A 57,671-nucleotide genomic window follows, 5' to 3' on the forward strand; every position below is an offset into this window, starting at 1 on the left:
GGCCGGTGACGCGCAAGCCCCCGGCGTTCCGGCCGGCGCTGCCGAGCCGCGCGCTGGGGCGGCCCCGGGCGAAGCCGCCGACGCGGCCCGGCCGCTGCTTCAGCTGCGCGATTTCCGCGTGCTGCGCGGCGGCAAGACCGTCTGCGCGGCGGAATCGGCCGACGTCCGGCCCGGCGACCTGATCGCGCTGACCGGCCCGAACGGCGCCGGCAAAAGCTCGCTGCTGCTCGGGCTGATGGGCCTGCTGCCGCATGAAGGCTCGTGCGACTACGCGGGGGAACGCCCGTCCGGCCGCCGGGCGCTGCGGGAGACGGCGGCGCGGCACGCCGCCTTCGTGTTCCAGAACCCCGAGTTCCAGTTCGTGACGAACCGGGTGCTGGACGAAGTGTCCTTCACGCTGCGCAGCGAAGCGGCGGGGAGCGGCGCGGCCCGCGACAGCTGGCGCGCCCGCTGGTTCGGGCGAAGCCGCCGGCCGGACGGCGAAGCGGAAGCCGGCATTCTGCGCCGGGCTTCGGACTGCCTCGACGTTTTCGGGCTCGGCGATTATGCCGAGCGCCATCCGTACCTGCTGTCGCTCGGCCAGAAACGCCGGCTCAGCGTCGCTTCGGCCATCGTGTCGGACAAGCCGCTGCTGCTGCTCGACGAGCCGACGTTCGGCCAGGACGCGCGCAACGCGTTCGCGATTCTGGATCTGTGCGAGCGGCTGCGCGCTTCCGGCCATGCCGTGCTGATGATTACGCACGAGATGGAAATCGCCGATCGCCTCGCCACGCAAATCTGGCGGATCGAAGACGGCCGTCTGGCTTCGATCGAACAGACGGGCCGCTCCCGCACCGACGGGCTGCGGCTGTCGAAGGAGGGGCGTCCGTGAACGGATTTTTCGAACCGGCCCGCACGACGTGGCTGCACCGGGCCAACCCCGCGCTCAAGCTGCCGCTGTTTCTGCTGCTGTTCGCCTTAACGGTGCTGACGCACCGGATCGACGCTTCGTTTTATCTGGCCGTCGTGTTTCTGCTGCTGCTGTTCGCCGCTTCCGGCTATCCGGCCTGGAAAACGGCGCTGCTCGCTTCCGGCTTCGCGCTGGCGTTCGCTTCCGCTTCGCTGTCGATGATCCTGTTCGGCAAAGGCACCGAAATCTGGTGGTCGCTCGGCCCGATCTCGATCTCGCAGGAAAGCTTCTACCGCGGCCTGCATCTGGGCTTCCGCTCGATCGCGTTCGGCTGCCAGGGGCTGCTGTTCGTGCTGACGACCCGCTCGACCGACCTGTTCTACGCGCTGATGCAGCGGCTGAAGCTCAGCCCCAAATACGCCTACAGCTTCATGGCGTCGCTTCGCCTCATGCCGATGGCGCTGGAGGAGCTGCGCATCCGGCGCGACGCCCTGGCCGTACGCGGCACCGGAGGCGCCGGACGGGGCTTCGCGCCCGCGGCACTGCTGCGCCTGCCGGAGCTGTACGCGCTGCCGCTGCTGGCGCAGAGCATCCGGCGTGCCCAGCGTACCGCCGTCGCGATGGAAGTGAAGCGCTTCGATGCCGAGCGCCGCAGAACGTACTATTATGCGTCGCCGATTACGCGCAGCGATGCGGCCGTGTTCCTGCTGCTCGCCGGAGCGGCCGCCGCTGCGCTGCTGCTGGCGCAGCTGCTGCCGGTATTCGGGCTCGGCGACATGCGGACGAGCCCGTGAACGGGCTGCGTTCCGGGCTGTCGCAAAACCCTGCTGCTCCATTCGGAGCAGCAGGGTTTTGTTCGGGCTAGACCTACGCGTGCTGTCTGTGTTTTGCGTGCAGTCAGCCTTTACGTACTGTGAGCCTTGTGCATGCTATCGTCTTTTTGCATATTCTCGATCTTTTCGCATCTTCCATATCTACATGCATGCCCTCACCCCACACGTTCCCCACCCCACACGTTCCCCACCCCCGCGCAGCGAACCCTCATACCGCTATTTCCCGATTTTCCGCCTTTTTTGCAAACCAACGAATCCTCATGTTCTTATTCGCTTCCATTCTGTCGATTGAGGCTGATTTCGGACAAATAACGCTGCTACGATTCGTTGGTATGTAGTAAAAGCGTTTTTATCGCCGAATAGCGTGACCAGAGTTCGTTAGGTGAGGTCAACGCCGCGAATTTTTCCGAATGCCCAATCGTCTGCGGCTGCCTCACCAGAACGCGAGCCTTCTTTTTTTTGAATCCGCACAAAATCCGCTCTACCCCCGCAAAGGTTCCGCTCTTTTCCAACGTGCTTCGACCGACGTCCGTTTAAGCTGCGTTACCTCTAGCGGCCGCTTTCGGGCATTATTTAATACTTTCAATTTTTCAAGTATATGGTATCATCAGGACGGAAGGCCGACGTATTTGCGCAAGCTGCGTTCGTTCAATCGTTTGCACAAAAATTCGTTTGCGCTTCGTGCGTTTTATTGCGAAATTTCCCGGCAAATGGAGATTCCAAAATGCTCGCTCGGGTTAAACATGTTATATGTGGTTTTATACTGTCTCGCTGATTTGCGTTTCTTTTTTGCTATCCTGGCAAGTCGCAACCGCCCGTTCGGGCACCTACACATCTGCGGAGAATGCTCCGCCACGCGCACAGTCGTATATATTGCCGAGGAGGTTCGTCTGAATGAAGAAAAAAGAAATGATCGCCATGCTGCTGGCCGGCGGACAAGGCAAGAGATTGAAAGGCCTGACGAAGTCTTTGGCAAAGCCTGCCGTATACTTTGGAGGAACATACCGCATCATCGACTTCCCGCTTAGCAACTGCACGAATTCCGGTATCGACACTGTAGGCGTGCTGACCCAATACGAACCGCTCGTGCTGCATTCTTACATAGGGGTCGGAAGCGACTGGGACATGGATCGCAAAAACGGGGGCGTGTTCGTCCTGCCTCCTCACGAACGCGAAGACGGCAGCAGCTGGTACCGGGGAACGGCGGACGCCATCTCGCGGAACCTGAAGTTTATCGACCAATACGACCCGGAGCATCTGCTGGTCCTGTCGGGCGATCACGTGTACAAGATGGATTACACGAAGCTGCTCGACTACCATAAGGAAAAAGGCGCGGACTGCACCATTTCCGTCATTAACGTGACACTGGAAGAAGCGCCGAGCTTCGGCATGATCAATACCCACGAAGATTTGAAAATTTACGAATTCGACGAAAAACCGAAGCAGCCGAAAAGCACGCTGGCTTCGATGGGCGTCTACATTTTCAAATGGGACGTGCTGCGCAAGTACCTGACGGAAGACATCGACAAGCCGGATTCCGAATCCGCGCATGACTTCGGCAAAGACATCGTACCGAAGATGCTGGCCGACGACCTGTCGCTGTACGCGTATCCGTTCCAGGGCTACTGGCGCGACGTGGGCACGATCCCGAGCCTGTGGGAAGCGAACATGGACCTGCTCAACGACGATCCGGAACTGAACCTGAACGATCCGGAATGGCGCATCTACACGCGGAACCCGAACGAGCCCGCGCAGTATATCGCCCCGAACGCCAAGCTCAAGAACTGCATGGTTAACGAAGGCTGCACCGTCTACGGCGAAGTCGATCGTTCCGTCCTGTTCTACGGCGTCGAAGTCGGCGAAGGCAGCGTCATCACGGAATCGGTCATTATGCCGGAAGTGAAGATCGGCAAAAACGTGCGTATTCACCGTGCGATCGTCGATCAGGGCAAAGTGATCCCGGACAATACCGTGATCGGCGCCGACCGCGAAGACGACAGCGAAATTTTACTTATAAACGGCGACTCGCCCTATTGATCTGATAAAGATCAGCCGCGAGAGATTGTCGCCGTCAAACGGCGATTCACCTTATTGATCCGATTAGGATCAGAGGTGGGGCATTCATCGCCGTCAAACGGCGATTCACCCTACTGATCCGTTAGGATCATAGGTGGGGAATTCATCGCCGTAAACGGCGACTCGCCCTATTGATCTGATAAAGATCAGCCGCGAGAGATTGTCGCCGTCAAACGGCGATTCACCCTACTGATCCGTTAGGATCATAGGTGGGGAATTCATCGCCGTAAACGGCGACTCGCCTTACTGATCCAATAGGATCAGCCTGCGATAATTAGTCGACGTCAAACGGCGATTCACCCTACTGATCCGCTAGGATCATAGGTGGGGCATTCATCGCCGTAAACGGCGATTCGCCATATTGATCCAATGGGATCAGCCTGCGATAATTAGTCGCCGTCAAACGGCGATTCACCATACTGATCCGCTAGGATCATAGGTGGGGAATTCATCGCCGTACCGACTTTACCGAACGCCAACGGGCGATTACGCCATCTCGCGAACCGCACCGAGCACATAGCACGATTTTCGAACCACAGAAAGCAGAAAAGGGACGGTGGAACCATGAAACTCNCGCGGGCGTGCAGGATATTGCGCTGTTCGTACGGCGCAAATACCGCTCGCTGCTGGATCACCTCGGCGAAGGCGGACCGTGGGATCTCAACCGCAAACGCGGCGGATTGTTCATCCTGCCTCCGGACTGGCATGACCCGACCGACATTTCCGTCGGCGACCTGCAGCATATGCACAACAACCGCGACTTCTTCGCCCGCAGCACCGGCGAATACGTGGTACACTCGGGCAGCCAGCATTTGTCCAAAGTGGACTTCTGCGACCTCGCCGCCAAGCACAAAGCTTCGGGCGCGGACGTCACGGTCGTGTACAAGCACGTGGACCTGCTTGAGCCGGAACACGATGCCTGCTTCCGGGTAGAAGTGGGCGAAGACGGCTTCGTGAACGGCATCCACAACGAGAAGGGGCATCACAACCTCTACATCGAGCTGTTCATTATGGAAAAAGGCTTGTTCATGCAGCAGATGGAATACTGCATCGCGCATGGCGACAGCTACTTTTTCCGCGACGCCATCCTGCGCAATCCGGCCGGTCTCAAAATCGCGGGTTACGAGTATACCGGATACCACGCGGTCATCAACTCGATCGAAAGCTACCATAAGAACAGTCTCGAACTGCTCGATCAGGAAAAATACAAGCAGCTGTTCTCGCCGGATCAACCGGTGCAGACGAAGATCAAATATGAAGCGCCGACCAAGTACCTCGAAGGCGCCGACGTACGCAACTCCCTGGTCGCCAACGGCTGCCAGATCGCAGGCGAAGTCGACACGAGCATTTTGTTCCGCGGCGTCAAGGTGGAAAAGGGAGCCAAAGTCGTCAATTCGATCATCATGCAGAAGTGCGTGATCGAAGCGGGCGCGATCGTGGAGAACGTCATTCTCGACAAAGACGTGCTCGTTACCGAGAACCGCACGCTCGTCGGCGACTCGCGTAAACCGTTCGTCATCGCCAAGCGAAGCACGCTTTAACAAATATTTCAAAAATTCGGCATCGCCCGGCAAGAAACCCAGCTATAAAAAATCCGGGCGATTGACCGATAATAGTATCAAACCCACGGGTCTTCTGGGCCGCCTCCATGTTTGGAGCGCGGTGGTGGAAGGCTTTTTTGCATCTTGATCCACGCCTACTGGTACTTCGACAGCTGAGTCGTTACAGACAAAACCATACTTTATTTGTCCGTCGCCGGACGTGACCGGCCAGACGGGAAAGGGGCTCAACCCATGTTCACCGATAAAGAGAAATTCAAAATCGAGTTCAAGCAGAGGCTGATCGGCAACAGCGGCCGCCAAATGCACGAAGTGTCCGAGGACGACGTCTACGCCGCGCTCGGCAGCATGATCCGCGAACGGATCGGCCAGGATTGGGCCGCGACGAACCGCGCCTATACGGAACACGGCGAACGCCAGGTTTACTATTTTTCCATGGAGTTCCTAATGGGCCGCCTGCTTGGCAACAACCTGCTGAACCTGGGCGTGCTGGAACTGGTGCGCGAAGGCCTCGGCGAGCTGGGCTGGGATCTGGAAGACATCGAAGAATACGAAGCCGACGCGGGACTCGGTAACGGCGGGCTTGGCCGCTTGGCCGCCTGCTTCCTCGACTCGCTGGCTTCGCTCGGCTATTCCGGGCACGGCAACGGCATTCGTTACCGCTACGGCTTGTTCGAACAGAAGATCATCGACGGCCATCAGGTCGAACTGCCGGATTACTGGCTGCAAAAGGGCAACGTCTGGGAAGTGCGCCGCGGCGACAAAAAAGTCAACGTCCGCTTCTGGGGGAACGTCGAGAGCCATGAACAAAACGGCCGCCTCGTGTACGAGACCAAAAACGGCGAAGACGTCTGGGCGGTGCCTTACGACGTGCCGATCGTCGGCTACGAGAATTCCGCGGTCAACACGCTGCGTCTGTGGAGCGCCGAATCGGCTGCCGATCCGACGCGCGGCTTCGGAGGCAAAGACGGCAACTATTACAATTTCCTGGACTACAAGCGTTCGGTCGAGACCGTGTCCGAATTCCTCTACCCGGACGATTCCCAATACGAAGGCAAGCTGCTGCGCCTGAAGCAGGAATATTTCCTCTGTTCCGCCGGCCTGCAGAGCGTGCTGCGCACGTTCGACAAACTGCGTCTGCCGCATGACCGCCTGGCCGACAAAGTCGCGATCCATATCAACGACACGCATCCGACGCTGGTCATTCCGGAGCTGATGCGCATCCTGATGGACGAAAAAGGCTTCGGCTGGGAAGACGCCTGGAGCATCGTGACGCGCACGGTGTCGTACACAAACCATACGATTTTGAGCGAAGCGCTCGAAACGTGGCCGGAGCAGATGATCCGCGAACTGCTGCCGCGTGTCCATATGATCATCGAAGAACTGAACAAACGGTTCTGCGCCTCGCTGCTGGAGCAGTACCCGGGCGACCAGGAGCGCGTGTCGCGCATGGCGATCATCGAAGGCGGACAGATCAAGATGGCGCATCTGGCGATCCACGGCAGCCACAGCATCAACGGCGTGGCCGCGCTGCACACGGATATTCTCAAGAAGCGCGAAATGAAAGACTTTTACGAACTGTACCCGGAACGTTTCAACAACAAGACGAACGGCATCACGCACCGCCGCTGGCTGATGCACGCCAATCCGGAACTGGAGAACCTGCTGGAAGAGACGATCGGCTCCGCCTGGAAAAAGCAGCCCGATCAGCTGAACGAACTGCTCAAGCATACCGGCGACGCCGTCGTGCAGGAGAAGATTCGCAGCGTCAAGCGCAAAAACAAAGAGCGTCTGGCCGCGTATATCCATAAGAAGCACGGTGCGACCGTCAATCCGAATTCGATCTTCGACGTACAGGTCAAGCGGCTGCATGCGTACAAGCGCCAACTGCTGAACGCGCTGCATATTATGGATCTGTACAACCGGATCAAGGAGAATCCTGCGCTCGACCTGACGCCGCGCACGTTCATTTTTGGCGCCAAAGCGGCTCCGGGTTATTATATGGCCAAGCAGATTATCAAGCTGATCAACAATATCGCGGACACCGTCAACAACGATCCGCAGACCAAAGACCTGCTGAACGTATTTTTCCTGGAAAACTACTCGGTCTCGCTGGCCGAAAAAATCGTGCCGGCGGCCGACGTGAGCGAACAGATCTCCACCGCGGGCAAAGAAGCTTCGGGCACCGGCAACATGAAGTTTATGATGAACGGCGCGTTGACGATCGGCACGCTCGACGGCGCCAACGTCGAAATGTACGAATCGCTCGGCGACGAAGGCATGTACCTGTTCGGACTGCGGATCGAAGAAGTCGAGCAGTATTACCGCGAAGGCGGCTACTCGGCGCAGGGAATCTATAACAGCGACGGTCGTGTCAAAAAAGTGCTGGATCAGCTTATTCAGGGCCCGTTTTGCCAAAACGGCCAGAGCTTCGATTCGATCTACCATTCGCTGCTCAGCCACAACGACGAATACTTCGTCCTGCGGGATTTCGCGGACTACGCGCAGGCGCAGGAGCAGATCGGCATCGATTACCGGAACACGAAACTGTGGACGGAAAAAGCGATTCTCAATATCGCCAAATCCGGCCGTTTCGCCGGCGACCGCACGATCGGCGAATACGCGTCGGACATCTGGGGCATCAAGCCGGTCGGCGTCGGCAGCCGCTTGACCACGCGCTGATCCAATTTTTTTGCACAGCCGCTCACTCAATAGAAACGGAAGCCGCTCTTTTCGGAGAGCGGCTTTTTGCCATGATTTGGACAAAGAGGCGGCGATAAGCGCGCACGTTTGGAAATAACTTGCTTCTTGCGGCAGGAATTCGTACAAAGGCGCCGAATCCTATCTCTAACGCGTAAAAGCTTGCCGTTTCCCAGTCGTGGATCGAGTCCGGTTCGTTGTTCGATCATCCCGTTACCTGAACTTTTTGCAGAGGAGCGAGCCCCATGAAGATCAGATTCGCCCAACCTGAAGATGCCGCCGGCATTGCTCAGGTTCATGTCGACAGCTGGAAAACGACGTACAAAGGCATTATCGCGGACGCTTATCTGGATAAGCTGTCCATGGAAGAACACCGCACCCGGTGGGAGAAACGCCTGAGCCAACCGGAACCCGGAGAAGGCGTGCTGGTCGCCGAGAACGAACGCGGCCAGGTGTGCGGCTTTCTCGATTACGGCGTAGACCGCGAAACGGGCAGGGCGCAGGAAGCCGAGTTGTACGCCGTGTATCTGCTGCAGAGCGAACAGCGCAAAGGCATCGGCCGCGCCATGTTCGGGGTACTGCTGGAGGAGCTGCGCAAAAAAGGCTACCGTTCGCTCATGGTCTGGGTGCTGGAACAGAACCCGGCCGTTCGTTTTTACCAAAAGCTCGGCAGCGAGGAAATCGAACGCAAAGAGATCCTGATCGGGGAGCAGTCCTTTACCGAGATCGCTTTGCATTGGCGGGATATCGTTCAGCTCACGATCTGAAGGGAAGAGTGCGACTCCTCATGACTTTTCATCTTGATGCGCAAACGGTCTATATTTCGCTCATTTGCGGGCATATGCTTACCGTCGTTTTGCTGAGCGCCTATCGCCGAAGCGAGAGCCGGGATCGTTCGGTCTCGCTCTTTTTTACCGCCAAGCTGCTGCAGTCCGGAGCCTGGGCGTTGATGCTGCTCAAAGACCAGATCGGTCCGTTGGCCGTCCTCTCGCTGTCCAATACGCTGTTGTTTCTCGGAACGGCGCTCGAAGCCGCGGCGCTGCTGCGGCTCCAGGGAGCGCTGACGCCCCGGGCGAAACGGATTGGGGCCGCGGTCGTGCTGTCGGCCGTTTTGTCGTTCCATGCGGCTGTGCTGCTGTACAATACCGAATCCGTTCGCATCGTGATCGCTTCCGTGTTCTCGGCCGCGCTGATCGCGCCGCCGGCGCTTCGGCTGCTGGCCGTGCGGGATGCAACGGCGCTGCGCCGGCTGATGGGCTTCCTCTACGCTTTCGTTGCCGCCGCGCTGCTGATCCGGGCTTCGTCCGCCCTGCTGGGCGACGGAGCCGGAGCGCTGCTGTCCGCAAGCGTCAGCCGCAGCCTGTTCTCGCTCGCCGCCTACCTCACGATGATGCTGGCCAATACCGGCTTCGTGCTGCTGGCCAAGCAAAAAGCGGACGACGAGCTGCTGCGGCTGGCCAGCTTCGACGATCTGACCCAGATCTGGAATCGGCGCACTTTTCTGAACAAAGCGGGCGTCGTGCTGGATCAGCATGCCAAGCGGCGGGCGCCGGTGTCTTTTCTGCTGTTCGATATCGACGGCTTCAAACGGATCAACGATACGTACGGGCACGATATCGGCGACCGCGTGCTGCGGGAGATGAGCCATATCGTCTCGCGGCAGCTCGGGCCGGCGGACCTGTTCGGGCGCTATGGCGGCGACGAGTTCGCGATTTTGCTGCCGGGCTTCAATGAAGCCGAATCGACGCTGCTGGCCGAACGCATCCGCGCGGCGGTGACGGCGTCCGGCACGTATACGCTGAGTATCGGCGCGCTGACGTTCGTGCCCGAACACCGCTCCGAACTGGAGCGGGTGTACAAATGCTGCGACCTGGCGCTGTACGAAGCGAAAAAGCACGGCCGCAACCGGGTGCATCGCGCGGAAACCGAGTACGCCTCGAAGGAAATGCCGGATGCGCAGGCGCTGCACGTATGAAGCGGAATCCGCCAAAACGGAACTTGAAACAGGTATTCATATAATTTTCAGGAAATTTCGCAAAAAATGATGATTTTTCATCTTTGCCGTGCTAAGATACGTTTTGTTTCAATATGTCGGAATTTTCATTTCGGCATCCTGATGCCAAACGATCGAAGGAGGGCGAAGAGATGAAAACGAAAAACGGAGCCGCTGCAGCCAAACTTCCGCTGGAGCGCGAATTCAATCTGTTCCGTTTGACCTGGCCGATATTCCTGGAAGTGTTTCTGTTCATGTTGATGGGGATCACCGATACGATGATGTTGAGCGGCGTATCGGATGATGCGGTAGCGGCCGTCGGCGCGGCCAACCAGGTCATCTCGATCGCCATCCTTATTCTTGAAGTCGTGGGTAACGGCGCCGCTATCGTGATCGCGCAATATTTGGGAGCCCGCAACCATTACGAGGCTGCCAAGATTTCCGGCTTGTCGCTGACGCTCAATCTGATGCTGGGCCTGACCATGAGCGCGTTTTTCCTCGTGTTCGGCCATCATATGATGGTTGCCCTGAACCTGCACGGCGATATTCTCGCCTACGCCAAGTCGTATATGCATATCGTTGGCGGCGCGATTTTCCTGCAGGCGCTGATCAACATGCTGTCGGCCACCATCCGGACGTACGGACAGACGAAGCTGACCATGTTCGTGGCGCTCGGGATGAACATCCTGAGCGTGGCGGGCGGCTACGTCATGATCTTCGGCCACCTCGGCTTCCCCGCGATGGGCGTCGAAGGAGCCGCGATCTCCACGGTCATCAGCCGCGCCGTCGCGGCGGTCGTCCTGTTCTGGATGCTGTACCAGGTCATGGAAGTGCGTATCCAATTCAAGTTCTACATTAACCTGACGCGCGAATATATTATGAAAATTTTGCGGATCGGCGTGCCGTCCGCGCTGGAGCAAATTACGTACCAGTCGTGCCAGATGATCTTCTTCTTCTACGCGACGTTCCTCGGCGCCCAGGCGCTGGCCGCGCGCCAGTACGCGACGAACATCTCGATGTTCATCTATCTGTTCGCGGTCGCCGTGGCGATCGGAACAGGCATCATCGTCGGCCGCCTCGTCGGCGCGAACCGCAAGGAAGACGCCTACCATCAAGTGTGGAGCAGCGTCAAACGGGCGCTCGTCATCACCGTGATCGTCGATCTCGTCGTGATCCTGCTGCGTCATCCGCTTGTAGGCCTGTTTACCGACGACGCGGACATTATCCGCATGGCGACGCAGGTGCTCGTGCTGAGCATCGTGCTGGAGACGGCCCGGACGTTCAACATGATCGTCATCGGTTCGCTCCGCGCCGCCGGCGACGCCAAGTTCCCGGTCTACGTCGGACTCGTCTCGATGGTCGGCATCAGCCTTCCGCTCGGGTACGTACTCGTGTTCCAGATGAACATGGGCCTGCCCGGCATCTGGCTCGCGATCGCGGCCGACGAATGGATTCGGGTCGCCGTCATGTACATGCGCTGGAAGAGCCGGGTCTGGAAAAAGCATTCGCTGATCGAGCATCACGAATCGGAGCCGGGCGAGCACCGCGCGTCTTCTCCGGCTCCGTCGGCTTAAATCCGGCACGGCCCGTATAACGTTCAACAAGCACGCCTTATTCTTGGATCGAAGCTCGCTGCCTCCCGGCTTGAACGGCGGAGAAGCGGGCTTTTTTGCTTTTTCCTACCGAAAATGACGAAAGGACTAAAGCGTTTATCATTGAGAACTGTTATCATTAAAAAAGAACAACTTTATGAAAAAGGGCAAGGTTCGGCTGTGCGGGCGGCGGACAAGCGAAGGAGTGAAGCGGTTGAACATAGATGAATACACGGCGCTGTGGAACGAGATGCCGATTGTTGTCAAAGACGTGCGGCGGGTACGAACGGACGCGGCGCAGCCCCGGAACGTATACCGGATGCCGGCGAACGGCTTCCTGTACGTGACGGAAGGTTCGGCGCGTCTGCGCATCGATGCGGCCGAGTATCAGGCGGAAACTTTTCACGTGCTGCATGCGGGACGCGGGATGAAGCTGAGCGTCTTTCCGACGGACGCTTCCACGCAGCTCGAATATTATTTGATTTTGTATCGTCCGGAACCTTCGGGCGGGGGCAAGCGGCTGTCGCTGCCGGCCGGCCAATTTGCGGTGCAGTACGGGATGCGGGCCGCTTCTCCGCTGAGCTTGCGGCAGTACGCGGAGGAAATGAAGCAGGGCTGGGATTCCGGCGATGAACTGCGGCGTTACGGCGTGCGCGCGCTGTTCATGCAGTTCGTGTACGAAGTGCTTCGGCAGCTGCACGGCGGGGAAGGGTCTTCGTTTCTGGCCGACCCGGTGCAGCAGGCCGTGCGCTATATCGACGAGCATTACGACCGGCCGTTTACGATCGATTCGCTGGCCGGCATGCTGGGCTGCAGTCCCCGGCATTTGAATCGGCTGTTTCGCAAAAGCGGACTCGGCAGCAACCCGTCGGGATACCTGTTGAACGTACGGATGGAAAAAGCCCGGGAACTGCTGCTGCGGGAACAGTGGACGGTCGTCGAGATCGCGGCGCGCGTCGGGTACGAAGACGCGTACCATTTCAGCCGCGTGTTCAAAAAGCACGGCGGGTTGTCGCCTACCGCTTACCGCAAGCGCGAAGGCAGTCCGATTCCGCCATTCGGCTTGTCCGATTCTTCTATTGTACCTGCGTCTGCCGACCTTTATATTGATAATTATTCTCAAATAAAAGATAGCGACGGAGGGGTTGCGAACATGTCTGGTTATTCCGGAAAATCGGCAGTATGGATGCTGCTGCTCAGTCTTAGCCTGCTGCTTGCGGCGTGCTCGCCTCCGGCGGGAAGCGGCACTTCCGCTTCCGCCGGGACGGAACGGTCGAGCGAGCAGCCGGCGGTGTCCGCCGAAGGGACGCGTACGATCAAGCACGATATCGGATCGACCGATATTCAGGGCGTTCCGCAGCGCATCGTCGTGTTGGAACAAGGCTTCACCCAAACGGTCGCGGCGCTCGAAGTGAAACCGGTCGGCGTGGCCGACGATAACAAGCCGGAACGTTTTCCGCAGGACACGCTGGCTTATATCGAAGGTTATACGTCAGTCGGCACGCGCTCCGAACCGAATCTCGAAATCATTCGGACGCTGAAGCCCGATCTGATCATCGCCGATACGAGCCGGCATACGAACGTGTACGAAGAGCTGACAGCGATCGCGCCGACGATCGTGTTCGGCAACGATACGGCGAATTACGGGCAGATCCTAGCTTCGACGCGCTCGATCGGCCAAGCGATCGGCCGGGAAGCCGAAGTCGAGAAAATGCTGGCCGACCATGCGGCGGCGATGGACGATCTCAAATCGAATATCGAACCGGGGCAAAGCGTGCTGATCGTCGCGCCCGACGAAGAAGATGGCCAATCGTTCCAGGTGCGTACCGACTCCGCGTTCCATCCGTCGTTCCTGACGGAGGCCGGGCTGAACTACGCGCTGGAAGATGATACCCAAGTTAGCCAACTGATGACGACCGAGCAGCTGCTCGCGCTCGATCCGCAGCATCTGCTTATTCTGATCAACGAAGACGAAGGTTCGGTTCTGGAAGCCCAGCAGGCCAATCCGCTCTGGAATCAGCTGCAAGCGGTCGCCGGCGGACACGCCCACGAAGTGCAGCTTGCGACCTGGTCCAGGCAGCGCAGCATTCCGGCACTGAACGGGATTATGGATGAAGCGGCCGAACTGTTCTGATTCGTCGAGCTCCGATCCGGCGAATAACCGGGCGAGCGGGCGGCGGGCGCTGCCCGCTTTTGTGTTCGCCGCGGGGCTGCTGATCGTGCTGATGCTCGCTTCGCTCATGATCGGTCCCGCGCTGATTCCGCTGCGCTTGACGCTTTCTTACCTGACGGACTTTTCTGCGGCGACCCGGGAACATGTCATTCTGGACGTGCTGCGTGCACCGCGCATGCTGGCGGTGCTGCTGATCGGAGCGAGTCTCGGCACGGCCGGCTGCATCATGCAGGCGATTACCCGCAATCCGCTGGCTTCGCCCGGCGTATTCGGCATCAATGCGGGCGCGTCCTTCATAATCGTGTTCTGCACGATTGTCGTACCCGGCGCCGGCGGACTTGCGCTTGCGGGCGCCGGCTTTGTCGGCGCGCTGCTCACAGTAGGCCTCGTGCTGCTGATGGGCGCCGCGGTGCGCGGCGGGCAGGCCGACGTCAGGATGGCGCTGGTCGGTATCGTCATTCAGGCGCTGCTGTCTTCGTTTACGCAGGGGCTGCTGATCTTCAACGAAGAATCGGCGGCCAAGCTGCTGTTCTGGCTGGCGGGCTCGGCAGCCGGCATCCAGCGCGAAGAGGTGGCGATCCTGCTGCCTGTCGTGCTAGCCGGATTGTTCGCCGCAATGTTTCTCGGCCGTTCGTTGTCCTTGATCGGACTTGGCGAAGAGATGGCGCGCGGGCTCGGGCAGCGTATCTGGATCGTACGAACCGTCGGAACGCTGATCGTGGTGCTGCTGGCGGGCGTATCGGTCTCGATCGCGGGCCCGATCGGATTCGTCGGCTTGATCGTGCCGCATATTTGCCGCTACCTGATCGGCACCGATTACCGGCTGCTGCTGCCGTTCTCGGCTCTGGTCGGAGCCGTGCTGCTGACGGCCGCGGATGTCGGTTCCCGCTTTATCGATTTTCCGGCGGAGACGCCGGTCGGCCTCGTCACGGCGCTGATCGGCGCGCCTTACTTTATCGCGTTGGCTCGCCGAAGCCGGAGGTCCCCATGAACAAACATCGCCTCGTGTTGATCGTGCTGCCGCTGATCGTCGCGGCGCTTGCGCTTGTCGCGATTCGCGTCGGAGCGGCGGAACTTCGTTGGGCGGAGATCGCCGCCGCTTTCGCGGGCCGGGGAGACCCGGACCTGGCTTATATCGTCTGGAATTATCGTCTTCCGCGCATCCTGCTCGCGATTCTGGTCGGCGGAGCCTTGTCCGTGTCCGGGCTCGCTGCGCAGGCGATGCTGCGCAATCCGCTGGCGGCGCCCGATACGCTCGGCGTATCGTCCGGTGCCGCGCTGGGCGCGGTAGCAGCCGTGCTGCTGCTGCCGCCCGAATGGCAGTCGGTCTGGCTGACGTCGACGTCGGCGCTTGTCGGCGGCCTGCTCGGCGGAGCGCTGGTCTATGCGCTTGCGTACCGCGGCGGGATCGATCCCGTACGGCTGGCGTTGGTCGGCGTCGCGGTCAGCGCCTGCGGCGGCACGTTCGTGCAGCTGTTGGTGACGCGCGCTTCGGCCAATGCCAACACCGTGCTGCTGTGGCTGAACGGCTCGCTCTGGGGACGGACATGGGAGCAGGTGCTGCAGGCGGCGCCGGTCCTGCTGCTCGGCGTGCCCGTCATGGCGCTGCTTGGCCGCAAGCTCAACGTCATGGCGCTGGGAGACGACGCGTCACGCGGACTGGGCCTGCCGCTGGAACCTGTCCGGCTGTCGATTCTGGCTCTGGCAATCGTCCTGGCCGGCGGTTCGGTCGCCGCCGCCGGAACGATCGGGTTTGTCGGGCTGGTCGCTCCGCATATGGCCCGGCGCCTCGCGGGACGCGACCATCGCGTGCTGGTGCCCGTCGCCGCGATGCTCGGCGCCGCGCTCGTTCAGGCAGCCGATATTATCGGCCGCGTGCTCGCTCCGCCGGTCGAATTTCCGGCCGGGCTCGTAACTGCCGCGGTCGGCGCTCCATATTTCCTGTACCTGATCTGGACGGAGTACCGTCCGCGCCGGGTGACGCGGAATTCCCGCTAGCCGAAGCCGTTCTTCGTTTCTCGAAGAGCGGCTTTTTGGCGTGCGGCAGCTTCCGGCCAAAGTCCCTCCCAAAAGAAAAACCCGTCATAAAGAGACAAGCGCACTTTTGAAGTGTAATAACATTACGTATACCCGAACTTACATAGCGGTCGACGGGCAGGATTTTGGAAAGCGTTTGCGGATCGGCCGCTCGACGAACGAAGGGAGAGAACAAAATGAAGGTATGGGTCATTTGCGAAGATCGCTGGCATCCCGCGGACACGATCCGGCAGGGCTTGGCGCAGCTGGACGAGAACGAATTCCAATTTACGCTGACCGACCGCGCGGAAGAGTTCGATCCCGCGCGCCTGAGCGATTATCCGGTCGTGCTGGTGTGCCGTTCGAACAGCCAATCGGACGAGGAAAAAGCGTACTGGATGAACGAACACGTCCAGCAGGCGTTCGAGCATTACGTCGAGCGCGGCGGGGCACTGCTGGCCGTGCACGCGGGCACCGCCGGCTACGACAAGGAAGAAGGGCTGTTCCGCCGTCTGCTCGGCGGCGTGTTCACGCATCACCCCGAAGCGTGCGAAGTGACGATCCGGCCGGACAAGCAGCATCCGATTGCGACGGGCATCGAAGAATTCGCCGTGTACGACGAACACTATTTCATGGAATGGGAAGATCCCGTCGCGGACCTGATCATGACGACGGTGTCGGAGCACGGCGCCCAGCCGGGCGGCTGGACGCGCACTTACGGGCGCGGCCGAGTGGCCGTGCTGACGCCGGGACACGAGCTTGGCGTATGGACGCATCCGATGTATTTGCGCCTGCTGCGCAACGCGCTGTACTGGTGCGCCAAGCAGGCGCCGGCCGGGCAGTCGATCTAAGACCGCCCAAGCAGCAATCCAAGAGGAGGAAGAGAACATGGACAGAACCGCATGGATTTTGAATTTGCGCGAACCGTTCGGAGCGGCATTGGGACGGGAACTGGTATCCCGCGGTTGGAACGTGATCGGCGGTGACCCCGCGCCTTCCGAAGCAGGGGCGGAGCGCCAGCCCGGTACGGACAACGGAAACGGAACGCCGAACGGAACGCCGGGCGAATCGGCCGAGCAGCGAGCGACCGACGACGGCTGGGGCGGCGCGATCGCTCCCGCTTCCGAGGCGCCGGCTGTTCCGGGCAGCACGGCCGAAACTTCCGACGAAGCTGCTACTGAAGCTTCCGACGAAGCTTCTTCCAAGCCGCTGCGTAGCGGCTGGACGCACGGCTCGCATATCGGCGAGAACCGCGACATCCCGACCGGCACCGGTACGTCGGGACTGGACGATTTCGAAGGTTCGGTCGGCTTCGGGCCGGAGAGCAACGCCCGTCCGAAGCTTGGAGCCAGCGATCCGGCTTATGCCGAAGAAGGCGAGCGCCCCGCTCACGGAGCGGACCCGAACGCGTCGAACGCGGCCGGAGCTTTTGTTGCGGCGGAAACCGAGCCGCCTGCGGAGCGGGCGCCGGAAGCGGCGCACAAGCCGCAGTACGCCGAGCGGCCGCCTGGCGGAGCGGAGCGCGGCGCAGAAGCGGCGCCGCCGGCCGCTGCCGGAAGCGCGGCGGAGCCTTCCGCTGCGGCTGCGGACACCGCGCAGCGGCTGCCGGAGCACGGCCGGCTGCATGTCGTGCCGCTGGATGCGCGGCAGCCCGGCGCGCTGGACGAAGCGGCGCGCCTGACGGCCGAATTCTCGGGCCGCCTCGATCTGCTGGTGTTGAATGCGGGCGAGATCGCGCCCGGGGCTGCCGCTTCGCCGCAGTCGGGCCTGCCGCAGGGCGGCCCGGATGACGTTGTAGCCGGCGCTTCGCTGCCGGACAGCGGCGCCGAGGAGACGACGGACGGGCGTCTCGGGGATTACGAGACGTACGCGCTGACGCCGCTGCGCGCGGTCGAGCGGCTGCTGCCGCTGATGGAAGACGCAGACGGATTGAAGCGCATCTGCTTCGTCTCGTCGCGCGAAGGCAGCATCTCCGCAGGCGAGCATGCGGGGCCGATCGGCCGCGCCATGGCCCATACGGCGCTGCATATGCAGGCCCGCCTGCTGTTCAACGACCTGCGCCGGGATGGCTACACGTTCCGGCTGTACGATCCCGGCTTGATGCCGAAGCCTGTAGGCGCTTCGCATGCGGGCGAAGCTTCGGCGTCGGCGTCGAACGCGCCGATGACTTCGCTGCCGGCTTCGATCGCGGAAGCCGCGCGCTTTGCCGCCGGATTTTTCGCCAATCCGCATGCCAATGAAGACCGAATCGTACTGACGGGAAGCCGCGGCGAAGAATGGCCGTTCTGAGAGGAGCCGATAACAGATGAATGCACATAACGCCGTAATTACCGGCGCGGACCGGGGACTCGGATACGCGCTGGCCGAAGGACTGCTTGAACGCGGCTGGCGCGTATTCGCCGGCAGCTATTTGCCGCATTGGCCGCAGCTCGCCGAGCTGCGGGAACGTTACCCCGACCTATTGGTCATTCTGCCGCTCGACGTGTCTTCCGACGCTTCCCTGCAGGCCGCGGCGGCGGCCGTGGAAGAACGGACGCGCAGCATTGATCTCTTAATCAACAACGCGGGCGTCATTACGGACAAGAACGAAGATGCGATTCGTGTCCCGCAGGATTACGAAGAGATCATCCGCCTGTACCAGGTCAATTCGCTTGGACCCGTACGAACGAGCGAAGCTTTCCTGCCGCTGCTGGAACACGGCGAACTCAAGCGGCTGTGTTACGTTTCGTCCGAAGCGGGCAGCATCGGCAAAGCCGAGCGAACCGCCTGGTTCGCCTACTGCATGTCCAAAGCCGCGCTCAATCGCGGCATCCGCCACCTGTTCGGCCGCCTGCGCCCGGACGGCTATACGTTCCGGCTGTACCATCCCGGCTGGATGCGCACCTACATGTCCGGCGAACGCAACGCCGAAGCCGAACTGGAACCGTCCGAGTCGGCCGCGCCCGCGCTGGACTACTTCCTTGGCAGCACGCTGCCGTGGGACGATAAAGCGCACGCGATCGACGAAGACGAACTCGTCATGCGCGACTGGCAGGGGCGGGAGTGGCCCTGGTAGGGTGCGGAGAATGAAAAAGAAGCCGTACGCGTTGGCGGACGGCTTCTTTTTGCCAATGCGGACGGAAGATCCGAACATGCTAACGAACCCTGATCCCGCTATTTGCGCACCAGCTTGTTTTTGCGCCTACTAACGAATCGTCATCACGCTATTTGCTCCAAAATCGCTTAAATCGACCTAATTGCATTCAATAAGGATACGTCGATTCGTTAGATGACGAAAAACGCCGAATAAGAGCAAATAGCGATAGCAGGATTCGTTAGAACTTCGGGCAGCCGTGTCTGCCTTCGCTTGGGACTGGCGATCTGACGATTTAATGATCTGACGGTTTGACGATCGAACGATTTGATAATCGAAACTACGAAACAAACCCGACCCTCCATAGGGAGAGTCGGGTTTGTTTGCATGCTTACTGCCCATCTTGCTATCTGCTTTTCCGTTCCCGGCCCCGCCTATTCCCAGGAAGAAATCGTCGTCAGCTTCCCGGTAAGCGTGTAAGGTCCGAAGCCGGCCGGCAGAATGAAGTGGTCGCCTTTGGACAGTTCGTATTCGCCGGATTCGCTGTGCAGGGTGCCGGCGCCGTCCAGAATGCTTACGATCGTGTAGCGCTCGCGGGCGTCGAATGAGGCGCTGCCGTCGACTTCCCATTTTTGCACGGTGAAAAAGTCGTTCGAGACGAATTTGGTCACGGTCACGCCGTCGAGGCGATCGGTCTCGTACGCGCCGCCGGTGTAGGACTGGGGCACGGTGGTCACTTCGATCGCTTTTTCCAGATGCAGCTCGCGGCCCTGGCCGTTGGCGTCTGTGCGGTCATAGTCGTACACGCGGTACGTCGTATCGGAACTTTGCTGCGTTTCCAGCACGACGATGCCTTTGCCCAGCGCATGAATCGTACCGCTCGGCACGTAGAAGAAATCGCCCGGCTTCACTTCGATTTGCGTCAGCAGCTTTTCCCACTGGCCGGCTTCGATCATCGAACGCAGCTCTTCATGCGACTGCGCGTTATGGCCGTAGATGATCGACGAGCCCGGTTCGGCATCGACGATGTACCAGCATTCCGTTTTGCCCAGCTCGCCGTTCTCGAACTGCCGCGCGTACGCGTCGTCCGGGTGGACCTGAACCGACAGATCGTCGGAAGCGTCGAGGATTTTGGTCAGCAGCGGGAAAACGTCGGACTCCGAATCGCCGAACAGCTCCGGATGGTCGACCCACAGATCGCCCAGCTTCGTGCCCGCGTAAGGGCCGTTATGTACGACGCTCTGTCCGTTCTTGTGGCCCGACACCGCCCAGCATTCGCCGGTCTTGTCGTTGGGAATCTCGTAGCCGAACAGCGTGTTCAGCTTGGTTCCGCCCCAGATGCGTTCCTGGAAAACGGGCGTAAGAAAAATCGGTTCGTTCATGGGTTATACGCTCCTTTGGCTTGCGGATTTGAAAGTTGCGGATTTGGACATGGTGGATTCGAAGCGGGATTGCATGATACCTGCCGCCTTGTTATTACCCGTTCCGCAGCGTTAGTACGCCTGATGCACGAGCGAAGCCGCGCCGATCAGGCCGGCATTCTGGCTCAGTGCCGCGGGAACGATCTCCGTGCGGCGTCCGGCCGGGCTCAGCGCGTGTTCCGAGACGTACGACCGAATCGCGTCAAACAGCGGTTCGCCGATCTGCGACACGCCGCCGCCGATAACGAGCAGCTCGGGATCGAGCGTGTTGATCAGCGAGACGCAGCCCATGCCGAGGCGCCGGTAAGTGGTTTCGATCAGCTGCTTCATCGGTTCGTCGCCGCTCGCGGCCAGCTCGAACGCTTCCTTCGTGCCGACCGGACGGCCCAGCAGCTCCGACGCCTGGCGCGCGATAGCCGTGCCGGAAGCGATCTGTTCCCAGTAGCCTTCGGTGCCCGCCGCGCCCGGCTCCACCATGATGTAGCCGACGTCGCCCGCGTTGCCGGATGCGCCCGTGATCAGCCGTCCGTGCATGTAGATGCCCGCGCCGATACCCGTGCTCACCGTGATAAAAATAAAGTTGTCCGCATCCCGCGCCGCGCCCAGCCATTTCTCCGCCAGCGCCGCTGCCGTCGCGTCGTTCTGGAAATGGACCGGCCATGCGCCGAAATGCTTGCGCAGCTCCTCGACGACGCCAAATCCGTGCCAGGTGGGCAGGTTGGGCGGGCTGTCGAGCCGTCCGTGCTTGGCGTCGAGCGGTCCCGGCGCGCCGACTCCGATGCCTTTGACGTCGGACGGGCCGATATTTTGCTGCTCCAGCAGTTCGTTTACCGCGGCCGCCGTTTCTTCGATCAGCGCCGCCGGCGTTTTGTCCGGGTCCGTCTTGAGCGACTGCTGCGCCAATACGGTGCCTCTGTCGTCGACGAGCCCTACCGCTATTTTGGTGCCGCCGATATCGATTCCGATTGCGATCATGCGTATCTGCCTCCCATATGCGTTGGTTTAACTTGACAAAACTTGACGAAATTCATTTCTGTCAAGTAACATGAGACCAGCATAGCATATTTTCGAGTGCGGGAATAGCGTTTTCATCAGGAGGAATGAGAGATGGCCAGACCGAAAAAAATTTCCATGCAGAACATCGCGGACCGGCTGGGACTGTCCAAAAACGCGGTCTCTCTGGCTTTGTCGGGGAAAAAAGGCGTGAGCGAGACTGTCCGGCGTTCGGTTCTGGCTGCGGCGGAGGAGCTGGGCTACGAACCGCCCGCCGCTGCCGGCCGGGCGGATCGAGCAAGCCGAAACGTGTTGGTGCTGGTGCCGGAGCGCGTCGTCAGCTACGCGGACAACGAACACTTCCACTTTTTCCACGACATGCTGTGGATTCTGGAAGAAAGTATCCGCGCGCGCGGCTGCAACGCCGTCATCGCGCGGATCGACGCGCAGATGGAGAGCGGGCTGATCCTGCCCCGCCTGTACGACGACGTGGACCATATCGGCCTCATCCTGTTCGGAATCGTCGACAAGCCGTACGCTCGCCAGGTGTGGGAGACCGGCGCGCCGCTCGTTATGCTCGACTCGTATTACCGCGATCTGCCGTGCGCCGCGGCCGTCTCGGCCAATACGGAAGGCGCCGAAGCGGTCGTCCGCCGGCTGATTGAACGAGGCCATCGCCGAATCGGCTTTATCGGTCCGGCCAACCTGACGACGAGCCACGAAGAACGCTGGTTCGGCTACTGGCGGGCGATGCGAGAAGCCGGCCTGCCGATCGAAGAGTCGCATACGCTGCTGGAAGCCGGCGACTTCGACGAAGAGACGAACGAGCGCGAGATCGGCGAGTTTTTGGAGCGAATGGGGACTTGGCCGGACGTTCGGGAAGCGGAGGAAGCGGACGGGGCGGACGGGGCGAGTCTCTCCGCGGAGTCGGGAGGTGCGGAAGGTTCGGGCGGTTCGGGCGAGGTGAGCGGCTCGGAGAGGAGTCGGGTGTCGAGCGGCGCGGAACGGCGTCCGACCGCCTTTTTCTGCGGCAACGACCGGCTGGCTCTGCTGCTGATCCGCCGTTTGCGGGCACGCGGCATCGCCGTTCCGCAGGAAGTCGAGGTCGCCGGCTTCGACGGGCTTCAGCAGGCCGCGAGCCCGGAATCCGGCCTGTCCGTGACCGTCCGGGTCGACAAACGCAAAATGTGCAAAGCCGCCGTCGACCTGCTGCTGGGCGGATACGGGCACAGGCGCGAAGCGGTGCGCTGGACGGTCGACGGCCAGCTGCTGCCGGTGGACGAGGCGGAGATTCATTCGTAACAGGGTACGAATCGAACGCCTTTGGAACGCAGATTCGAACGCGCTCAACGCACTTGTGCATTGAGCGCGTTGGGCGTTCCTAGAAGCGGCTGTCCATTCATAAAGGGCACGAATGAACCGCCGTTGGAACGCAAATCTCAACTCGCTCAACGCACTTTTTATAAAAGATTTCTTCACTGGTATCAGAACTGCAACTAAATGACCCCGAGAAAGGTTTATATATAGAGGTAGGGTGTTTTTTTGCATCCCAACCGTATTTATATGAGGAGGACGTTTTTCTATGAAAAAAATATTGATCGCATCGCTGCTCGGTTCCGCTGTACTGGGGGCATCCGCCGCACAGGCCGCTCCGGCTACCACACCGGCTGCCGCAGCAAAACCGGCCGCTACCACTACGACGACCGCATCCGAACCGGCTGCCAAGATCTACGGCAACGACGGCATGGTTATGCCCAGCGCTTACCCGTTCTTTATCAAAAGCACGCTGTATGCCACGGCAGACGTGATCAAGCAGCTGGATATCGAAGGGCTGCAAGTCGCCTGGGACAACAAAACGAAAAGCTACACGTACACGCGCGGCGACCGCATGGTCAAAATCATGGCCGACAGCAACGTCGCATGGGTCAACGGCAAAGAAGTGAAGCTGGAAGGTTCGGCTACTTTCAAACGCGGCATGATGCGCGTGCCGGTCGGCATCATCGTGCGCGGCGTAGGCGAGTCGATCACTTGGGACAAAGCGACCCAAACGCTGTGGGTTGGCGATTCGAGCAAATAAAAATATTTAAGCCGGGTACGCTTGGACTGCCGCTTTCCTTGAAGCGGCAAGATTGAGCACGGCTTCCGGCTCCCAAACCGCTTTCGCATCCTGCCTACTGGCAGGGCGGAGCGGTTTTTTTGGTTTGGGTTGAGGTTGAGCGGCCGATCGAACGGACGGCCGAGTGAACGAGCCAATGAGTGATGGATCGAACGAGTGAACGAGCGGTCGAGCGGTCCAGTGGTCGAGCGGACGAACGAAACAACGAGCGGACGAGCCAACGATCTAACGAACGATCGAGCCAATGAGTGGACGAGCGATCGAACGAGCGATCCAACGAGCCAGCGAGCGGCGCAGCGCCATCGCAAGTGCGCAGTCCTTATTCGCCTGAATAACTGCGAGAGGACACTTATTTTGCCTGAATCGGCTCGAATTCGGCAAATAACGTCGTGAGAGCAGTTATTTCGGCTCTCACGGCCGCCTGCGAGCGAATACCGGGCAAATAAGTGTCCTCTGGCACTTATTTGCCCGGCCGGCGGCCGGCAAAGCGGAATAAGTGCAGATCCGCACTTATTTCCGCTATTTCCACGACAGACGGCCTGCAGGCGGCCTAATACGACCTATAGAGTGCCCGCGCAAAGTCTGCGTAACTCAAAAAAGCGCCCGATGTTCTTCCCCCGTGAACAGGGAAAGAACATCGGGCGCTTCTGCGGAGTGCGGGCGGCTGCGCAGCCGGGGCCGAAGCTTCTATTCGGCTTCATACTGCCTCGAAGCTCCCGCAGCCTCGCGGCCACTCAGCCGCCTAATCCCCCGCAGCTCCCGCAGCCTCGCAGCCCCGCAGCCGCCTAGTCCCCCTCAGCCCCCTCAGTCCCCCGAAGCCTCCAGCCGCGGGGCGGCGACGTCGAGCTTCAGCAGCGGTTGGCCGGACTCGACGGCTCCGCTGCGCACGCCGGCGATGCCGGCGTATTGTTTGGTGTTGGTCACGATCATCGGCGTGGTCAGGTCGTAGCCGGCTGCGCGGATCGCGCTCATGTCGAACGTGAGCAGCGGCTGGCCGGCCGTTACGGCCTGGCCTTCTTCGACGAGTACGGCGAAGTGGCGGCCTTTGAGACGGACGGTGTTCAGTCCGACGTGGATCAGCAGTTCCGCGCCGTCGGCGGTCTGCATGCCGATCGCGTGCTTGGTGACGGCGAGCGAGTTCACGATGCCGTCCGCCGGAGCGGTGACGATGCCCGCAGTCGGCATGACCGCGATGCCTTTGCCCATGTATTCGCCGGCGAACGTGACGTCTTCGACGTCGGCGAGCGCTTTGACCGTGCCGGTCAGCGGGCTGAGCAGCTCGGTATCGCGCAGTTCGGCGATGACCGGCTGCGGAACGGCCGCAGCCGAAGCGGCCGAAGCAGCGGGCGTTGGCGCCGCAGCTGCGTCCGCAGAGGCATCCGCCGATGCCGTCGCAGCCACAGACTGCACCACAGACTGCGGCTCGCTGCCGGCCGAAGCCGGCGAAGCGACGTCTTCGAAGCCGATCAGGAACGTCACGACGGTGGCCGTGATGAAGGCCAGGCCGATGCCGACGAGGCCGTAGGCGAACGTCGGGCCGATCATGGCCGGAATGCCCGGCAGGCCGACGCTGCCGGCCATCGTGTAGATCTTGACGTGGAACAGTCCGTAGACGGCGCCGCCTGCCGCGCCGCCGATCAGGGCGGAGACGAACGGCTTTTTGAGGCGCATGTTAACGCCGTACATGGCCGGTTCGGTAATACCCATCATGGCCGAGAAGCTGGTCGACAGGGCAAGCGACTTGAACTGTACGTTGCGCGAGCGCAGGAAGACGCCGAATGCGGCGCCGGCCTGCCCGAGGTTCGCCACGAACATGATCGGCAGGATGTAATCGAAGCCCTGCTCCGCGATCGCGAGAATGGCGATCGGGACGAGTGCCCAGTGCATGCCGGTCATGATGATCAGCGACATGGTGCCGCCGAGCAGGATGCCGCCGAAGATGCCGGTGTTATCGAGCAGGTACGTGATGCCGCCCGACAGCCCGTCGCCGATCAGGCTGCCCAGCGGGCCGATCGCGATCAGCGTGGCCGGCGCGATGACGAGCAGGGTGAGCATCGGAACGAGCAGCACTTTGAGCGCGCTCGGAATGACTTTGTTGAACAGCTTCTCGACGTAGGAAGACACCCAGACGGCGAGCAGGATCGGAATGACCGACGAGGAATACGCGACGGAGGTCACGGGCAGTCCGAGGAAGCTGACCGCCGTTCCGCCGCCGAGCAGGGCGGTCAGTTCCGGGTGCAGAATCGCCGCCGCGATGGCGGCCGCGATAAAGGCGCTGCTGCCGAACTTGCGCGCCGCGCTGAACGCGATCAGAATCGGCAGGAAGTAGAACGTGCCGTCGCCGATCGCTTTCAGGATTAGATAGGTGCTGCTATCCTGCGCCATCCAGCCGAATACGTCGGAGACGGACAGCAGCGCCTTGATCATGCCCGCGCCGGCAAGCGCCGGAAGCAGCGGAGTGAAGATGCCGGAGATGATGTCCAGCAGCGCGGAGAACGGATTTTTTTTCGTTTGCGGGGCGTCTTCGCCGCCGGCCGGGGCGGAACCTCCGCCGAACGACGCGCGTTTGTTGATTTCTGCGTAGACGTTCGGCACGTCGTTGCCGATGATGACCTGGAACTGGGAACCGGCGATATTGGTGCCCATCACGCCCGGCGTGTTTTCCAGCGCGGACCGGTCGGCTTTGGTATTGTCTTTGAGGTCGAAGCGCAGGCGGGTCATGCAGTGCGTCATCGTGTTGACGTTTGCGGCGCCGCCGATTTTTTCCAGGACGGCCTTCGCGGTCTGTTCGTGCTTGCTCATATGCGGTCTTCCTTTCCATCGTGCAAAATGGGGACGGGCGAAACGGCGGACAAGACGAAAAACCCGGGCGTTCGAACCGACGCGCACGGCAAAACCGGCGTCGATTCGGAAACGGCCCGGGTTTTGCCTTTGCAGTAACAATCCCGAGTGCTGATTATGAAAATAAAGGGTGGCGGAAGCTCACGCGGCGAGCGTCGGCCCGGTCTGGTCAGGCTTTGGCGATCCGGTCGATATGGATAGTCAGGTACAGCATTTCTTCCTTGTTCAACCGGTAGTCGTAATGTTCGGCGATATAAGCTTCGATCCGTTCCGTGCAGGGATAAGCTTCCGGACAGTTTTCCTTGACGATCTCGTACAGGCTGTCGTAGTTGTTGCCGGAATGGTCGCCGCTGATCAGCCGCTGCGCGAAAAATTTCAAATGCGTCACGAAGCGGTAATAGCTGATCGAATCGACGTCGTATTCCAGATCGAAATGCGTGCGCACCAGATCGAGAATGTCCTGCATAATCTTCGTGATATTCATCAGGACAGGCATTTCTTCGCCGAGCTGCGCGTTGACGAGATGCATCGCGATAAACGCCGCTTCGTCGTCGGGCAGTTCCACTCCGATCCGTTCCTTGATCAGTTTGAGCGCGGAACGCCCGACCTGGTATTCGGCTTTGTACAGGCTTTTGACCTCAAGCAGCAGACCGTTCTTGATCTCCAGCCCGCGCCGCTGGCGCTCCACCGCGAAGTGGATATGGTCCGTCAGCGAGAGATAGATCGAATCCCCGAACTCCTTGTCCAGCATGAGGGCGGCCAGTTTGCGGATCTCCTCGGTCAGCTGAACGTATTCCATCGGAATCTGTTCCAACAGTTCCTTGAGTTTGCGGGACGAATCGTTGCTTTCCGGACGAAACACCTTCTCGATCTTGTCCGCGTCGACCTCGTCTCCCGGCTTTTTTTGAAAAGCGAGCCCCCGGCCCATCACGACGATCTCGATCTCGCTGCCGTCCAGCGACGTAATGACGTTGTTGTTGAGCACCCTCAGGATTTGCATTGCGTTCACCTCTTGTTCATCGAAGCTGCTTCATGCGGGATTGCGTCACCGTGCACAGTGGATAAAAAAAGGCAAAACCCAAAACACGTTAGGCACATGTTTTGGGTTTTGCCTTTTCAGTAACAATCCCTCAACCACAATAACACCGTTTTAAACCGTTTGCAACAACAAAAGCGTACGCTTTCACGACAGGAATCCGGTCAAAAAGAAAAAAAGGCCGATCCGGCTGCCCGGAACGGCCGTACACAAACGACGAAAACAAAAGGCGTACCGAAAAGCCGCGTCAAAAGACAGCCGTTCGCCCGCCGGAGCTAACGGAATCCTGCCCGTCAAGCCGCCGTGCCGTGCGCTTCTCCCGGCACGGCGCGTCTGCGCCCGGCGATCGCCCGAAGCATCAGCGCAAGCTTGAGCCCGCCGGTCACAAAGAGCATCCACGGCAGCAGTACAAGTCCCCAGCCGATGCCCGGCGCCCACGTCAGTGCGACGTCCCAAGGAGCGAGGCCGGCCAGCACATGCAGCGTCAGCAGCGGAAACGCGACGTTGCACACCAGCAGCAAAGCCGAGTTCCAGGCGATTTTCCAGCCGGTCGGCCGAAACGCTTTTCTCCAGCGGAACAAACTGCGCACCGAACCCGCAAACAGCAGCGCGATCGCCAGCACGATTCCGTCCGCGATGCCGTACAATTTGACGAAGTCCGGCAGGCTGTCGAGCGAAGGCGCGCGTCCGTGCAGGATATCGTCGATGCCGGGAATAAGGCCGGAGTAGCCGACGACGAGCGGGTCGACCGAGTTCGCGAGTACGAAGATGCCGTAACCGTCGCGGATGCGCATTTCCGAATAGGTATTTTCCGTCGTGCCGTTATGCCCGGCCGAATCGCCGGTCAGCACCCAGCCCATGCCGTAAAAGGAGCCGTCGTGCATATCCGCGGACGGCTGCCGCATGAGCTCCGTATTTTCGGCGGACAAAAGGCGTTCCTCGCCCGCGGAACCGTCGTTCATCTGCATGAGCAGATACTTCGACATGTCTTCCGTGGTGGAGACGAGATAACCGGACGGCACGGTGCCGGAATGGTCGGCCAGGCGGGTAGGTACGGTCAAGCCGAACAAAAACTGGTGGCCGGACGGCGGCCGCAGCCCGGAGCGTTCGGTCCATGCCGTGCGCGCCCGTTCCGGCGACGGGAAGCTGTTGTCCATGCCGAGCGGATCGAAGATGCGCCGCTGAACATAGTCTTCGTACGACAGGCCGGATACCCGTTCGACGATCGCGCCGAGAATATTGTAGTTCAGGTTGGAGTATTGATAACCGACTCCGGCAGGCTGCGTCTGCGAGACTTTCCGCAGGTCCGCGACGTGATGTTCGAGCGTTCCGGTTCCTCTGGACAAAAAAGCGACGCCGTCGTAGGTGGACAATCCGCTGCTCTGGTGCAGCAGGTCGGACACTGTAATGTCGGCGGAGCGCGCCGGATCGGCCAGCGAGAATTCCGGCATATAGTCGGTCACCGGCGCGTCCAGCGCGATTTCGCCCCGTTCGACGAGCTGCATGACCGCAAGCGCGGTAAACGATTTGGTCGTCGAACCGATCGCGAGCGGCGTCTGCGCCGTCATCGGGCCGGCGCCGGGACCGGCGCTGCCGTAGCCCTGCGCGTACAGGATTCGGTCGCCCCGGACGATGCCGACGGCCAGGCCGGGGATATGCAGGCGCTGCATGGCGGCTTGGGCGTAGGCATCGATTTGTGCCGAAGTCCAGCTTCGCGCCGAAGACACGGGCGGAGCGTCGGGGGCGGCTGCGGAGACGGGCGGGACGGCCGAGAAGGCGGCGGAAGAAGACAGCAGCAGTGCGGCCAGAGCGAGTTTGAACGTTTGGATCTTTTTCATCGGTAAAGTTCCTTTCGCGGATCGAAGTTTGCCTGTAACGGATCGGACGAAGCGGTTCCGTGCGGAGCGGACACCGGATTCGCAATCTTTTCCCAGTCTACCGGATCGCGAAGCGAAGCAAATCGGGCGGCGGATTGAAGCGGTGGTCGGTCTTGAGGGAACCTGCAGCCTGGACCTGGGGCGGGGGAACGCGACGTATCGGGCGAACTTTTGCGAAGGTTCAAGCGTCTATACGAATGAAGACAGCGTTCCGCGCGAATAGGGACAGAGTCGGACAGATTCAAGGCAAGGAGGAGAACAGATTGGACTTTTCATTCGGATTCACTTTTTTCGGCGTGTTTTTGTGGATCGTATTTACCGTAATTACGCTGCTGGTCTGGTATTTGCTGATCAAAGCGGCGGTTGGCAATTCGAAGATCACGACCGAAGTCTACGCGCTGCGCAACGACCTGAACGAGTTGGAGCGCCGCCAGACAGAACGGTTTGCCGTGCTGGACACTCATATGCAGGAACAAAATAAACTGCTGCGCGAGCAGAACGAACTGCTGCGCCGAGGCGGGAGCTGACCGGCAGCCCGGCGATTGCCGGGCAGGCAGGCGAGCCAAACCTTCGGAAGCGCTGACGCTTCCGAAGGTTTTTTGGCCGTCCGGCCGAAAATGAAGGCGCCGGGGCCTATTCCGGGTACATACATAGAAACGGACGCGCCGTCCGAATCCGGTATTCGAGGAGGAAAATCTCATGTTTCTGCTGATCGGAGTGTTTTTGCTGCTGTGTCCGCTGGTGATTGCCCGTCCCGACCGTATTCTGCACCCGGTGCGCGATCCCGCCGGAGGCGATCTGTACGAACCGGCGAATTTTAAATCCCAGGCTTTTCGGGCGCTCGGCCTGCTGCTGCTGTTGGTCTCGCTGTCGCTCGGCGTCATGCTGATGCTGTCGGGAAGCTGACTGCCGGTACCGGGACAGACGCCCGGCCGAATAGGCAGAGAACGGGACGTTTCCCGCGGGAAGCGTCTTTTTTGCGGCGGCTTCGGACAAGAAGGCGGCAAGTTTGATAAATAGCGTCTATTCAGGCACACTGGATAGACGAACGAAAGAGGTCGGCCCGCAACGATCGGGCAGGCACGAGGAGGAGACGGAAATGAACGGACAATGGACGATCGACAACATGCCGGATATGAACGGGAAACGGGTCTTGATTACGGGGGGAAGCGGCGGCCTCGGGCTGGAAACGGCTTACGGGTTTGCGCAAAAAGGCGCGGAAATCGTGCTGGCCGTACGCAATATGGAAAAAGGACGGCAGGCCGCCGACGGGCTGCTCGAAAAGTTTCCGCAGGCAAGCGTCGAGGTCATGCGGCTTGATCTGGCGGATCTGTCGAGCATCGAGGCGTTCGCGGCGGGCTTTATCGGCAAATACGACGCGCTGCACGTGCTCGTGAACAACGCGGGCGTCATGATTCCTCCGTACGGCAAAACGAAAGACGGCTTCGAGCTGCAGTTCGGCAGCAATCACCTGGGCCATTTCGCGCTGACGGGCCGCCTGCTGCCGCTGCTGCTGCGCACGACGGGCGCACGCGTCGTAACGCTGAGCAGCATCGCGGCCAAAAGCGGCTACATCTACTTCAACAACCTGGACGGCCGCCTCGGCTACAGCGCGATGAAGTTCTACGGCCAGAGCAAACTGGCGAACCTGCTGTTCGCCCGCGAGCTGCAAAAGCGGCTGTCGGCCGTCGGCGCCAACACGATCAGCGTCGCCTGCCATCCGGGCGTCTCGAATACGAACCTGATCTCCCGTGGTTCGGGCAAGCAGGCCGGCCGCGCCGTGTCGTTCATCTGGGGCTTGATGAGCCAGTCCGCGGCGATGGGCGCGCTGCCGACACTGTACGCTTCGACCGAGAACCTGTACGGCGGCGAATATATCGGCCCGACCGGCAAAGGCGGCCGCAAAGGCTACCCGGGCTTCGATCTGTCCGTCGATCACAAAATGAACGAAGACACGATGGCGAAGCTGTGGCGCGCGTCCGAAGAACTGACCGGCGTAACCTACGATTTCAGCCGGGCCGAGAACGAAGAATGGGCGCGTCTGAACATTCGGATGTAGTTCGCGGGTAAGGATGCGTGCGGGTGTGAAGAACTCGGCCGGTAAAAAGGCAAGCGCTTGTCTGACCGGGGCAAACTTTTCTCTGGCCGAACTTGCCCGTATGTTTCAGTCGATCGCAAAGGTTTGCAGTCCGCTCAGGTCCGATTCTCCTACCGGAGAGTCGGGCTTTTTGGGCTTGTCCGGGCCTATGCCTGACCTGCTTGCGGTCGGCAGGCTCTATTTTCTCCATGCGTCCGGTATGTTTCGACGGTTGAGTCCGTTCGCTTCATAACCTCGGTGACTTTCGCCCCGCCCCCGCCGCCATTTGCCCTGCCTCCGCCGCTTTTCGCCTCGCCTTTGCCACCTTTCGACCCGCCCCCGCCGCCTAACGAATCCTTGTATCGTTATTTGCGCCTATTCGGCTTTTTTAACAATCTAACGAATCCTCCTATCCTTATTGGCTTCGATCCGGTCGATTTGCGCCGATTTGCAGCGAATAGCGTGCTGACGATTCGTTAGAATGCGAAAAATCGGGTTAAAGCGCAAATAGCGTGATGACGATTCGTTAAAGCGCGTTAGAGCGGTCAAAAAAACGTGAGCGGGCGATAAAGCGGCGTTTGAGGCTGGGCGGTATGCCCATTCGTCCGGAGTTGATCTTTCTCACATTTTTTCGGCTGCCGGCGTGGTACGTTAAAGAATGGCGGTTTTGCAAAAAAAACGAAAAGAAGGTTGGCGCAATGGGCAGGATCAAAGGGCGGGGCAGGTTCGAAGGGTACGGAAAAAGCGAGTTGAAGCGCGATCTGATCGCGGGCTGCATCGTCGGGATCATCGCGATTCCGCTCGGGATGGCGTTCGCGATCGCTTCGGGGGTCAAGCCGGAGACCGGCATCTATACGACGATCATAGCGGGAATCCTGATCTCCCTGCTGGGCGGTTCGAAGTTTCAGATCGGCGGGCCGACGGGGGCTTTTATCCCGATTCTGCTCGCGATCGTGCTGCAATACGGCTATGACAAGCTGCTGGCGGCGGGATTCATGGCCGGTGTCCTGCTCGTGCTGATGGGCGTGTTCAGGCTCGGCACGCTGATCGCGTTTATGCCGCGTCCGGTCACGGTCGGATTCACGGCGGGCATCGCCGTGACGATTTTTGCCGGGCAGATCGGCAATTTTCTCGGCCTGACCGGACTGGAGCGTCACGAGAGCTTCCTGCTGAATATGCGGGAACTTGCGCTGCACGCCGGCACGCTGAACGGATACGCGATCGTCGTGGCGGGCATCTGCCTGGGCTCGCTGCTGCTGATGCCACGGCTGCTGCCGAAAGTTCCGGCGTCTCTCGTCGGTCTGATCCTGTCCACGTTCGTCGCCGTGCTGCTGCTGGACGGGCGGGTCGCGACGATCGGCTCGGCCTACGGCGAGATCCCGGCTTCGCTGCCGTCTTTTCGCTTCCCCGACTTGTCGGGGGACACGCTGAAGCTGATGATCGGGCCCGCGATCGTGATCGCGCTGCTGGGCGGCGTCGAATCGCTGCTCTCCGCGGTCGTCGCGGACGGCATGGGCGGTTCGAAGCATGACAGCCGCCGCGAACTGATCGGGCAGGGCATTGCGAACATGGTGGTGCCGCTGTTCGGAGGCATTCCGGCGACGGGCGCTATCGCCCGCACCGCGACGAACATCAAGAGCGGCGCGGCGTCGCCGCTGTCCGGCATCGTGCACGGCCTCGTCGTGCTGCTCGTGCTCGTGCTGCTCGCGCCGTACGCGTCGGCGATTCCGCTTGCCGCGATGGCGCCGATCCTCATGGTCGTCGCCTGGAACATGAGCGAACGCCGGGCGTTCGCCAAGCTGCTCCGGCTGCGCAGCGGCGATTCGCTCGTGCTCGTCGTCACGTTCCTGCTGACGGTGTTCGCGACGCTGACGACGGCTGTCGGAGTCGGCCTGGCGCTGGCCGTGCTGCTGTTCGTCAAGAACATGGCCGGCGAGCAGCGGCTCGACCGGGCGCTGCCCGGCGACGACGGCGGCGTCCGCGGCAAAGTCCAAGCCGATCCGGCAGCCGCGGAGCGAAGCTGCCCGCAGCTGAACGTATTCAGCCTGCGGGGCGCGCTGTTCTTCGGCACGCGCGATCCGTTCGGCACGCCGGCCTTCGCGGCGTCCCGCGATCTATCCGGCACGCTGCTGCTGCGCATGGGCGGCGTGCCGCTGATCGACGCCTCCGGCGAGGCGGCGCTGCACGGCCTGCTCAAGAGCGTCCGCGCGTCGGGCGGCACGCTGATGCTCGCCGGGCTGCGGCCCGGCCCGCGGCAGCTGCTTGCGCGTACGGGCCTGCTCGCAGAGCTTGGCGAAGAGAATGAGTTCGCCCGCACCGGCGCAGCGATCGACGCGGCGCTTGCGCGTCGGGCGCACGCGGAGCGCTGCGACGGCTGCGCCAGCTGCGCGGCGGACCTGCTTGAGTGCGCCGGACAAGGCGTGTCCGGTGAAGAGAACGCTTGCTGAACGCGCGCTGCCGCGTTCCTTAATTCTAGCGGCCGGGACGATTGAGCCGCCGTCGCAGTTCCCGTAACGTCAAAAAAGCTTCCGGTCCCTGGGGACCGGAAGCTTTTTTTGGAGAGGCAACCGGGAATCGTGCTCCCGGCCGCCTGACCATTCAATCATTCATTCGCTCATTCATTCAATCGATCAAGTCCGCTTGTCGGAGCAGGCGCTGCGCGAGCGCCGCCGTCTCGGCCCGGCTCATCGTGGCGGCCGGGTTAAGCTTGCCGCCGCTGCCCTGAACGAGTCCCGCGGACAATACGTTGCGCACGGACTCCAGCGCCCAACGGCCGACCCGGTCGGCATCGCTGTAAGCTTCGAGCGAAGTGCCGCCGGCCGAAGAAACCGGCTTGGCGATTTGCATCGCGCGAGCCAGAATCGCGAACGCTTCCTGGCGCGAGATCGTGGATAGCGGGCGGAACGTGCCGTCCGCGTACCCGTCGATCAAGCCGTATTCGGCGGCTTTGCCGACGGCTCCGGCGTACCAGTCGCCGGAGGAGACGTCGGTGAAGCCGGACGTCGATCCGTTGTCGGCCAGGCCCAGCGCCCGGACGAGCACGGCGGCGAATTCGGCCCGAGTGACGCTGCCCGCCGGATTGAAGCGGTCTTTGTCGATGCCGTTCAGGATCTGGCGCGAAGCCATATCCGCAACGGCGCTTTGCGACCAGAGGCCCGCCGCGTCGACGAAGGTGCGCGGACTCCAGATCAGCGCGTAATCGCTGTTGGTCAAGCTGTTGATTTCGGCCGCGTAGACTTCGTTATTGCGCGTGATCGAAGTCGGCACGTGGCGCAGGCTGCCGTCCGCTTCGATCACGACGGCCGTCGTAATGCGGCCCGGATCGGAACCGGCCGGAATCGGCAGCTCGCGCTGCACATAATTCGGGAACGTCTTCCATTCGGTCGTCTGCCCCGCGTAGGCGGCATCGACCTTGAACGTGACCGGAGGCGCGACGACGACGAAGCCTTCGGCTGCGGCGCGTGCGTTGAGGGCGGCGATCGTGCCGGCCGCGCTGCGTTCTATCGTAATTCGGACTTCAACTTGGGCCGGATCGGCGCTGCCGCCTGCGGAGCCGTCAAGCTGCGCAAGGGACAGTTCGGCAGCGGGCAAGGTGTAGCTCCCGAGCGGGCTCTCGATACGCAGCGTCGCGCCGCGAGCTTGCAGCAGGCGGAGTGCTTCTCCGCTCAGCTGCGTCGTGACGATGTCGGCCTGAGCCGTTACCGGCACGAGAATCAGCGGATCGGGGCCTTCGCTAGCCAGCAGCGAGGAGAGCCGGGCCGTATCGATAACGGCGTTAAACGCCGTTTGTCCGTTGCCTTGCTTCAGCGTGCCGGTCGCGATCTGCTCGACTATACGTCCGTTGATCCGGATCTCGAAGCCGTTCGGGGACGGGGCGGGCGGATCCGCCGGAGTCGGCACGGACGGCGACGGGATGCCGCCGTCGTTCACCGGATCGGCCGATCCGCCGTTCTGGCCTCCGCCCGGGTTCGGAGCGGCGGCGCGATTTGTGCGGATCGTGTAGACTTCCTGCGTCATGCCGTCCTGAGCGGTCACTTTGACCGCAATGACGTTGGTGCCGACCGCAAGTTCCACGGGAGCGGATGACGTGCCATTCGCGGTCGGGAGTCCCTGAACGGTCAAGGAAGCGCCTGCGTCGTAGACCGAAGCGGTCACGGTCACGCGGCTTGTGTCGTACGGCACGGCGAGCGAATAATCGCGTACGGCGCGATCGAACGCGGGCGTTATCGTTTGGCCGTCCACGGCCAAAGACCGAAGTTCGGCGGCCGACGAAGCCGGAATCGCTTTTACCGTCACGTCGAACGTGCGGATCGCCGATTCGCTGCCGAGAACGATTGTGGCCGTCAATTTCACCGTGCGGTCTCCGCCGTCGAACGAACTCCGCGTCACGGTGCCGCTGGCGTCGATCGACAGCGGTGTGTCGGAAGTCCAGGAGAGGGTCGTGCCGTTCGGACCCGATGTCGGCAGCGTCACGTTCTGTGTAACGGAAGAAGCGTCGTCGCCGGGCGCGTATCCGACTTGCAGCGAATCGCGGTCGGTCTGCACCGCTTGAAGATCGGTGATCGGGATCGCTTTGACCACGACCGTAAACGTTTTGATCGACAGCTGTGCATTTTTCTGAATCAAGGCGTTAAGCACGACGGAGGTATCCGTGTTCGGATAAGACGGCCGCGTCACCGTGCCGTCCGCTTGAATGAAGCCCGGAAAACTGCTGGTCCAGTTGACGGTCGTCCCGTTGTTTCCCGTCAGAGGCAGCGTCAGATCCTGTGTGACGGCAGCCGGGCCGTCGCCGGGCGCATAGCCCACTTCCAGCTTGGCGTAAGCGTCACTGACGGAATCCGCGTCGCTGATTTCGCTGCGCGTGACCGTGATCGTGTACGTCCGGGTCGTTCCGTTCTGGGCGGTCACGACCGTCTCGATGTCGTTTCGTCCGACCGTCAACGGAATCGCGCCGGAAGCATTGCCGCTTGTGACCGGCGCGTTGTTAACCTTGACGCTGGCCGTGGAGTCGGCCGTCGTCGGGGTGACGGTCAGGCTCGTCGTCGCATTCGATACGGTGGCGGCATAATTCGTCGTTCCCGCGGCGAACGCCGGCGACAGCGTGCCCGAGCTCAACGACAAATCGCTCAAGTCGTTGTCGCCGCTCGTGGCCCGCGCCACGCGTACGGTATATTCTCTGGACGTTCCGTTTTCCGCGGTAACCTTCACGATAATGACGTTAAAGCCCGTGTTCAAAGGAATCGCGTCCGAAGCCTTGCCTTGTGCGACGAACACTTCGTTAACCGCCACGCTGGCGTTGGCATCGGCCGCCGTCGGGGTGACGGTCAGACTCGTCGTCGCATTCGATACGTCGGCGTCGTAGACTCGCGTTCCCGCAGCGAAAGCCGGAGACAGCGTGCCCGAGCTCAACGACAAGGCGCTCAAGTCATTGTTGCTGCTTGCGGGCCGGGTCACGGTAATCGTATACCTTTTGCTCGTCCCGTTCTGCGCGGTGACATCCACGAAGATCTCGTTTGCGCCCGGAGTCGTCTGAATCGGGTTCGAAGCGCTGCCGCTCAAGGCGCCGATACCGTTCACTTCGACGCTCGCCGTCGTGTCGGCGGTCGTCGCTGTCACGGTCAGGGTTGCAGCTTCCGCGGTAGCCGCAACGGTATATTCCATCGTAGCGGAATTGAACGAAGGAGACAGCGTACCGCTGCTCAACGACAGCGCGCGCAAGTTGGTGTTGCCGTTCGCAGCCCGGGTGACGGTAACCGTATAGCTCTGGGAAGTCCCATTCTCGGCGGTAACCTTCACCGTAATCCGGTTGGGTCCTACCAACAACCCGATTGCGCCGGAAGCGTTACCGCTTGAGACGGCGCTGTCGTTCACGGTGACGCTGGCTCTGGCATCCGCAAGCGTCGGGGTGACGGTCAGACTCGTCGTCGCGTTCGATACGCTTGCGATATAACCGGTCTTGTCAGAGGCGAACGCGGGGGACAGCGTGCCGCTGCTTAACGCCAACGCGCTCAAATCGGCATTCGCGCTTGGCACTTGCGCCCGCGTGACATTGACCGTGTACGTCTGGGTGGTGGTGCCGTCCTGGGCGGTTACGACGGTCTTGATCTCGTTCGTGCCTACGTTTAACGCGATGCTGCCGGAAGCATTGCCGCTCGTGACCGCGACGCCGTTCACGGTGACGGAAGCATTGGCGTTGGACACGGTTGGCGTTACGTTCAGGCTCGCAACGGAGTTGGGCACGCTGGCCGAATAACCGGTCGTCCCGGAAGCGAACAGAGGAGACAGGCTGCCCTGGCTCAGCGCAAGGTCGGCCAAGAAGGCATTGCTGCTTGGCGGCGCGGCCCGCGTGACGTAAACGGTATACGTTTTGGCGGTGGTGCCGTCCTGGGCGGTTACGACGACCCTGATCTCGTTGCTGCCTACCGCCAGCGCGATGGCGCCCGAAGGGCTGCCGTTCGTTGTCGCGGCGCCGTTCACGATGACGCTTGCACTGCTGCCGGCAAGCGTCGGCGTGACCGTAAGACTGGTAACGCTGTTGGCTACGCCGACGTCGTAGCGGGTTGTCGCGGGATCAAAAGAAGGGGACAGCGTGCCCTGGCTCAGTACCAAATTGGCCAGATTGGCATTGGTGTTCGGCGCGGCCCGCTTAACGGTGACCGTATAGGTCGTGGTCGATCCGTCCTGCGCCGTGACGGCGACGGGAATCGGATTGTCGCCTACCGCAAGCGGCACGTTCCTGCCGCTGCCGCTGGTCGCGTTCGTACCGTTGATCTTGACGGTAGCATTGGCCTGATTGACCGTAGGGGTAATGTTCACGCTCGTCGTGCCGTACACGACGTTTGCCGTATAGCCGGTCGTTCCGGAGGCAAAAGCGGGGGATAACGTGCCCGGGCTGATCGCAAGAGTCTTCAGCGAGGAATCGCTGGAGACGGAGATTGTCTGCGTTCGTATCGTTCCCGACTCTCCGACGACGGCGAACAGGCTGCCGTTCGCGGCTGCGCCGTATAACGTTTGATTCGTATTGCCGCCTTCCGTGGTCCAGAAAGTGCCGTTGGTCGAAACGTAAATTAGGCCGTTCGAAAGCGTTCCGCCTCCGGCCGCGACATACTTGCCGCCGCTGTAAGTAACGTCGTAAATAGGTTCGCCGTTGGCGTCGGAGAGCGTGTAGCTGTTCCAGCTTGAACCGTTCGCGGACACCGATATTTTCCCGTCCGATGTCGCATAAAACGATCCGTTCAGAAATTTCACGCTATAAATCGGACTGCCGCCCGCTGCGGGGCCTCTGTTTGCCCAACTGATTCCGTCGGAGGAACGGTAAGCGTTCCCGTCACTGCCCGCAGCGACGAAAGAACCGCTGCCGTAAGCGATCGCCAGCAGATCAGCCGAGCCAGCCGGCACCTTGCTCCAGGTGATCGCGTCCGCAGAAACGTACACGCTGCCGAGATTGGCCGCGATCACGTAGGTGGAATTGCCGTACGCGATCGCGCTCAAATTGTCGGGCGTGCTGATGCTGCGATTCGTCCAATTCACCGCGTCGCTTGACGTGTATACGGTGCCTGTATTGCCGACGAGGACCCACTGTCCTCCTCCATACGTCACGTTCAGGAACGAGCTCGTATAACCCGCGTCCACGGTCCGTTCCGTCCAAGACGAGCCGTCCGGCGAGGTGAGCACTTTTCCGTTCTCGGCCGAAGCCACCCACAAGCCGTTGCCGTAATGGATCTTGTAGATCGGAACAGTCGTATTGGAAGTGACCGCCGTCCATGAAGACGCAGCCGAAGCCTTTCCCGCCATCCAGATGCTTGAAGTGAAGAGCAGCAGGAAGGCCAGTGCCACGTTCATTAATCGGTAAAAAAGAGAGCGTTGATTCTTTCTGTTCATACGGGTCTTGAGCCCCTCTCGAAAGCCGGATTTATTTACTTTTGCGACGTACCGATCCCGAACCCTTATATAGAGCTGTCAAGGTACGAATAGCTTATCCGATTTCTTTCGAATTTGATACATGTTTGTTGCGGCTTCCGCCCCTTTTGCCGACTTGCTTACAGAGGACGGATGAGTCCGTCTCGATTCTTATTCCATAGCAGCTTACGTTTTTATGGGTAATAAGACGTATACAGTCGGTAAAAGCGTATGCAGCCGGCAGACGGCCGACGGCCGAACACGGCTTTTTTTGGAGGAGGAACAAGATGTCGGAACAAGTACAGGCGTCCCGGACGTCCGGGCAGCTTCAATCGAACATGAACTGGCGAGAAAATATCGTCTACGAAATTTACGTCCGCAGCTTCAACGACAGCAACGGGGACGGTGTCGGCGATCTGCGCGGCATTATCGACAAGATCGACTATATCGAACAGCTCGGCGTCACCGCCGTCTGGCTATCCCCGATCTTCGATTCGCCCAACCGCGATTACGGGTACGACGTGGTCGATTACCGCGGCATCCATCCCGAATACGGGACGCTGGACGATTTCGACGAATTGTTGGCGCTGCTGCATGAACGGGGCATTCGCCTCGTGATGGAGATCGTGCCGAACCATACGTCGAGCGACCATCCGTGGTTCAAGCAGGCGCTTCAAGGCCGGGACGATCCGTACCGCGATTATTACATTTGGCGGCCTGCGAGCGAAGACGGCGGTCCGCCGAACAACTGGACGTCGTTCCTCGGCGGTTCGTCCTGGAAGCTGCATGAAGAGACGGGCGAATATTATTTGCATACGTACGCGTGGCATCAGCCGGACCTGAATTGGGAAAATCCGAAGGTGCGTCAGGAAATTTGCGAAGCGATGGACTTCTGGCTGGAAAAAGGCGTGGACGGATTCCGGGTCGATACGGCGAACGTGCTGTCCAAAGACATGAGCTTCCCCGATACCGAAGACACGCAGCGCATTCAGGGCAGCGGCGAACCTTTTTACAAAAATGGACCTCGCATCCACGAATACCTGCACGAAATGCGCGACAAAGTATTTTCCCGGTATCCGGTGTTTACCATGGGAGAAGCGTCGCAGGTGGAGCTCGAAGACGTTGAAGACTTCACCCTTCCCGAACGCGGCGAACTCGATTTGATTCTCATGATCGAAGCGTCCAAAATTTGCGACGAAGCCGAAGACATGTGGCAGTCCAAGCCGTGGAAGCTGAGCCATATGAAACAGATCATGCGCAAATGGCTCAAGGATCTGCATCCCGACGCCTGGATCGGCATGTACCTCAGCAATCACGACCATGTGCGCATGGTGTCGTACCTCGGCGACGACGAGCACCACCGGGAACAATCCGCCAAGATGCTGTCGGTGTTCCTGATGACGCTGCGCGGCACGCCGAACCTGCTGCAGGGCGAAGAGCTGGGCATGACGAACGCGCACTTTTTTAACACCATCGACGATATCAAGGAACAGCAGGCGCTGGCCTATTACAAGCTGATGGTCGAAGAACGCGGCGAAGACCCGGAGACGATCCTCGGACGGGTGCTGCGCAAAAACCGCGACCACAGCCGGACTCCGATGCAGTGGACGGACGAAGACGGCGCCGGATTCACGGCGGGCCGCCCGTGGCAGCGGATCAATCCGAACAAGGCGGAGATCAATGCGCGGCAGCAGGAAGAAGATCCGCAGTCGGTGCTCAACTTGTACCGCAAGATGATCCGTCTGCGCCGTGACCATCCGGTGCTGACGCTCGGCACGTACGAGCCGGTGCTGGAAGAAGACGAGCATATTTACGCCTACGTGCGGGAAGACGCGCAGGAACGCTGGCTGGTCGTGCTCAACTTTTCCAAAACGCCGACCGGACTCGAACTGCCAAGCGAGCTGCGGGCGCAGCTCGCGGAAGCGGAGTGCGCGGTCTGCTCGGACGAACAGCGGGCAGGCGAACTGTCGGCGGGCCGGGCGGAGATCGCCCCGTACGCGTATTTCGTTTTCCGTTTGCCATGATAGATGGGCGCTTTTGGAAATTTCTGATCGCAGGCGCTATACTAACGGAACAGAAACATCCATCCCCAGTCGAAGAGGTGAACGAAGATGAATTCACAGATCCACGATAGCGGCACGGTACCGGGAACGCGGCGATACCTGATGACGGAAGAAGGAAGGTGGCGGCCCGGCCCGGGTTCGTCGCTGATGATTTTCCGGCAGGACACCGGCGGCGCGGCAGACGAAGCGGAGCTGCTGCTCGGCGTGCTGGAAGCGGCCGAAGATTTTCGCGGCAAGTTCGCCGAAGTCGGTGCGTTCGCCGCGCCGGCCCGGATCGGGGTCGCCCGCGAAGCGAAGCCCGGCGATCTGCTGATAGAGCTGGGCGCGGTGCCCGGCACCGTTCACCCGGAAGCGTACCGGCTCGATATCGGGGACTTCGTGACGTTGACCGCTTCGGATGCGAGGGCGGCGCTGCACGGCCTGCGGACGGTGCGGCAGCTGCTTTCTTCCGGCGGAGGCGAGCTTGCGTACGGCGCGATCGAAGACGAGCCGCTCGTCGGCGAGCGGGCGATGCATCTCGATATCGGCCGGAAATTTTATCCGCAGGCATGGATCATGCAGCGAATCGGGGAAATGGCGGAATTGAAGCTCAATACGCTTCAGCTGCATTTTTCCGAAAATGAAGGCTTTACGTTCGAAAGCGAGCGCCATCCCGAAGTGATGTCGGAACGCTACCTGACCCGGGCGCAGATCCGGGAGATCGCGGAAGAAGCGCGGCGCCACCGGATCACGCTTATTCCTTCGCTCGATTCGCCGGGGCATCTCGGCTGGGCGCTGCGCAATCGGCCGGAATGGCTGCTGACCGATTCCGAAGGCCGGCCAGCCAAAGGCGCGCTGGACATCACGAATCCCGAAGCGGTCGCGTTCGTGCTGGACCTGATCGACGAATACGCGGAACTGTTCGCGGGCAGTCCGTATTTTCATATCGGAGGCGACGAATTTATCGACTTCGGCACGTTCGCGTCGTATCCGCAGCTCGGCGATTACGCGCGCGAGACGCTTGGCATCGAAGACGGAACGGAAGTGGACGCGTACGTCGCTTACCTGAATACGGTCGCGGAGCGTCTCGAAGCCAAAGGCTTTACGGTGCGCGTCTGGAACGACGGGCTGTACCGGGCCGGTCTGGAGCAGCGGGTCCCGCCCAAGCCGTCCATGCAGGTCACGTACTGGACGAAGTGGGACCGCAAAATGGCTTCGGCGCAGACGTTTGTCGATCGCGGGCACGAGCTGGTCAACTTCAACGACGCCTACTTCTATTACGTGCTGGGCGAACATGCGGGCTATACGTACCCGACCGGAGACAAAATCTACGGCGGCTGGCATCCCGGCCTGCTGCCGCGCGTCGGCGAGAACGAACCGCAGGAGTGGGAACTGCCGTACCCCGACGCCCTGCTCGGCTGTTCGTTTTCGGTCTGGTCCGACAAGCCGGAAGCGCAAACGATCGAAGCGGTGGCGCAGGGCATTCGCGAACCGCTGCGCGCCATGGCCGAAAAAGCATGGACCGGAGAGCGGCGGTTCGCGGACTACGCCGCGTTTGCCGCAGCGTGCGAAGCGGCGGGGCTTCGCAGCTGACGGACGGCAAATGACTGAAAATGACGGTAAATGACGGCAAGGCGGCATCCGAAGCGGCAGCTCCCCTTGGGGAATTTGCCGCTTTTTGCATGGGAGCGGAGAGGTTCGGCGTCTATGGGAGGATGCCTGTTCGAAAACGGATCAAAAGGAGAGTATAACCATGTCTACCATTCTGATCGTGGAAGACGATCGCAAGATCGCGGAGCTGCTCCGCGGCGATATCGAAAAATACGGTTACCGGGCCGAAGTGGTCGAAGACTTCGAACGCGTCATGGAGACGTTCCGGGAGTGCGAAGCCAAGCTTGTGCTGCTCGACGTCAACCTGCCGAAATACGACGGCTTCTACTGGTGCCGGCAGATCCGGGCGGAATCCGTCTGTCCGATCCTGTTCATCTCCGCGCGCGACGGGCAGATGGAGCAGGTCATGGCGCTGGAGAACGGCGCGGACGATTATATTACCAAGCCTTTTCATTACGAAATCGTAATGGCCAAGATCCGCAGCCATCTGCGGCGGGCGTACGGCGAATACGCGGCAGGCCCGGAAGAGACGAAGGTTCAGGCCGGCGGTCTGACGCTCTATCCCGAGCGCTTCGCTCTGGCGGCGGGCGAACGTTCGACCGAGCTCAGCCAGAAGGAATCGCTGCTGCTCGAAGCGCTGCTGCGGCGGGCGGGCCGGGTCGTCAGCCGCGACCGGCTGCTCGGGATCATGTGGGAAGACCATCATTTTATCGATGACAACACGCTGAACGTCTATATTACGCGCGTGCGCAAAAAGCTGAAGGAACTGCAAGCGGCCGAAGTCATCGAAGTGGTGCGCGGCGCCGGCTATTTGCTGAACGTGCCGGAAGCGGATTCGCACGAAAGGCCGGCAGCCGGGGCGGAAAGCGGCGGCTCCGAAGAACCCGGCGTACGCCGGGCGCACGCGGCGCAAGGCAACGCCGCAGATGCCGCAGATGCCGCCGACGCACAAGTCCGGCAGCCGTCCGAGGGCGAACAGCCGTGAAGCTGTTCTGGCGCGATCAGCTGCCGCTCCTGCTCTTCTTCGCGTTCCAGGCACTGCTGGTGCCGCTGCTGTACTGGATCAGCGGCGAAGAACGGCCGCCGGACATCATCCTGTACGGCCTGCTGCTGAGCGCCGCCGTATTGGCGGCTTACCTGGCGTTTCGCTACGCGGCGCTGCGCCGGCTGTACACGCGGCTGTCGCAGCCCGACGTGCCGCGGTCCGATCGCCTGGAGCCGCTCGGCGAGTCTCCGCTGGCCGAAGCGGTCTCCGAACTGATTCGCGTCTACGACCGCCAATACGAGGAAGAACTCGCCGCACGGCGCAGCGCGATGGAGCGGCATGTCACCTTCATCGGCCGGTGGGTCCACCAGATGAAGACGCCGCTGTCCGTGCTGCAGCTGTCGGCGCGCGAGATCGAAGACGAAGATCTGGCGGACAGCGTCGCCGAAGAACTGGACCGGCTGCGCCGGGGGCTGGAGATGGTCATCTATACGTCGCGCCTGGAACGGTTCGAGCATGATTTTTCCGCGGAACGGGTCAAGCTGGCGCTGCCGGTGCGCGAAGCGCTGGCGGAGCAGCGGCGGCTGTTTATCGCGCGCCGCATGATTCCGGTCCTCGATGTAGCGGAAGACGCGGAAGTGTACACGGACGCCAAATGGCTGCAGTTTATTCTGGGACAGATTCTGACCAACGCCGTGCAGTATACCGAAGGCAGCGGCAAACAGGTGTTCATCCGCGCGTATCCGCGCGGTTCCCGCCTGCTGCTCGAGATTCGCGACGAAGGGATCGGGATTGTCAAAGAAGACCTGAACCGGGTATTCCATCCGTATTTCACCGGGCAGCGGGGACGGCAGTATAAGGAATCGACCGGCATGGGCCTGTATCTCGTCAGCGAAGTCTGCCGGCATCTGGATCACCGGCTCGAACTGGAGTCGGAGCCGGGGCTCGGCACGACGGTGCGGATCGAATTCCGCGAAGTGCCCGAACAGAATCTTAACGCGAATGTAAGGCGGCATTAAGGAGAATCTCTGGCCGCCTTTTCCGCATGCGGGTAGACTGGGTATCGAAGCAGGAGAGGAGAGACAATCATGAACATTTTGGAAGCAAACGGCTTGAACAAAGTCTATCCCGGCAAAGTATCCACCCAGGCGCTGACCGATATCCATCTGACGATCGCCGAGGGCGAATTCGTCGGCGTCATGGGACCGTCCGGCAGCGGCAAAACGACGCTGCTCAACATGGTCTCGACGATCGACGTCCCGAGTTCCGGCACGGTCAAGATCGGCGGCAAAGATCCGTACGCCATGAAAAGAAACGAGTTGGCCAAATTCCGGCGGCGCGAGCTCGGCTTCGTGTTCCAGGATTTCAACCTGCTGGACACGCTGACGGTCGCGGAAAATATCGTGCTGCCGCTGACACTCGACGGCGTGAACCTCAAAGAGATGGATCAGCGTCTGCATACGATCGCGGACCGGCTCGGTATCCGCGACATTCTCGGCAGCCGCACGTACGAAATCTCGGGCGGGCAGCGCCAGCGTACAGCGATCGCAAGAGCCGTCATTACCCGGCCGTCGATTCTGCTGGCCGACGAACCGACCGGCGCGCTCGATTCAAAAGCGTCGCGCGTCGTGATGGAATCGCTGGAAGGCTTGAACGGGCACGACCGTACGACGATCATGCTCGTGACGCACGATCCGCTGGCGGCGAGCTACTGCCACCGCATCGTGTTTATCAAGGACGGACGGTTGGCCGCCGAGATTCATCGCGGAGACAGCCGTCAGGCCTTTTTCCAGAAAATTATCGATACTCTTTCTTTCTGGGGGGGCAGCGCGCATGAACTTTCCTCGATTCGCGTTTAACAACGTGAGGCGCAACGCGCGCGCCTATTTCGCCTATTTGCTCAGCAGCGCGTTTATGGTCATGATCTTTTTCTCGTTCGCGGTGTTCATTTTCCATCCCGCGATCGAAGGCAGCGAGATGAACCGGATGACCAAAGCCGGCATGCAGGCCGCGGAATACGTCATTTTCGCGTTTGCGTTTTTCTTCGTGCTCTACTCGATCAGCGTCTTCCTCAAATCGCGCAACAAAGAGTTCGGCCTGCTGCTGATGCTCGGCGCCAAGCCGGGGCAGCTCAACCGTCTTGTGTGTCTGGAAAACCTGTTGATCGGAGCGGGGGCAATCTTCGGCGGCATTGGCGCGGGGCTGCTGCTGTCGAAGCTGTTCCTGCTGCTCGCCGCACGGATCACGGAGACGGAAGAACTGCCGTTCTATTGGCCGGTCAAAGCGGCTCTGCTGACGACCGGCGCGTTCGCGCTGCTGTTCCTCGTCCTCTCGATCCTGACGCTGCTGTTCGTGCGCAAGCACAACGTGCTCGAACTGATCCGCGGCGACGCCAAGCCCAAAAAAGAGCCGAAAGCGTCAATTCTGCTGTCGCTGCTCGGCCTCGCGCTGCTGCTCGCCGGATACATGGCCCTGCAGGGCGAACAACTCGAGCCGGCCTGGATCTTCATCGCGGCCGCAGCGGGCATCGCCGGCACGTATTTTTTCTATTCGCAGCTGTCCGTGCTGTTCATGCGCCTGCTCAAACGCAATCGCGCGTTCGTCTGGCGGCGCACAAACCTGCTCTGGATCTCGGAGCTGGCGTACAAGATCAAGGACAACGCCCGAATTCTGTTCCTGATTACCGTCGTCACGTCGATCGCGTCGATGAGCGCCGGCTTCGTGCTGTCGCTTCAGCAGGAGACGCAGAGACGGTACGCCGATAACCCGGTTTCGTTCGAATTGAACGTGAGCGATCCCGAGAAGCTGGCCGCGGACAAAAGCGCGGTGGAGACGTTCGTCTCCGAACGCGGGCTGAACGCCGGCGATTATACCCAAGCCGAAGTGCGCCAGCTGTACGTGTACATGACGGGCGGAGCGGCGAGAGAGCTGATGACGCGCCTGATCTCGGCTTCGGATTACGCCAAAGTGTCCGCGCTGTGGGAGACGCCCGCTTTTGCAGCGGTTGCTTCCGGCGGCGGAGAAGCGCTGCTGCTGCTCCCGCCGGTCCGCGAAGGCCAACGACATCCGTCCGCAGGAGACACCGTGACGCTTGCGAACAGCGAATCTTCGTTTGCGGTCACGCAGACCGGAGGCGGAGCGGCGTTCGCGGCCGCTTCCGGCATGCCGGTACTCGTCGTCGCCGACGGGGCGTTCGAATCCGTTCGGCAGCAGCTCGGCGAAGAAGCCAGCCTCAGCACGCATATCTATTACGCCGTTCCGGCGTGGGACCGGGCGGATACGCTGTCTTCCGACAGCCGCGAAGCTCGGATCGGTGCCGAGATGCAGCGCTGGTGGAGAGGAGAACGCGGCGACAGCTACAGCGACCGTCCGATCTCGGGCTCGATGGACGTGCGCAGCGCTTCGTATCTCGATTTTAAGCAGCAGGTGTCCATTTTCGGCTTTATCGGCGTGTTCGTGGCGCTGATGTTCTCGCTGTCGTCGGCCAGCTTCCTGTATTTCAAACTGCATGCCGAATTGACGCGGGACAGCCAAATGTACCATGCATTATCCAAAACGGGCCTCAGTATCGGCGAGATGAAGAAATCCGCCACGCTGCAAATCGCGCTGCTGTTTTTTATTCCGATCGCGGTGTCCGCTGTCCAGACGTTCGTCGTGCTGAATCCGATCCTGAAATTTATGAGCGTCGGCAGCATCACGGTTCCGGTATTGACGACGACCGCGGCTTTCCTGGCGGCGCAGACGCTTTATTTCTTTATCGTGAGAGGCCGGTATTTGGGCAGATTGAAGAAGGTAATGGTGTAAAAAGAAAAGATTCGGTGCGCGGTTCGCCATACTTGCGGACTGTTGCCTGGCCGTTTGCGGGTACACAATAGAGAGACAGAAAACGCGGCGCGCACAAGAACATCTTGTTGCGCCGCTTCGCAAACGGAGGAGAACCGATGAGAGAGCAAACAATCCATGCCATGAGAGCTTTGAAAGCGATAAAAGCGATGCAGGCGGTTCAAGGCGAACCGAACGTGAAAGATTCGCCGGCCGCAAACGAATATAACGAAAAAGAGGAGAGTGGGAGCGAAGCTTCTGCGGAGAGTGCGAGCGAAGTCTCTGAGAAAAGCGGAGCGGGCAGGGCGGCGATAGCTATGGAGCCGGACGCGGCGCAGAAGGGCGTGCAGGCGAAGAGTGTGTCGCAGGGTGATGGGACAGGCGTGCCTCATGCCGGTGCGCAGAAAAGTGTGCCGCATGGCGACAAAGTGCAGCATGGAACCGGCAGCGCAAGCGGACCGGCAGCCGGCGGCACGCGCGAGCGCCGGCTCGATCTCGCCTTCGACCTGGCGCCGTACCTGCGCGGGTGGGCGCTCGTCTCGGCTTCGCTCGGCCACGACGGCCGCGCTTACGTGCTGCTGATCGACGGGGAGCCGGTCCGCGAAGCGGGCTTCGTGCCGTCCGGCCTGCAGGCCGCGCCCCGCTACAAAGTGCTGGTCGTCGAGCTGCGTTCCCCGGCAGGTTCCGCTGCGCAGGACGTTGTCGAAGAAATCGCGGTCGAAGGCGAATCGTTCAACTATCACTACGTGCAGCCGCTCGGGGCGGATCTGCTGCTGGTCGGCGCGCGCAGCCGGTATTACGGCCGCGACCAGTACGACCTGAACGCCGCCGTATTCGACCGGAGCGGACAGCCGCTGCGCCGCTTCCTCGTCGGCGACGGCATTCAGAGCGTCCAGACGACGGCCGGCGGGCTGATCTGGACAAGCTTTTTCGACGAGGGCGTGTTCGGCAATTACGGCTGGAGCCGCCCGGTCGGGGAGAGCGGCCTGATCGCCTGGGACAGCTGGGGCATCCGCGTATTCACGAACAGCGAAGCGGACATCGCCGACTGCTACGCGCTGAACGTCGTATCGGACCACGAAGTCTGGTTCTACTACTACACCGACTTCAAGCTGTGCCGCCTGTTCGGTCCGGCCGTGCAGCCGAGCGTTTCGTTTCTCGATCCGAAGCTTGCCGGCTCTTCCGTAGTCGCGACCGACGGCGCGCGCTTTCTGCTGGACGGCGGCTACAACCGACTCGGCACGTACACGCTGCTGCGGCGCGACGGTTCCGGTGCGCTCACGCGAAGCGAAGAGTGGACGTTCGCCGATGCCGCCGGCCGCCCGCTGCAAGCGCCGATCGGCTATGCGCGCGGCGCAGCGCTGCTGCTGCTGGACGAAGCGAAATTGTACGTTTGCCGCCTGGACGAATGGAAAGAAAGGACGGACGGGCGAGTCTAGCCTTCGAATTCGGCACGTTCTGCGGATCGGCCCGGCGGCGCGCAAGCGGAGTCCGAGGTTGCTTCCGACCGATTCCGATTCCGCGCCGGTCACGCGTTTGTGCAAAAAGTTTCCCCCGAATGTGCATTGTTTCCCGCAGCGGCGAAAGCTAGAATGGGGAGCAGACAGTGAGAATGAAAATCAATTGGGGGAAAAAAGGATGAGCAAAATCGGGTTTACGACGATAAAAACAGGGGCTTTGGTTCTGATGTTGGCGGTCGGTGCGGCATTGGCCGGCTGCGGAGCGAACAGCGGACCGGCGACTTCGGCGGCGGGAACTGCCGGGGGCGAAAAGTCTTCGGCGCAAACGCAGGAGGCCGGGGCGGCAGGCAATCAGGCTTCGTCTGGCGAAAGCGAAGCCGGCCAGGAAGCCGCGGAGACCCGCGTCGTGCAGGGCGAATTCGGCGAAGTGACGCTGCCGGCCCATCCGAAGCGGGTAGCCGGCATCTATCTGGAAGATTACTTGTCGGCGCTCGGCGTGACGCCGGTCGTCCAGTGGTATCACCCGAACTGGGGCGTACAGGATTACCTGAAGCTCGACGTGCCGCAGTACGATACGAGCGGCAGCCCGGAAGCGCTGCTCGCGCAGCAGCCCGACCTGATTATGCTGGACGGCGGCGTCGATCAGGCCGGCTACGAGACGTATGCCAAGATCGCGCCGACGTACCGGCTGCCGGAGAGCGTCCTGCAGGATTCCAAGCAGATCCTGCTCGCCGTCGCCGACGCGCTCGGCATGGCGGACAAAGGCCGGGAAGTGCTCGCGAAGTACGAAAGTACCGTCGCGGACGACAAAGCGAAGCTGCAGAAAGCGATCGGCGACGAGACGGTCGCGGTGGTGCGCCTGAACGGCGGAGAGAAGACGCTTGCGCTGTTCGGCGTCAAAAACCGCTTCGTCGGTTCCCTGTACAGCGAACTCGGATTGACGCCGCACCCGATGGTCGGCGAAATGGAAGAGTACCAGCAGATCATTTCCGAAGAAGGACTGGCCGATCTGGACGCGGACCACATTTTCATTTTCCCGGCCAATGGCGAGTGGGACTCGGCGGAAAACAAAGAAGCCGCAAAGATTCTGGAGCGTCCGATCTGGAAATCGCTCAAAGCCGTCAAAAACAATCATGTCTATACCGTCGAACGCTCTTACTGGCAGTCGGGCGGCATTCAGGCCAACCTGCTGAAATTCGCCGACGTTATGAAAAATCTCGCGCCTTAACGGTCCAATTGCCGGTGACCGTCCGTTTACGAGTGCCGTTTGGTGAAAAAGAATTCGCCTCGAAGCGCCGAAAAGTCTTTTGGAGACTTTTCGGCGCTTTTTGCTGTTCGGAATCGGACGTGAACCGTCCTGCCATCCGGGAAGAGGCTCGAACGGATTGCCTGCGCCGCGAGAATGACGTATACTAGGCGCCAGACGATAATGAGAAACATTATCAATGAAGGGGGCTTGGACGTGGAGCGGATACCCTTTGCTTATACGCTGACCGATATTCGGTATGAAGAAATAAGACCCGAACCGGCCCGGCCCGGGGACTGCGGGCGGATCGGCAGTCTGCCGCAATCCGGGCGGCCAACCGGACAGGCGCAAGCGCACCGCGCTTCGGACGGCGCCGAACTGTGGGTCGTCACCGGCGGCACCGGATCGGTGCAGTGCGGAGGAACGACCTGGCCGCTCGCCCGGGGCCGCCTGCTGCTGGGCCCGCTCGGCGGCGTTCGGGCGGCGTCGAGCGGGCCGGCGGCAGAGGCCGGCCGGCCTGATGCGGCGGAGGAGCGGGAGCGCTACGAGCGGCTTGGGGCGGCGGACGTGGAGGGAGCTGAAGCGGCGGAAGCGGAGATGTCCGAGGCGGAGCGGAAAGAGGCAGCGGAAGCGGAGCGGAAGGCGGCAGGCCGAAGCGGGCCTGTGGCGGAGCGGGGAGAGGCAGCGGAAGCGGAGCGGAAGGCGGTAGGCCGAAGCGGGCCTGTGGCGGAGCGGGGAGAGGCAGCGGAAGCGGAGGCATCCGCGGCGAAGCGGAAAGCGGCAGCGGCGATGTACGCGGCGGAGCGAAAAGCAGCAGGCCAAAGCGGGCCTGCTGCGGAGCGGGGAGAAGCGGCGGGGATGTCCGCGACGGAAGCGGCGATGTCCATGCCGCAGCTTCACGCGGCAGGCGCGGAGCCGCTGACGCTGTATCGGCTCGCTTTTTGCGCAGCCGATCGTTCGGGAGCGCCGCTGCCGCCCGGCGAGGCGCTGCCTTTCGTCGGCGCGACGGACTTCGCGCCGTTCTCGTTCTGCGCGGAGAGGGCGCAGAAGCTGCACGAACGCCGCGCGGAGACCGGCGGGGCCGCCGCGCTGGAGCGCCAGATCGCGTTTCAGGAGCTGCTGCTCGCCGCCGTCAGGCAGCGCGAGAGCGCTTCGCGGGCCGGGACGGGCGAAAGCCCGGCACTGGATGTCCGCGAAGCGGTGCGGCGGTCGATCGCGCGGATCGATCGCGAGTACCGCGAGCCGTTTACGGTCGAATCGCTGGCCGCCTCGGCCGGCATCGGGCGCTGGACCTATACGAACCTGTTCAAGGAAGCGACCGGCAGCCTGCCGCTCGATTACTTGAACCGGGTCCGGATCGGGCAGGCGAAGCAGCTGCTGCTGGCGACGGAAGACCGGCTGGGCGAGATTGCCCAGCGCGTCGGCTTCAGCAGCGAATATTATTTCAGCCGCCGCTTCAAACGCGAAGCCGGCCTGTCGCCCGGCCAATACCGGCGGCTGCATCGCCGGGAAGTGCGCGTCTTCGCGCCTTACCTCGAAGACGCCCTGCTCGCGCTCGGCATCGTGCCGATTGCGCAGTACAGCCACAGCGCCTGGGGCGTGCAGGCATATTTGCCGCTTGAAGGAGTGCCCGCGTTCGACGTCGCGGACGGAACGCGCGAAGACCTGCTGCGCCTGAAGCCGGAGCTGCTGCTGTTCGACGACGGCTTCGAACGCTGGCATCTGGACCGCTTGTCCGGCGTTGCGCCCAGCCTGCTGCTGGAACAGCCCGGCGAAGCCTGGGCGGACAAGCTGCGCGGGACGGCCGCCTTGTTCGGCCGCGAAGCGGAAGCCCGGCATATGCTGCGCCGCTATGACGAACAAGTCCGCGACGCGGGTTCGCGCCTGGCCGCGATGCCCGGCGGGGCCGCTTCGCGCGGCTCCGTCGCGTGCCTGCGCATTTCGGCGCAGCAGATTCGGTTGTACGCGCAGCACAGCGGTTATACCGGCCCGCTGCTGTACGGCGAGCTCGGCTTGAAGCCGCCCGAGCTGCTGCGGCATATGCCTGAGGCGCAGCGAAGCCTGCTGCTGCGCCCCGACGAACTTGCGCAGGTGGACGCCGATCATTTGTTCGTCATTTTCGACAAGTCCGACAACCGGCATCCCGGCGACGAGAGACGGCTGCTGGAGCATCCGTGCTGGCGGGCCCTGCCCGCGGTTCAAGCCGGCCGGGTATATGAAACGGACTTTTTCGCCTGGATGAATTACGGCATATTGGCGCACGGCCGCAAAATTCGGGACGTGCTGGAGACTTTGCTCTAGCCCGAACAGCAAATTCTGCCGCCAAAAAGCGAATCCACACCAAGAAGCCCGACCTTCGACAGTCTGATCTGTCGAGGGTCGGGCTTTTTCGCATAGGGCGTATAGTGGAGCCGTCTTTTCGGTAGTTTCGAGCGCCGTCTTATCTCGTTCAGGAGATTGGGCCGGATAAATGCTGCCTTTTCATGCGAATATTTGCCCGATCCACCGATTTTCGCGCCAAATGTTGACTTTATGTGCACATTTGGCTCGTTTGCAGCGGATTATAGGCGTTATACGCGTAAAATGTTGCCTTTATGTGCGAATATCTGCCTGATCTGCCGATTTCCGCGCCGAATGTTGACTTTATGTGCACATTTGGCTCGTTTGCAGCGGATTACGGACATAATACCCATAAAATGTTGCCTTNTCCGATCCACCGATTTCCGCGCCGAATGTTGACTTTATGTACACATTTGGCTCGTTTGCAGCGGATTACGGACATAATACCCATAAAATGTTGCCTTTATGTGCGAATATTTGCCCGATCCGCCGATTACCGTGCAAAATGTTGACTTTATGTACACATTTTTCGGATGCCCGCTAGGCGCGTCCGATTTCGGGGCTGTCGAACTTCACGGACACTTCGATGTCGCGGTCGTAGTTGCCGAAGCCGCGGCCGAACAGGCTGACGCCGCCGGGATGGGCGGCGTTCGATCGGCTCTCGATCCGCAGCGCGATCTCGCGGCCTGCCGAAGCGCCCCTTGGCGCTTCGGCCCCGGCGCTGCGCCCCGCTGCAGCTTCGCCCGCTACCGCATCGCCCGCCATCGCGCCGCTCTCCGCGCCCCGCGCCCCCGCGCCGCCCACTGCGGCTGCGCCCTTGCCTGCTCCTGCGCCCTTCCCCGCGGCTTCGCCCGCGCCCCGCGCCGCCAAAGCCCCGCCCCCCACGCCCTGCATGGCGTGAATATCCAGGTCGGCCGCCGTTACGTCCGACAGCTTCGTGCCGTCCATGAACGTGCCGTCTTCGCGCACGGACAAAGTCTTCAGCAGCCCGTATTGGCTGCTGTGTTCGCTCCACCATTCGGGCGTGTGGAGCCCGCGCCTGCCGCCGAAATTGCCGGGGCAGGTCCAGGTGCCGACCGGCACGCCGCCGATCTCAAACGAGATATCGGACGGCCAGTTCGGGTTGTAGCCGGGCGCTTCGGAGCCGAGTTCCAGCGTGACGGAAATCTCGCGCACGGTCTGCGCGCCGACGAGATAATTCGGAATCCGGTACTCGACGTAGCCGGAACCGAACCACAGATGCCGCGCCCCGACGCGGGCCGGATCGGCAAAATACCGCGGATCGTCCATCATGCCGATCAGGCGCGATTCGGAAGCGAGTCCGCACGTCGGACGGACTTCGTGTTCCGCGTATTGGCCGACGGGAATCGAGACGGCGTAGGCGCTGCGATCCGCCTGCGACGGATGGGAGCGGAAATTGAGCGTCAGGCTGTCCACGGCCAGCCGGCACATTTTGCGGCGGCCGCGCGTGCCGGTGACGCTCTCGGAAGCGAGCAGTCCGGCTTTTTCCATCTTCTGAATATGTTTGGTGACGATGGCGGACGAGACTTGCAGTCGTTCCGCCAGCTCGCCGATGCTCATCGGACGTTCGCCGAGCAGCTCGAAGATACGCACCCGCGTCTCGGACGCGAAACATTCGAGCAGCGGCAGGTTTTCCAGGGTAACGGCTGTATGCATCGCGAACCTCCTTCATATCCTCAATCTCATACGCTCAATCTCGTGTACTCAATCTCATATCCTCAATCTCACGTACTCAACCTCGTATACTCATTCTCACGTAATCATTCTTCTTCCCAATCTTCTGCTCATTCTCAGCTTCGGTTTCATTTTCACGCCTTCAATCCCAGCTCGATTATATAACCGTAAAGTTAATTAATCAACTTATATTGACTTTAAATCGCTTATCGCGCATACTTTTTTCGACAGATGGAAGCGTTATTTTTATAACTCGAAAGTTAACGAAAAGGAGCGATAAAAATGGGCACGAATCATAACGAAGCAGCAGAGATCGGTCGACCGGAGTATCCGCGGCCGCAGTTTGTCCGGGATCACTGGGTTAATCTGAACGGGGAGTGGGAGTTTGCGTTCGACGACGAAGACCGGGGAAGCGCAGCGGGCTGGAGCGGCGGCGAACAGTCTTTGGGGCAAAAGATTCAGGTGCCGTTCGCGTACCAGAGCCGGTTGAGCGGAATCGGGGAGACCGATTTCCACGACAACGTCTGGTACCGCCGCCTGTTCGACGTGCCGGAGTCGTTTGCGGAGCGGCAGGTGCTGCTGTACTTCGGAGCGGTCGATTACGCAGCCAAAGTCTGGGTGAACGGCGTGTTCGTCGCGGCGCACGAAGGCGGGCATACGCCGTTCAAAGCGGATATTACGCACGCGCTGCACGCGGACGGAACGCCGAACGCTCTGGTCGTGCAGGCGCTCGACGAGAGCCGTAACCTGGAACTGCCGCGCGGCAAACAGTTTTGGAAAAAAGACTCGGCCAGCATTTTCTATACGCGCACGACCGGAATATGGCAGACCGTATGGATCGAAGCCGTGCCGCGGACGTATCTGGACAAAGTCAAACTGACGCCGGACATCGACAACAAGCGGGTGGAAATCGTGCCGCATATCGCGAATTACGCGCCGGGCCGGGAGCTGCGGCTGCGCGTGTCGATTACTTTTGGAGGCGTGCGCGTGACCGAGCAGACGTACGACGTGACCGGGCGCACGATGACGCATACGATCGGGCTGGCCAACTTCAACGCGCAGGAACGCGAGACGCTGTGGGCGCCGGAGCATCCGAATCTGTACGACATTTCGTATACGCTGCTGGACGGCGAGGCCGAGACCGATCGGGTGGAGAGCTACTTCGGCATGCGCAAAATATCGGTCGAAGGCGGCCGGCTGTGCCTCAACAACAGTCCGTACAAAATGAAGCTGGTGCTCGACCAGGGTTATTTTCCGGACGGTATCCTGACGCCTCCGAGCGAAGCGGACATCCGGCGGGATATCGAACTGACGAAGGAAATGGGCTTCAACGGCGCGCGCAAGCATCAGAAGCTCGAAGATCCGCGGTATCTGTACGGGTGCGACAAGCTCGGCCTGCTCGTCTGGAGCGAAGCGGCCAACGCGTACAGTTACTCGGACCAGTACGTGGAACGTTTTCAGCGGGAGTGGATCGAAGCGGTCGACCGCGATTACAATCATCCGTCGATCGTCGTCTGGGTGCCGCTCAACGAGAGCTGGGGGGTGCCGGATCTGGCGCGCGACCCGCTTCAGCAGCATCATTCGCTCTCGCTCGTCTATCTCACCAAGTCGCTCGATCGGATGCGTCCGGTCATCTCGAACGACGGCTGGGAGCACACGGTCAGCGATCTGGTCACGATTCACGATTACGAGTGGCGGCGCGAAGTGCTCGAAGAACGGTACGCGGCGGCGGAAAAAGCGCTCAGTCTCGTTCCCGGCGGCCATCCGGTAATGGCGCACGGGTACGATTACCGGGGCGAGCCGCTGCTGGTGACGGAGTTCGGCGGCATCGGCTACCGGAAAAGCGAATGGGAAGGCTGGGGCTACTCCGGCGCAAGCAGCGACGAAGATTTCGAGGAGCGCCTGCGCAACGTGATCGGGCCGCTGCTCGACTCCGAGCTGGTGCAGGGCTACTGCTACACCCAGCTGACCGACGTCGAGCAGGAGATCAACGGCCTGCTGACGTACGACCGGGTGCCGAAGATTCCGCTGGACAAGATCCGGGCGATCAACGAAGGCCGGTAAGCTTTTTGGCATTCGAACATCCGAGCAACTGAACATCCCAACAACCGAATATACGCAGGGTAAAAAAAGGCCGACGCTTTCGTAAATCCGGAAGTGTCGGTCCTTTTTTTGATAAATTCCGGATCGTTTAGTCAAAATATAATTGACCAATCAGTCCGGAAATGATAAGGTGGGGTCGAAGCTTGATGCCGCAGGCGACAAAGAGTCTGCGTCCATATCCCAATCCGAAGGAGAGGAAGCACGATGAGCACCGTTACGCGAGCAAGAGCCGAAGAGATCATGTCCGTTTTTGCACAAAGTTTTTTGCAGGGAGACCACGAGGCTTTTCTGGATCTGTTTCATGAAAATGTCCGTTTCGATTTTCCGTACGCGCCCGATCCTTATCCGAAAAGATTGCACGGCATCGGCGAACTGCGCAGCCATCTCGAAGGACTTCAAGACCTGTTCGTCATTCACTCGTTCTCCGACCCGGTCATTCATCGTTCTATGGACGGTCCCGTATTCACGGCGGAGTTCGAAGGACACGGCACCCTGCTGCAGTCCGGCAGGCCGTACGACCAGCACTACATTTCGGTGGTCGAACTCCAACAAGACCGGATTATCCGGTATCAGGATTACTGGAATCCGCTGAGCATCGGCTAAACGGGGAGCAGGACGTCCGGCAGCGCGGTCGTGTTGGCGCCGGATCGATTCTTTTGTGCATATCGCTGTCCGATTTTGTCATTCCGATCTCATATTCTTATTTTACAAGGAGCTGTTCCGTATGACCTTTTCTTCGCCTTCTTCCCCGATTCGAATTTTGCTGACCGGCGGGCAGGGCAAAACGTCTTCCCGCCTCGCGCGGCTGCTGCGGCTTCAAGGGCACGCGGTCCGACAAGCCGGACGCAGACGACCGGAATCCCGCGAAGGACAACCGGACAGCGTCGTGTTCGACTGGTACGACCCTTCGACCTACGAAGCCGCGTTAACAGGCATGGATGCCGTCTACCTGGTAGCTCCGCCCGATCTGCACCCGGATCAGGTCATGGTCCCGTTTATCCGTAAAGCGCGGGAAGCTTCTGTCCGACGCTTCGTGCTGCTGTCCAGCGCTTCCGTGTCCGCGGACGATCCGGTGTTCGGGCCGATCCACCGGGAACTGCGCAGCGGCGCTGCGGAATGGGCCGTGCTGCGGCCTTCCTATTTTATGCAAAATTTTAGCGAGACGGCGCATGCCTACACGATTCGCGAATCGAATCGGATCTT

The 57,671-nt window shown here is 60.9% G+C and carries 37 protein-coding genes and 2 pseudogenes (1 of these 39 running past the window's edge); 32 read left to right on the plus strand and 7 right to left on the minus strand.

Annotation, left to right across the window (positions count from 1 at the left end):
• From FTE24_RS08495 to FTE24_RS08560, 14 genes and pseudogenes are all read left to right on the plus strand, one after another.
• Positions 1–871, plus strand: an 871-nt coding sequence (locus tag FTE24_RS08495) for an ABC transporter ATP-binding protein (protein WP_160441699.1), incomplete at its 5' end; no start/stop codon positions are given.
• Positions 868–1,683 carry a CbiQ family ECF transporter T component gene (locus FTE24_RS08500; RefSeq protein ID WP_150232832.1) on the plus strand — a complete coding sequence of 272 codons (816 nt, stop codon included), beginning with the start codon at positions 868–870 and terminating at the stop codon, positions 1,681–1,683. The genes FTE24_RS08495 and FTE24_RS08500, both read left to right, overlap by 4 nt.
• A 933-nt stretch (positions 1,684–2,616) precedes the next feature.
• The gene (locus FTE24_RS08505) at positions 2,617–3,759 is read left to right on the plus strand and encodes a glucose-1-phosphate adenylyltransferase (RefSeq protein WP_141446983.1); all 1,143 of its coding nucleotides are present in this window, start codon (positions 2,617–2,619) and stop codon (positions 3,757–3,759) included.
• A 614-nt stretch (positions 3,760–4,373) separates the two neighbouring features.
• Positions 4,374–5,339, plus strand: a pseudogene (glgD, locus tag FTE24_RS08510) (glucose-1-phosphate adenylyltransferase subunit GlgD); the annotation flags it as partial.
• Between the two features lie 252 nt (positions 5,340–5,591).
• The gene (locus FTE24_RS08515; protein ID WP_150232835.1) at positions 5,592–8,039 is read left to right on the plus strand and encodes a glycogen/starch/alpha-glucan phosphorylase; all 2,448 of its coding nucleotides are present in this window, start codon (positions 5,592–5,594) and stop codon (positions 8,037–8,039) included.
• Positions 8,040–8,302: 263 nt separating this feature from the next.
• Positions 8,303–8,824, plus strand: a complete 522-nt coding sequence (locus FTE24_RS08520) for a GNAT family N-acetyltransferase (RefSeq protein ID WP_150232837.1) — start codon at positions 8,303–8,305, stop codon at positions 8,822–8,824.
• 20 nt (positions 8,825–8,844) lie between these two features.
• Positions 8,845–10,032 (plus strand): GGDEF domain-containing protein, encoded by a 1,188-nt coding sequence (locus FTE24_RS08525; RefSeq protein WP_150232839.1) that lies wholly within the window; start codon positions 8,845–8,847, stop codon positions 10,030–10,032.
• 170 nt (positions 10,033–10,202) lie between these two features.
• Complete coding sequence (locus FTE24_RS08530; protein WP_150232841.1) at positions 10,203–11,624, plus strand: MATE family efflux transporter; 1,422 nt, start codon at positions 10,203–10,205, stop codon at positions 11,622–11,624.
• 232 nt (positions 11,625–11,856) lie between these two features.
• The gene (locus FTE24_RS08535; RefSeq protein ID WP_160441700.1) at positions 11,857–13,776 is read left to right on the plus strand and encodes an ABC transporter substrate-binding protein; all 1,920 of its coding nucleotides are present in this window, start codon (positions 11,857–11,859) and stop codon (positions 13,774–13,776) included.
• Positions 13,754–14,806, plus strand: a complete 1,053-nt coding sequence (locus tag FTE24_RS08540) for a FecCD family ABC transporter permease (protein ID WP_150232845.1) — start codon at positions 13,754–13,756, stop codon at positions 14,804–14,806. The genes FTE24_RS08535 and FTE24_RS08540 overlap by 23 nt, the downstream gene beginning before the upstream one ends.
• Positions 14,803–15,813 (plus strand): FecCD family ABC transporter permease, encoded by a 1,011-nt coding sequence (locus FTE24_RS08545; RefSeq protein ID WP_150232847.1) that lies wholly within the window; start codon positions 14,803–14,805, stop codon positions 15,811–15,813. Before FTE24_RS08540 ends, FTE24_RS08545 begins: the two co-directional genes overlap by 4 nt.
• 215 nt (positions 15,814–16,028) lie before the next feature.
• Positions 16,029–16,682: a ThuA domain-containing protein gene (locus FTE24_RS08550; protein ID WP_150232848.1), complete on the plus strand. Its 654-nt coding sequence runs from the start codon at positions 16,029–16,031 to the stop codon at positions 16,680–16,682.
• Between the two features lie 37 nt (positions 16,683–16,719).
• Positions 16,720–18,120: a hypothetical protein gene (locus FTE24_RS08555; protein ID WP_150232850.1), complete on the plus strand. Its 1,401-nt coding sequence runs from the start codon at positions 16,720–16,722 to the stop codon at positions 18,118–18,120.
• Positions 18,121–18,136: 16 nt separating this feature from the next.
• A complete protein-coding gene (locus tag FTE24_RS08560) occupies positions 18,137–18,886 on the plus strand; it encodes an SDR family NAD(P)-dependent oxidoreductase (protein ID WP_150232852.1) in 750 nt (249 codons plus the stop codon).
• 452 nt (positions 18,887–19,338) lie between these two features.
• On the opposite strand, the gene manA is transcribed toward FTE24_RS08560, so the two are convergent.
• Positions 19,339–20,286, minus strand: a complete 948-nt coding sequence (gene manA / locus FTE24_RS08565; RefSeq protein ID WP_141446974.1) for a mannose-6-phosphate isomerase, class I — start codon at positions 20,284–20,286, stop codon at positions 19,339–19,341.
• A 111-nt stretch (positions 20,287–20,397) separates the two neighbouring features.
• On the minus strand, positions 20,398–21,300 hold the full coding sequence (locus FTE24_RS08570; RefSeq protein WP_150232854.1) for an ROK family protein: 903 nt from the start codon (positions 21,298–21,300) through the stop codon (positions 20,398–20,400).
• Between the two features lie 132 nt (positions 21,301–21,432).
• On the opposite strand from FTE24_RS08570, the gene FTE24_RS08575 reads away from it, so the two are divergent.
• Positions 21,433–22,620, plus strand: a complete 1,188-nt coding sequence (locus FTE24_RS08575) for a substrate-binding domain-containing protein (RefSeq protein ID WP_150232856.1) — start codon at positions 21,433–21,435, stop codon at positions 22,618–22,620.
• A 280-nt stretch (positions 22,621–22,900) separates the two neighbouring features.
• Entirely contained in the window at positions 22,901–23,395 is a 495-nt protein-coding gene (locus tag FTE24_RS08580) for a copper amine oxidase N-terminal domain-containing protein (RefSeq protein ID WP_150232858.1), read from the plus strand.
• Between the two features lie 843 nt (positions 23,396–24,238).
• Here the strand turns inward: FTE24_RS08580 and FTE24_RS08585 are convergent.
• From FTE24_RS08585 to FTE24_RS08595, 3 genes are all read right to left on the minus strand, one after another.
• Entirely contained in the window at positions 24,239–26,236 is a 1,998-nt protein-coding gene (locus FTE24_RS08585) for a beta-glucoside-specific PTS transporter subunit IIABC (RefSeq protein WP_150232860.1), read from the minus strand.
• Between the two features lie 208 nt (positions 26,237–26,444).
• On the minus strand, positions 26,445–27,275 hold the full coding sequence (gene licT / locus FTE24_RS08590; protein ID WP_141446970.1) for a BglG family transcription antiterminator LicT: 831 nt from the start codon (positions 27,273–27,275) through the stop codon (positions 26,445–26,447).
• A gap of 329 nt (positions 27,276–27,604) precedes the next feature.
• Entirely contained in the window at positions 27,605–29,149 is a 1,545-nt protein-coding gene (locus FTE24_RS08595; RefSeq protein ID WP_150232862.1) for a serine hydrolase domain-containing protein, read from the minus strand.
• A 302-nt stretch (positions 29,150–29,451) separates the two neighbouring features.
• On the opposite strand from FTE24_RS08595, the gene FTE24_RS08600 reads away from it, so the two are divergent.
• From FTE24_RS08600 to FTE24_RS08615, 4 genes are all read left to right on the plus strand, one after another.
• Positions 29,452–29,715: a hypothetical protein gene (locus FTE24_RS08600; RefSeq protein WP_141446968.1), complete on the plus strand. Its 264-nt coding sequence runs from the start codon at positions 29,452–29,454 to the stop codon at positions 29,713–29,715.
• Positions 29,716–29,887: 172 nt separating this feature from the next.
• Complete coding sequence (locus FTE24_RS08605; protein WP_150232864.1) at positions 29,888–30,094, plus strand: hypothetical protein; 207 nt, start codon at positions 29,888–29,890, stop codon at positions 30,092–30,094.
• A 193-nt stretch (positions 30,095–30,287) separates the two neighbouring features.
• Complete coding sequence (locus FTE24_RS08610; RefSeq protein WP_141446966.1) at positions 30,288–31,247, plus strand: oxidoreductase; 960 nt, start codon at positions 30,288–30,290, stop codon at positions 31,245–31,247.
• A 716-nt stretch (positions 31,248–31,963) separates the two neighbouring features.
• The gene (locus FTE24_RS08615) at positions 31,964–33,712 is read left to right on the plus strand and encodes a SulP family inorganic anion transporter (RefSeq protein WP_202111807.1); all 1,749 of its coding nucleotides are present in this window, start codon (positions 31,964–31,966) and stop codon (positions 33,710–33,712) included.
• A 175-nt stretch (positions 33,713–33,887) separates the two neighbouring features.
• Here the strand turns inward: FTE24_RS08615 and FTE24_RS08620 are convergent, their stop codons facing one another.
• Complete coding sequence (locus FTE24_RS08620) at positions 33,888–39,146, minus strand: cadherin-like beta sandwich domain-containing protein (RefSeq protein ID WP_150232866.1); 5,259 nt, start codon at positions 39,144–39,146, stop codon at positions 33,888–33,890.
• 305 nt (positions 39,147–39,451) lie between these two features.
• Between FTE24_RS08620 and FTE24_RS08625 the strand changes: the two genes are divergently transcribed.
• The 9 genes and pseudogenes from FTE24_RS08625 to FTE24_RS08665 all read left to right on the plus strand — a co-directional run bounded on the left by FTE24_RS08625 (position 39,452) and on the right by FTE24_RS08665 (position 52,631).
• Positions 39,452–41,188: a glycoside hydrolase family 13 protein gene (locus FTE24_RS08625; RefSeq protein WP_150232869.1), complete on the plus strand. Its 1,737-nt coding sequence runs from the start codon at positions 39,452–39,454 to the stop codon at positions 41,186–41,188.
• A gap of 87 nt (positions 41,189–41,275) precedes the next feature.
• Positions 41,276–42,799: a beta-N-acetylhexosaminidase gene (locus tag FTE24_RS08630; protein WP_150232871.1), complete on the plus strand. Its 1,524-nt coding sequence runs from the start codon at positions 41,276–41,278 to the stop codon at positions 42,797–42,799.
• 160 nt (positions 42,800–42,959) lie between these two features.
• Positions 42,960–43,634 (plus strand): annotated as a pseudogene (locus tag FTE24_RS08635) (response regulator); the annotation flags it as partial.
• A 164-nt stretch (positions 43,635–43,798) separates the two neighbouring features.
• Complete coding sequence (locus FTE24_RS08640) at positions 43,799–44,821, plus strand: ATP-binding protein (RefSeq protein WP_150232874.1); 1,023 nt, start codon at positions 43,799–43,801, stop codon at positions 44,819–44,821.
• A gap of 69 nt (positions 44,822–44,890) precedes the next feature.
• Positions 44,891–45,661, plus strand: coding sequence for an ABC transporter ATP-binding protein (locus FTE24_RS08645; RefSeq protein ID WP_150232877.1), 771 nt, complete (start codon positions 44,891–44,893; stop codon positions 45,659–45,661).
• A complete protein-coding gene (locus FTE24_RS08650) occupies positions 45,636–47,606 on the plus strand; it encodes an FtsX-like permease family protein (protein ID WP_150232878.1) in 1,971 nt (656 codons plus the stop codon). The genes FTE24_RS08645 and FTE24_RS08650 overlap by 26 nt, the downstream gene beginning before the upstream one ends.
• Positions 47,607–47,743: 137 nt before the next feature.
• Complete coding sequence (locus tag FTE24_RS08655) at positions 47,744–49,063, plus strand: hypothetical protein (RefSeq protein ID WP_150232880.1); 1,320 nt, start codon at positions 47,744–47,746, stop codon at positions 49,061–49,063.
• 247 nt (positions 49,064–49,310) lie between these two features.
• Positions 49,311–50,312 carry an ABC transporter substrate-binding protein gene (locus FTE24_RS08660; RefSeq protein ID WP_237401697.1) on the plus strand — a complete coding sequence of 334 codons (1,002 nt, stop codon included), beginning with the start codon at positions 49,311–49,313 and terminating at the stop codon, positions 50,310–50,312.
• A gap of 234 nt (positions 50,313–50,546) precedes the next feature.
• On the plus strand, positions 50,547–52,631 hold the full coding sequence (locus FTE24_RS08665; RefSeq protein ID WP_150232884.1) for a helix-turn-helix domain-containing protein: 2,085 nt from the start codon (positions 50,547–50,549) through the stop codon (positions 52,629–52,631).
• A gap of 579 nt (positions 52,632–53,210) precedes the next feature.
• Here the strand turns inward: FTE24_RS08665 and FTE24_RS08670 are convergent.
• Positions 53,211–54,347 carry an ArsR/SmtB family transcription factor gene (locus tag FTE24_RS08670; RefSeq protein WP_237401698.1) on the minus strand — a complete coding sequence of 379 codons (1,137 nt, stop codon included), beginning with the start codon at positions 54,345–54,347 and terminating at the stop codon, positions 53,211–53,213.
• A gap of 300 nt (positions 54,348–54,647) precedes the next feature.
• On the opposite strand from FTE24_RS08670, the gene FTE24_RS08675 reads away from it, so the two are divergent.
• The 3 genes from FTE24_RS08675 to FTE24_RS08685 all read left to right on the plus strand — a co-directional run.
• Positions 54,648–56,429, plus strand: coding sequence for a glycoside hydrolase family 2 protein (locus tag FTE24_RS08675; protein ID WP_150232886.1), 1,782 nt, complete (start codon positions 54,648–54,650; stop codon positions 56,427–56,429).
• Positions 56,430–56,672: 243 nt separating this feature from the next.
• Positions 56,673–57,071 (plus strand): nuclear transport factor 2 family protein, encoded by a 399-nt coding sequence (locus FTE24_RS08680; protein WP_150232888.1) that lies wholly within the window; start codon positions 56,673–56,675, stop codon positions 57,069–57,071.
• A 121-nt stretch (positions 57,072–57,192) separates the two neighbouring features.
• Positions 57,193–57,671, plus strand: the 5' portion of a protein-coding gene (locus tag FTE24_RS08685) for an NAD(P)H-binding protein (RefSeq protein WP_150232890.1). It continues 436 nt past the right edge of the window; 479 of the gene's 915 nt are visible here — the first part of the coding sequence; it begins with the start codon at positions 57,193–57,195; the stop codon falls past the right edge of the window.

This window comes from Saccharibacillus sp. WB 17 (assembly GCF_008634075.2).
Lineage (GTDB): Bacteria > Bacillota > Bacilli > Paenibacillales > Paenibacillaceae > Saccharibacillus > Saccharibacillus brassicae.

What these genes read in the sequence shown, in the direction of transcription:
- FTE24_RS08505 (WP_141446983.1), top strand. Translation starts at nt 2,617, where the DNA reads ATGAAGAAAAAAGAAATGATCGCCATGCTGCTGGCCGGCGGACAAGGC.
- FTE24_RS08515 (WP_150232835.1), top strand. Translation starts at nt 5,592, where the DNA reads ATGTTCACCGATAAAGAGAAATTCAAAATCGAGTTCAAGCAGAGGCTG.
- FTE24_RS08520 (WP_150232837.1), top strand. Translation starts at nt 8,303, where the DNA reads ATGAAGATCAGATTCGCCCAACCTGAAGATGCCGCCGGCATTGCTCAG.
- FTE24_RS08525 (WP_150232839.1), top strand. Translation starts at nt 8,845, where the DNA reads ATGACTTTTCATCTTGATGCGCAAACGGTCTATATTTCGCTCATTTGC.
- FTE24_RS08530 (WP_150232841.1), top strand. Translation starts at nt 10,203, where the DNA reads ATGAAAACGAAAAACGGAGCCGCTGCAGCCAAACTTCCGCTGGAGCGC.
- FTE24_RS08540 (WP_150232845.1), top strand. Translation starts at nt 13,754, where the DNA reads ATGAAGCGGCCGAACTGTTCTGATTCGTCGAGCTCCGATCCGGCGAAT.
- FTE24_RS08545 (WP_150232847.1), top strand. Translation starts at nt 14,803, where the DNA reads ATGAACAAACATCGCCTCGTGTTGATCGTGCTGCCGCTGATCGTCGCG.
- FTE24_RS08550 (WP_150232848.1), top strand. Translation starts at nt 16,029, where the DNA reads ATGAAGGTATGGGTCATTTGCGAAGATCGCTGGCATCCCGCGGACACG.
- FTE24_RS08555 (WP_150232850.1), top strand. Translation starts at nt 16,720, where the DNA reads ATGGACAGAACCGCATGGATTTTGAATTTGCGCGAACCGTTCGGAGCG.
- FTE24_RS08560 (WP_150232852.1), top strand. Translation starts at nt 18,137, where the DNA reads ATGAATGCACATAACGCCGTAATTACCGGCGCGGACCGGGGACTCGGA.
- manA (WP_141446974.1), bottom strand. Translation starts at nt 20,286, where the DNA reads ATGAACGAACCGATTTTTCTTACGCCCGTTTTCCAGGAACGCATCTGG.
- FTE24_RS08570 (WP_150232854.1), bottom strand. Translation starts at nt 21,300, where the DNA reads ATGATCGCAATCGGAATCGATATCGGCGGCACCAAAATAGCGGTAGGG.
- FTE24_RS08575 (WP_150232856.1), top strand. Translation starts at nt 21,433, where the DNA reads ATGGCCAGACCGAAAAAAATTTCCATGCAGAACATCGCGGACCGGCTG.
- FTE24_RS08580 (WP_150232858.1), top strand. Translation starts at nt 22,901, where the DNA reads ATGAAAAAAATATTGATCGCATCGCTGCTCGGTTCCGCTGTACTGGGG.
- FTE24_RS08585 (WP_150232860.1), bottom strand. Translation starts at nt 26,236, where the DNA reads ATGAGCAAGCACGAACAGACCGCGAAGGCCGTCCTGGAAAAAATCGGC.
- licT (WP_141446970.1), bottom strand. Translation starts at nt 27,275, where the DNA reads ATGCAAATCCTGAGGGTGCTCAACAACAACGTCATTACGTCGCTGGAC.
- FTE24_RS08595 (WP_150232862.1), bottom strand. Translation starts at nt 29,149, where the DNA reads ATGAAAAAGATCCAAACGTTCAAACTCGCTCTGGCCGCACTGCTGCTG.
- FTE24_RS08605 (WP_150232864.1), top strand. Translation starts at nt 29,888, where the DNA reads ATGTTTCTGCTGATCGGAGTGTTTTTGCTGCTGTGTCCGCTGGTGATT.
- FTE24_RS08610 (WP_141446966.1), top strand. Translation starts at nt 30,288, where the DNA reads ATGAACGGACAATGGACGATCGACAACATGCCGGATATGAACGGGAAA.
- FTE24_RS08615 (WP_202111807.1), top strand. Translation starts at nt 31,964, where the DNA reads ATGGGCAGGATCAAAGGGCGGGGCAGGTTCGAAGGGTACGGAAAAAGC.
- FTE24_RS08620 (WP_150232866.1), bottom strand. Translation starts at nt 39,146, where the DNA reads ATGAACAGAAAGAATCAACGCTCTCTTTTTTACCGATTAATGAACGTG.
- FTE24_RS08625 (WP_150232869.1), top strand. Translation starts at nt 39,452, where the DNA reads ATGTCGGAACAAGTACAGGCGTCCCGGACGTCCGGGCAGCTTCAATCG.
- FTE24_RS08630 (WP_150232871.1), top strand. Translation starts at nt 41,276, where the DNA reads ATGAATTCACAGATCCACGATAGCGGCACGGTACCGGGAACGCGGCGA.
- FTE24_RS08645 (WP_150232877.1), top strand. Translation starts at nt 44,891, where the DNA reads ATGAACATTTTGGAAGCAAACGGCTTGAACAAAGTCTATCCCGGCAAA.
- FTE24_RS08650 (WP_150232878.1), top strand. Translation starts at nt 45,636, where the DNA reads ATGAACTTTCCTCGATTCGCGTTTAACAACGTGAGGCGCAACGCGCGC.
- FTE24_RS08655 (WP_150232880.1), top strand. Translation starts at nt 47,744, where the DNA reads ATGAGAGAGCAAACAATCCATGCCATGAGAGCTTTGAAAGCGATAAAA.
- FTE24_RS08660 (WP_237401697.1), top strand. Translation starts at nt 49,311, where the DNA reads ATGTTGGCGGTCGGTGCGGCATTGGCCGGCTGCGGAGCGAACAGCGGA.
- FTE24_RS08670 (WP_237401698.1), bottom strand. Translation starts at nt 54,347, where the DNA reads ATGCATACAGCCGTTACCCTGGAAAACCTGCCGCTGCTCGAATGTTTC.
- FTE24_RS08675 (WP_150232886.1), top strand. Translation starts at nt 54,648, where the DNA reads ATGGGCACGAATCATAACGAAGCAGCAGAGATCGGTCGACCGGAGTAT.
- FTE24_RS08680 (WP_150232888.1), top strand. Translation starts at nt 56,673, where the DNA reads ATGAGCACCGTTACGCGAGCAAGAGCCGAAGAGATCATGTCCGTTTTT.